The sequence below is a fragment of the Ensifer sp. NM-2 genome, assembly GCF_003024455.1.
GTDB lineage: Bacteria > Pseudomonadota > Alphaproteobacteria > Rhizobiales > Rhizobiaceae > Ensifer > Ensifer canadensis.
The window spans coordinates 115,141-172,811 of record NZ_PVZR01000006.1; the positions used below are offsets into that span (position 1 = coordinate 115,141).

Sequence of the window (57,671 nt, forward strand, 5' to 3'; positions counted from 1 at the left end):
GACGAGGCCGTTTAGCTCGGCCAGGCTTGCGCTCAACTGAGCGGCCCTCGGCCGGTCATAGGCGATCACGTTCTCGTTGCCGAATTCGACGCCCGGCTGGACGACGGCGCCGACAACCCGGGAGAAGGCCTCGCCGGCACCTGCATCGCTGAACGCCTGCCGATGAATATCGACGGTCTCGACGGCTGCTTCGGGTGCGGTAACTTCGAGCGTATCCAGTTCCTCGAGCGCGCCGCCGGGAACAGGCACCTCGGTGCCGATGATGTAGACCGGGGCGATGCCGTTACGTCCGCGGATGGCATCTTCGGCGGCGGCGGCAAGCCGCGCGGCACGCAACGCCGTCGTCGCATCGGGAAGGGCGACGGGTTCGCCGGCACAGCCCATGCTGGTATCGAGATGCAGCTTGGTGAAGCCGGCCGCGGCATAGGCGCGGATCATCGCTTCCGCCTTGTCCATCGCCTCATCGGCCGGCAGATGTTTCCACGGGTTGGGGCCGAGATGGTCGCCGCCGAGGATGATGTTTTCGATCGGGAAGCCGGTCTTTGCGGCGATCTCCCCGACGAAACGGGTGAAATCGGCGGGCGTCATGCCGGTATATCCGCCGTCTTGATTGACCTGGTTGCAGGTCGCCTCGATCAAGAGATGGGTGTCTTCCCTAAGGGCACGCAGCATTGCGGCCTCGATGACCAGCGGATGCGCCGAGCAGATCGAAGGAATACCGCGCAGGCCCGGACGGTCGCGCCACTGGGCAATGTCGATCAGATAATTGGGTTTCATGGTCTTCAATCCTTTCGCGCGCTGATGAAGGCTTCGAGTTCTGCTCTCGTCGATGCGCCCTCCATCGGGCCGGAGATCATCACGGCGCGAGCGCCCGACGCGTTGGCGAGTTCAAGCGCTTCGCGGGGGCTGGCGTCATTCAGCCAACAGGTGACGAAGGTGGCGCCGAAGCAGTCGCCCGCGCCGGTCGGATCGATCTCTTCGACGGCAAAGCCGGGCAGGGAGAGCGTCGTTTCCGCATCGAAGTAGCTGGCGCCTTCGGCGCCGCGCTTGACCACGATGACCCTGATGCCGGAGGCGAGAAGTTCGGCGATGGCGTCCGCCTCGGTTTTCGCTTCAGTGAACAGGAAGAGTTCGGCGCCGCTCGGCAGGAACACGTCGGTCTTGGCAAGGACTGTCCTCAGCGCTTCCCGCATCCCCGGGCTTTCGAGGATTTCTGCGCGAAGGTTCGGATCGAAGGAGACCGTGCCACCGGCTGCCTTGATGATGTCGATTGCGGCGAAAATGCTCTCGACCACGCTCGGAGCGTAGAGCGACGACCCCATCACATGCAGGTGGCTGCAGCTTTGAACCAGCACGATTGCGTTGTCATCGAGGGAAATGGTGCCGCAGGCGCTGTCGCGGATGTTGAAGACGAAGGCACGGCTGCCGTCATGACGGTAGCGAACGAAGGCGCTGCCGGTTGTGGCGAGCGGATCGACCGCGATGCCGGAGGTATCGACGCCGTCCGCCTCAAGGCGGGCGAGGTTGACGTGACCGAAGTCGTCGCCGCCAACGCGGGAAATGATCGCGCTCGCCTGGCCGAGCTTGCCGACCTGGTCGATGAAGATGGCGGGCGCGCCGGAAGGGAAAGGCCCGACCAGTGGTGTCGCCTGCCGGAAGCCGTCGCCCTTTTCGGTGGCGATGATCTCGACGAGGATCTCGCCGATCGTCAGTATCTTGTGCATGGGTTTCACTCGTGCCGGGTCAGCGCTTTGCCTGTTTGGCGCGAACGTCGAGCCAAACGGCGACAAGGATCACGAGGCCCTTGACGATGAGCTGGTAGAAATAGGGGATGGAAAGCATGTTCATGCCGTTGTTCATCACGCCGATGATGAGCGCGCCGATGAGCGTGCCGACCATGGTGCCGACACCGCCGGCAAGCGAGGTGCCGCCGAGAACGGCCGCGGCGATGGCATCGAGCTCGTAGCTCATGCCGGCATTGGTCTGGGCGGAAAAGAGGCGCGAGGAGAGCAGCACGCCGCTGATCGCCGCCATCACGCCCGAGATCATGAAGATGATGATCTTGAGGCGATCGACCTTGATGCCGGAATAAACAGCCGCTTCGCGGTTGCCGCCGGTAAGATAGGCGCGACGACCGAAGCTCGTCTTGCTGAGCACGATCTGGTTGATGACGAAGAGCACGGCAACGACCCAGATGATGATGGGCAGGCGGAGGAAGCTCTCGGTGCCGATGGCGGTCCATGTCGCGTTGTCGATCATCGCCGGCGCGCCGTTGGTCGGCAGGCTGACGAGGCCGCGATAGATGCCCATCGTGGCGACGGTGACGATGAACGACGGCAGTAGCAGTTTTGCCGTCAACACGCCGTTGAGCATCCCCATCAGCGCGCCCGCCACGATAGTTACCGCGAGTGCCGGGCCGAAGCCGAGCCCGAAGGCGAAACATTGCGCCCCGACCATGCCGGCGACTGCGATGATCGAGCCGACCGACAGGTCGATCTCACCGAGCAGGATCACCCAGGTCATGCCGAAGGCGGCAATAGCGATCACGGCCACCTGCTGCAGGATGTTCATGAAGTTGACGACCGACATGAACCGGGGATTGAGGAACGAGAAGATGACGCAGAGCATCACCAGCGAGAGGAAGATGCCGCCATATTGCTTCAATGCCCTGACGAGGGCGGCCTGGGCTGCAGTTTGCTGGGTCATGATTGGAAACCTGTCGCGTGCGCCATGATCGTTTCGGGGGTAAGGTCGGTGCCGGCGAGGGTCGCGCCGAGCACGCCTTCATGCATGACGACCACGCGGTCGCTCATTCCAAGCACCTCCGGCAGCTCGGAGGAGATCAGCAGGATCGCCGTTCCTTCGGCCGCCAGCTGGCGGATGATCTTGTAGATTTCGAATTTCGCGCCGACGTCGACGCCGCGGGTCGGCTCGTCGAGGATCAGCACCTTCGGCCGGGTCAGGAGCCATTTGGCGAGCACGATCTTCTGCTGGTTGCCGCCGCTGAGAGAGCCTGCCGGCGTGTCGAGCGAGCGCGTCTTGATGGCAAGCCTGCCGACCTCGGCTGCCGCTGCCTTGCGCTCGGCGCTGCCGCGGGTAAAGCCAAACGGGCCGGTGAAGTCAGGCAATGCCGCCATGGAAATGTTCCACTCGACGCTGTGCCCGAGCACGAGGCCTTCTTCCTTGCGGTTTTCGGTGACGAAGCCGATGCCGCGGGCAATCGCTTCGGCCGGCGAGCGGAAGCGAACCTCCTTGCCGTCGAGGCGAACCGTGCCGCTCGCGTTCTTCATGCCGAACAGTGCGTTCATCACTTCGGAGCGACCTGAGCCGACGAGGCCGAAGAAGCCGAGGATCTCGCCGGCGCCGACCGTGAAGGAAATATCGGCGAATTCCTCGTCGCGCGTCAGACGCTCGACCGCCAGGACCGGAGGCTGATCCGAAGTAATCTCCGTCGAGCGAACGTGGATTGGGGGCGGATAGATCTCCTCCATCCGACGGCCGACCATCAGCGCAATCAGCGCCTCGATCGTGACGTCGTTGCGATCGTGAGTGGAGACATACTCACCATCGCGGATGACGGTGATGTCGTCGCTGAGCCGCATGATCTCTTCCATGCGGTGGGAAATATAGATGACCGCGACGCCGCGGCTTTTCAGCCGGCCGATGATGTCGAACAGGATCTCGGCCTCGCTGTCGCTGAGCGACGAGGTCGGCTCGTCGAGAATGACGACCTTTGCCTCATGGCTGAGGCCCTTGGCGATCTCGACCAGCTGCCGCTGGGCGATCGAGAGATTGCCGACCTTCTCGGTGACGTCGATCGGCAGCCCGAGTTCAGCGACGATCGACCTTGCCCTGGCAACGAGCGCCTTATCGTTGATGAAGCCGAACTTGCGCGGCTCGCGCGTCGCCAGAATATTCTCCGCCACCGTCAGGTTGTTGCAGAGGCTCAATTCCTGGAACACGATCGCAAGCCCGAGCGCTGCTGCCTGCTGCGGGTTGGTGGGGCGATAGGGTTGATTGTCGAGGGTAATGTCGCCTGACGTCGCGCTGTGAACGCCGGCAAGAATTTTCATCAATGTCGATTTGCCGGCACCGTTTTCGCCGAGCAGCGTATGCACGCGGCCGCGGCGGACATCGAGCCGCATGCTCTTCAACGCGGCAACCTGCCCGAATGACTTCGTGACATTGCTGATCTTGAGAACGGTGTCCGTGGTCGAACCATGCATGGCGGCCTCCTTGGATCGCGCCGAGAAGCGCCTCCGGGCTGCAGCGCAACGTGTCTCATCAGACGCGCAAAGGTCGCTGTAGCACTTCGAATTGCTGCCCGTTTTTGTCGGCAGCAGGCGGAGGCGTTCGTCGTGTTGGTGCCGCCGCCCTCGGGCGGCGGCTGTCCTGGGAGGACTTACTTTGCGGTGTAGACGCCGGGCACGATCGGCTGTTCGGCCGGAACCTGTTCGCCGGCGGCAACCTTGACGGCAGTGTCGACGGCCTGCTTGCCCATCTGGTCGGGGAACTGCTGGATCACGCCGACCATCACCGGGTTGGTGTCGACAGCGTCGCGGGCTTCCTTCATGCCATCGAAGCCGATGACCTTGACCTGGGTTTCGAGGCCCGCCGCCTTGACGGCAACCGCTGCAGCAAGCGCTGCGTCATCACCGAAGCCGAAAATGCCGGTGATGTCAGGGTTGGCCTGCAGCATGTTCTGTGCCGCTGCGAGTGCCTCGGCGCGGGTGATGCCGGTCTGGATGGCGACGATTTCCATCTCCGGATGCTTGGCGATCGCTTCCTTGAAGCCGTTGACGCGGTTCACGACCGACTGGACGGTTGGGTAGTCGATAACGGCGACCTTGCCCTTGTTGTCGAGGATCTTTGCCATCAGTTCGCCAGCCTTGACGCCGCCGGTGAAATTATCGGTGCCGATATGCGAGGTGACGGTCGCGCCGTTGGCAGGCACGTCGACGGTGATCACCTTGATGCCGGCCTTCTCGGCCTTTTCGATCGCGGCGCGCACGCCCTGGCTGTCGACCGGCGAAATGACGATCACGTCAACGCCCTTGACGATGAAATCCTCGACGTCGGCGAGTTGCTTGTTGAGATCCTGGTTGGCAATCGCAACTTCGAGCGCGACGTTCTTCTCTTTCGCCTCGGCTTTCATCGCGTCGGCAAGCTCGATGTAGAACGGATGCTGCTGGGTCAAGAGCGAGGCGCCGATGCCTTCGGCCGATGCGGCGGAAGCAATCAGGATCAGTGCCGTGCCGGCGACAAGCGCCTTGAGAATACGGGGCATGTTCATGGGTTTCCTCCCTTGGAAACGATGTGGGCCTTTGGTCTTGGCGGCCAAGCAGGAGGGCCCTCCCATCACCGTCTTGGCGATGATGTAAAAACCATAAAACTTTGCGCGCGTCAATTTTTAAAAGTACGCGATGAAAAGATTAACAGGGTAACGCGAGAAATTTAGACGCCTCTCGCTTGAGTGGTCGGCAGGCCATTCGACGTTAGGCGGCCAAGGTAGGACCACAATGGCGCAACCGCATTCTCTGAAGAGGTTCCAAAAAGAACGGCACGGTGTCTGCAATTGGAAAAATGACGGGAACCTTTGGCGGAACCGTGCATCTAATGTTGCGGGAGGCTCGGACATGGCAGACATTCGAACAGGCGCGCTGGCGATCACGGACCCGACCGCGAATGTGGCACTGGCGCAAAGGGCGATCGCCGGTGACGGGCAGGCGTTCCTCGCGATCATGCAGGTTCACAACCAGCGCCTCTACCGCATTGCCCGAGGCGTCGTTCGAAACGACAGCGAAGCCGAAGACATCGTACAGGAAGCCTATGTGCTGGCCTTTGCGCATCTCGCAAGCTTTCGTGGCGAATCGTCGCTTGGAACCTGGCTGTCACGCATCGTCATCAACGAGGCGCTCGGACGGTTGCGACGGGGACGCCGCAAAGCCGACGCCCTGGGCTCGATCGGCGATGGCCGCGATGCGACGATCATCCAGTTCCCGCTGCCGGCAAGTGCCGATGATCCCGAACGCACGATGGCGCAGCGGCAGATCCTGCAACTCGTCGAACGGGCGACCGACAATCTGCCCGATATCTACAGAACGGTTTTCGTCGCGCGGGTGATAGAGGGGCTGAGCGTGGAGGAAACGGCTGATCTGCTTGGGTTACGCCCCGAGACGGTCAAGACACGGTTGCATCGGGCGCGGCAGCTGGTGCGCAAACAGTTGCATGAGCAGATCGGCCCGGTTTTGCTCGATGCTTTCCCCTTTGCCGGGCGGCGCTGTGCGCGGCTGACCGCGGCGGTCATGAAGCGGCTTGGCCTTTCCAGCTGACCGGCGGGAACCTTTGCGGGCAGGCGGCATCCAATGGATGTCAACTGCAAACAGGGTCCGCGCCCTGCGTGGAACAAGGAGGTTTCCATGAACATTCGGCCAATGACCGCGCTCGTCACGCTTTGCCTGCTCGGGCTTGTGATCCCGGCACAGGCAGCGGATAAGCCGACCGACCCACAGATCGCTCACATCGCCTATACGGCCGGAGTGATCGATGTGGAAAATGCCAAGCTTGCGATCTCGAAGTCCGGCAACAAGGACGTCGTTTCGTTTGCCGAAGATATGATGCGCGACCATGAGGCGGTGAATACGCAGGCGCTCGATCTCGTCAAGAAACTCAAGGTGACGCCGGAGGACAACGATACCAGCAAGGCGCTCTCGAAAGCAGCTGACGACGAGCGCGCCAAGCTTGCCACGCTCGACGGCGCGAGCTTCGATAAAGCCTATGTCGACAATGAAGTCGCCTACCACAAGCAGGTGAACGGAGCCCTGGAGACCCTGCTCATTCCATCGGCCAGCAATGCCGAACTTAAGGCACTGCTTGAGACCGGCTTGAAGATCTTTCAGGGCCACCAGCAGCATGCAGAACATGTTGCCGCATCGCTGAAGTAGAGCGCGGCCATGCCATCCGGGTTTTATCTCGTTGCCGTTGCCGGGCTCCTGCTCGGCAATGGCGCTGTGGATGCTCAAGCAGAGACAATCCGCGTGACGATCGAAAAAATGGCGTTTGTTCCCGCAGAGGTCGAGGTACGCGTCGGCGACACGATCGAGTGGGTCAACAGGGACATCCTCGTCCATACAGCGACCGTGAAGGGTGGTTGGGAGGTGTTGATCCCGGCGAAGAAGACCGCAAGTCTCGTCGTGCGGGAGGCGGGGCAGATCGATTATTATTGCCGCTTTCATCCCAACATGAAGGGCCGCATTTTGGCGGCGACGCCATAGGCTATTTCCAGGAGAACTGGGAAGCGGTTTTGCGTCCGGAAATGCGTCAAAACAAGGCGGCGGAGAATTCCGCAACTTCGCCCGATGTGGAAACGGCCCGGCGTCGCAGGCGCCCGCAACGTCAGGTGGCTTGTCTTTGTCCGCCTTCGCTCCAGTTTCTCTTCTATAACAAAAAAACAGGTGCGATCATGATCAGAGAGCGCAAGGCGATGCTCGTTCGTGTCAGCGGAAGGGTGCAGGGCGTCAGCTTCCGCATTTGGGCCCGCCGCGAGGCCGAACGCCTCGGAGTGACCGGCTGGGTGCGCAACGAGCGCGACGGATCGGTGGCGGCGATGATCGTCGGCTCCGATGTTGCGCTCGCAAACATGGTCGAGCGGCTCTGGATGGGGCCGGCGGCTGCCTCGGTCGTCAGCGTCGAAACCGAACCGGTGGCCTTGCCCGATCCGGTGCAGGGGTTCCAGATCACTGGTTAGGTGATCGGAGATGCGGAGGGGCGTTGGTCTTAGGTGCGTCGCGAAGACGTCAGGGTGACTGAATTGGTCAGAGCGACTGGCGGTCAAGCCGATTGGTCGAGGCGACCGGCTTTTTTCTGGGGTCGTTCGGTCTCGACCCTGCCATAGGCGCGCAGGAAGGTCCTGACGGCGTTGCGGGCAGAGGTCTGCAATTGCTCCTCCGTTGGAGCTTCGCCAAAAGGACCGGCTATCTGCATGTCCGCCTTGATCAAGGCCAGGAATTGCCGAGCGGCCAAGTCGAGGTCGTCGATCTCAAGCGGGGCCGCGTGGGCAAGTCGAGCAAACAGTGCCGAGAGTGCCGCGCCGATCTTGCCCGGTCCCTGTTCGCGCCAGATCCTGATCAGCTCGGGATATCGCTCTCCCTCGGTCTCGACCAGCTTCTGGATGAACTTGCCGTCCTGATTGCAGATGCAGTTCCTGTTGAGGCGCACTGCAAAGGCAGTGAGGTCGTCCTCGAGATTGTCTGCCCGTTGCGGGAAGGTCGCGAGGATCGAGAACAGCGCGGCGTTGGTTCGGTCGAGGATATCCTGCACCACCGCCATGAACAGCGTCTCTTTTTCGCGGTAGTGATTGTAGATGGTCTGCCTGGAAACACAGGCTTCCGCGGCGATTTCGTCTATGCTGGCGCCGGAAAAGCCTTCGCGGCAGAAGACCTCTGCGGCGGCGTCGAGGATCGAGATGCGTTTGGCGCATTGACCCTTCTGGGTGGGGCCACCGGCGGTCGGCAAGGCGGCTTGTCGTTTTTTCATGATCCGACGATAGGACATGTTGACGGTTTGGACAATAGTGTCTAATTTGACATGTGTGTCCAAAATTATGGACCACATAGGTCAGCGCAGGATGCGTCTCCCGGACGTTCGATCCTGGCACGACCGGCTCATTCCAGTTTCAATCCCGGCGGCAACGAATGCAGGCGCGCGTCCTCGTTCGTTTCGCGACCTCTGAAAGATCATCACCATGACGGCGTCCTTTCTACGCACTGCCATAGTCCTCGGTCTGATTTCAGCGATCGGGCCTTTCGCAATCGACATGTATCTCCCCGCGCTGCCGTCGATCGGCAAGGATCTCGCCGCAGAGACCGGTGTCGTGCAGCTTAGCCTGCTCGCCTTCTTCATTTCCTTTGCAATTTTCCAGCTCGTCTATGGCCCACTCTCGGATATGTGGGGCCGCAAGGCGCCGCTCTATCTCGGCATCGGCCTGTTCGCGCTGGCCAGCATCGGCTGCGCGCTCGCGACCGATATCGAAACGCTCATCGCCTTCCGCTTCCTGCAAGGTATTGGCGGTGCCGCCGGCATGGTCATTCCGCGCGCCATCGTTCGTGACATGCACACCGGCGTTCAGGCGGCACGCCTGATGTCGCTGCTGATGCTGGTGTTCAGCATCTCGCCGATCCTGGCGCCTCTGACTGGCAGCGCCGTCATCGAGTTCTACGGCTGGCGCGGCGTTTTCTGTGCCGTCATGATCGCAGCCTTCATCGGCCTGATCCTGCTGTCGACTCAATTGGCTGAGACCCGTCCGAAGAAGGACAGGGCAGACAGCAATTTCGGCAGCGCGATTGCCGCCTACCGGCTGCTTCTGAGCGACCGGAACTTCCTGACGCTCACCTTCATCGGTGGCCTCGGCATTTCGAGCTTCCTCGTCTACCTCGCAAATTCGCCCTTCGTGCTGATCGATCATTATGGCCTGACGCCGACGCAATACAGCTTCGCCTTCTCGATCAACGCGGTATCGTTCTTCGCGGTCTCGCAGGCGACCGGTTGGCTTGGCGTTCGTTTCGGTCTCGTGCGTGTCATGCAGCTTGCCGTCGCCGGCTTTGCCTTGACCATGGCCAGCATGTTCATTCTCATGAGCCTCGGCTTCAACCAGTTGCCGGTCATGGCGGCATTCCTGTTCGTCGGCTACGGCGCGCTCGGTCTGGTCATCCCGACCTCCGCGGTGCTGGCGCTCGAGGATCACGGCGAGATTGCCGGTACGGCATCGGCGCTGATGGGGACGCTGCATTTTGTCACGGCGGCTGTCGCCATGATCGTTGCTGCCGTCTTCTTCAACGGAACGGCGCTTCCGATGGCCGCGGGCATTGCGATTTGCGCGGTCAGCGCGTTCCTGCTGACACAGGCAACCATCGGCCGCAGCCGTGTCGTGCCGGCGGAGTAACACCACCTCGCTTCGCGCAGTTGAAACAGGACGGCCGGTGAAGACCTTCTCGTCTTCACCGGCCGCTTTGCTATTGGCTCAGCAACGGAGTGCGGCGCGCTTGTCAGAAATCCCAGTCTTCGTCTTCGGTCGCAACCGCCTTGCCGATGACATAGGAGGAGCCTGACCCCGAAAAGAAGTCGTGGTTCTCGTCGGCATTCGGCGACAGCGCCGACAGGATTGCCGGATTGACCTTGCAGGCATCGGCCGGGAACAGCGCCTCATATCCGAGGTTCATCAGCGCCTTGTTGGCGTTGTAGTGCAGGAACTTCTTCACGTCCTCGGTCAGGCCGACGCTGTCGTAAAGCGATTCGGTATATTTCGCCTCGTTGTCGTAGAGTTCGAGCAGCAGGTCGAAGGCGAAATCCTTCATCTCCTGCCGACGCTCGTTACTCAGCCGCTCCAGGCCCTTCTGGAACTTGTAGCCGATGTAGTAGCCGTGCACCGCTTCGTCGCGGATGATGAGGCGGATCATGTCGGCGGTGTTGGTCAGCTTGGCGCGGCTCGACCAATACATCGGCAGATAGAAGCCGGAGTAGAACAGGAAGCTCTCGAGGAAGACGCTGGCGATCTTGCGCTTCAGCGGATCCGTGGTGCGATACTGCTCGAGAATGAGCGCCGACTTCTTCTGGAGATGTTCGTTCTCCTCCGACCAGCGATAGGCGTCATCGACATCAGGTGTCGAGCAAAGCGTCGAAAAGATCGAGGAATAGGAACGGGCATGCACCGCTTCCATGAAGGAGATGTTGGAATAAACCGCTTCCTCATGGGGCGTGATCGAATCCGCCATCAGTGTCGGTGCGCCGATGCTCGTCTGGATCGTGTCGAGCAGGGTCAGGCCCGTGAACACACGGATCGTCAGCTGCTGCTCTTCCGGCCGCAACGCCGCCCAGGAGGGAATGTCGTTGGAAAGCGGCACCTTTTCCGGCAGCCAGAAATTGCCGGTGAGCCGGTTCCAGACCTCAAGGTCCTTGTCGTCCTCGATACGGTTCCAGTTGATGGCGCGCACGGCTTGCGAGCCCTTGGGCGCCTTGGTCTTCAGTTGGATGTTCATCTTGTTCCCCGGAGTATCAAAGCGCGCAGGAAACGCAGCCCTGCACTTCCGTGCCGGACAGCGCCATCTGACGAAGGCGGATGTAGTAGATCGTCTTGATGCCCTTCTTCCAGGCATGGATCTGCGCGCGGTTGATGTCGCGGGTCGTTGCCGTGTCCTTGAAGAACAAGGTCAGCGAAAGCCCCTGGTCGACATGCTGGGTCGCAGCCGCATAGGTGTCGATGATCTTCTCCGGACCGATCTCATAGGCATCCTGGTAGTAGTCGAGATTGTCGTTGGTCATGAAGGCCGCGGGATAATAGACGCGGCCGATCTTGCCTTCCTTGCGGATCTCGATCTTCGAGACGATCGGGTGGATCGAGGAGGTCGAATGGTTGATATAGGAGATTGAGCCGGTCGGCGGCACCGCCTGCAGGTTCTGGTTGTAGAGGCCGGATGTCATCACCGCCTGCTTGAGTTCCAGCCAGTCTTCCTGCGTCGGGATATCGATGCCTGCGGTTTCGAACAGTTCGCACACCCGCTCGGTCGCCGGCTTCCATTCCTGTTCGGTGTACTTGTCGAAATAGTCGCCCGAGGCGTATTTCGAGTTCTCGAAGCCCTTGAAGCTCGACCCGCGTTCGACGGCGATGCGGTTGGAGGCGCGGATGGCGTGGTAGGTCACCGTGTAGAAGTAGATGTTGGTGAAATCGACGCCTTCGTCCGAACCGTAATAGACCCGTTCGCGGGCGAGATAGCCGTGCAGGTTCATCTGGCCGAGGCCGATCGCATGGCTGTCGTCATTGCCCTTCTCGACGGAGGGAACCGAGGCGATATGGCTCATGTCGGAGACCGCGGTCAGCGCCCGGATCGATGTCTCGATCGTCTTGCCGAAATCGGACGAATCCATCGCGGCGGCGATATTCAGCGAGCCGAGATTGCAGGAGATGTCCTTGCCCAGGTGCTTGTAGGACAGGTCGTCATTGTACTCGCTGGCTTCGCTGACCTGGAGGATTTCTGAGCAGAGGTTGCTCATGGTGATGCGGCCGGCGATCGGGTTGGCGCGGTTCACCGTGTCTTCGAACATGATGTAGGGATAGCCCGACTCGAACTGGATTTCGGCCAGCACCTGGAAGAACTCGCGCGCCTTGATCTTCTTCTTGCGGATCCGGCTGTCGGCGACCATTTCCCGATATTTTTCCGTGACCGAGATGTCGGTGAAGGCAACGCCGTAGACGCGCTCCACGTCATAGGGCGAGAACAGGTACATGTCCTCGTTGTTCTTGGCGAGTTCGAAGGTGATGTCGGGAACGACGACGCCCAGCGACAGCGTCTTGATACGGATCTTCTCGTCGGCGTTCTCCCGCTTGGTGTCGAGGAAACGCATGATGTCGGGGTGGTGGGCGTTGAGATAGACGGCGCCGGCACCCTGGCGGGCGCCAAGCTGGTTGGCGTAGGAGAACGAATCCTCCAGCAGCTTCATCACGGGAATGATGCCGGACGACTGGTTTTCGATCTGCTTGATCGGGGCGCCGGCCTCGCGGATGTTGGTAAGCGACAGCGCCACGCCGCCGCCGCGCTTCGACAATTGTAGCGCCGAATTAATGCCGCGCGCGATCGATTCCATGTTGTCCTCGACCCTCAGCAGAAAGCAGGAGACGAGCTCGCCGCGCTGCTTTTTGCCGGCGTTGAGGAAGGTCGGGGTCGCCGGTTGGAAGCGACCGGAGATGATCTCGTCGACCATGTCGCGCGCCAGCGCCTCGTCGCCGCGCGCCAGCGTCAGCGCCACCATGCAGACCCGGTCCTCGTAGCGCTCGAGGTAGCGCTTCCCGTCGAAGGTCTTCAGCGTGTAGCTGGTGTAATATTTGAAGGCGCCGAGAAAGGTCGGGAAACGGAACTTCTTGTCATAGGCGTGATCGAACAGGTCGCGCACGAAGTTGAACGAATACTGGTCGAGAACCTCCTGCTCGTAGTAGCCCTCGGTGACGAGGTAATCGAGTTTTTCGCGCAGGTTATGGAAGAACACGGTGTTCTGGTTGACGTGCTGCAGGAAGTACTGCTTTGCCGCCAACCGGTCCTTGTCGAGCTGGATCCGGCCGTCCTCGTCATAGAGGTTCAGCATGGCGTTCAGCGCGTGGTAATCGAGCGCCGATTCCGTCGCCTTCAAGGGGCGTTCGAGTGTTGAGACGTCCAAAATCGTTCCATCCCGTTTTTGACATTGGCGACGTCCTCATCGGTTCCCAACAGTTCGAACCGGTAGAGATAGGGCACCTGGCACTTGGCCGAGATCACGTCGCCGGCGATCCCGTAGGTCGCGCCGAAATTGCTGTTGCCCGCGGCAATCACGCCGCGGATGTGGGAGCGGTTGTCCGCATCGTTGAGAAAGCGGATCACCTGTTTGGGCACGGCGCCCCGGCCGTCGTCGCCGCAATAGGTCGGGACGACGAGCACATAGGGTTCGTGCACGTCGAGCGGCGCGTCGGCCGCGCTGACGGGAATGCGTCTGGCGCGCAGGCCGAGCTTGCCGACGAAGCGATGGGTGTTTTCCGAGCGGGTGGAAAAATAGACGATCAGCCCCATCGCGCCGTACCTCGGCTTCAGGACAGTGCGCTGATCTTGTCGGGGCGGAAGCCTGCCCAGTGCTCCGGACCGGCGATGACGACGGGAACCTGCATGTAGCCAAGGCCCTTGACCGTCTCGAACGCGTCCTGGTCGACCGAAATGTCGATCACCTCGTAATTGACGCCCTGGCGGTCGAGCGCGCGATAGGTTGCGGTGCACTGGACGCAGGCGGGCTTGCTGTAGACGGTGACGTTCATTTCTTCCTCGTTTGGTCGGCTGGATCTGGGCATGAAAAGGCATGCGGATACGCACAAGCGATCCGGCGAAATGCAGGACTGGCAGGATGACCGCTTGCTCGGGTCGAGAAGACCCGGGCGCGGTTGTTCGTCAGATTCGCGGCTTCCCGCGCCTCTTCATTGGCGAATGATAGGAATTCGATGACGCGGACATGACTTCACCCCGAAGTTGAAGACGGCGCTTCCGGGGAGACGTCGAGACGATCAGGCAGGTTTCATCCTGCCCCATGCACACCTCTGACCTCTCCGGACACCCCGCCCGTGGACGTTTATCGATCGAGGCAGGTCTCCTGGCTCACGGGTCGGTGCTTCTGTCCGGACCTTCCCGATGCATCATGCTTCAGTGGCCGAATGCTGGACAGTTGCTCGCCGTTTACAGTTGCGGGGGCAGCCACGGCTTAGCCAAGCGAAATCGCTACGACGGCACCGTATTCCCATCTTCGCTCCCAATCCTTGCGAATCGGGAGAACCTCGAACACTAGATATAGTATATGTCGGGAAAATTGCGTCAATAGGTTCCATGTCGAAGCCACCTGGGAGGCGGACAATATTTTTTCGGGTGTGGATAGCGGGGAGTAAACGACAAGTGTCGGCGAAGCCTGTGGATGGAGAGCCGTCATTGACAGCTCTGCTGAAATCCTCAAGCCGCGAAGGCGGGAACAGGACGATTGTCCCCGTCGACTGCCACCATGATGAAGGCGCCATGGGCAGTCAGGGTCTGTTTCGCTCCCGTCAAATCCTCTGACCACAATTCGACATCGACCGTCGTCGAGCTCCGTCCGGTGCGCACAATCCTGGCGACAAGCTCGATGATCGAGCCAACGGTGATCCGGTGCTTGAAATCGATGCGCTGGCAGGAGGCGAGCACTGTCGTCTTGCGGCTCGCCCGTGTCGCCGCGCCGAAGGCGGCCTTGGTCATCTGCGCCAGCGCGTCGCCGCCAAACATGGCGCCGAAGCTGTTGGCCTGATCCGGAAAGACGATATCGACCATGCGCACGGCATCGTCTTTTGGCGCTCCGATCGCATCGGTGTCGAGAGAAGGCAACGACCAGCCGGCGCCCTTGCCCTCCGGCATCGCGACCATGGTGAACTGGCCGCGGGCGCACAGATCGCGGGTGCCGGCCGTCAGATCTTCCGCGATCATATCGACTTCGACGACCATCGAACGCCGCCCGACCCGGATCGGGCGGCCGCTGCAGCTGACGATATGGCCGATGTGGGCGGGGCCGCGGAAGTCGACGCGATCGCAGGAGGCGGTGACGAAGGGAACGCGGCCGTGGCGCGTGGCGACGATGAAGGCGGTCCGGTCCATGAGTGCGAGGCCCGCACGGCCGAAGAGCGTGCCGTGGTGATTGGTGTCGCCGGGAAAGACGATGTCGATCAAGGTGGCGGGCGCCGGGGTTTCCCCCGGCGCCTTCTCGATATTGCTATCGTCCGTCATGCGTTTGCGGCCTCTTGCCGGCCGGCAGTGAAGGATTGGCGCAGCGTTTGCGCCGCCGCGACCATGTTGACGAGCGCCGGGCGAACTTCCTCCCACCGCCTTGTTTTCAGCCCACAATCCGGATTGACCCAGATCTGCGCCGGCGTCAGACCGTCGGTCGCCTGTTCGATCAGATGCACCATCTCGTTGACAGTGGGTACCCGCGGCGAGTGGATGTCGTAGACGCCGGGGCCGATCTCGTTCGGATAGGCCTGATCGATAAAGGCGCCGAGCAGCTCCATCTTCGAGCGCGAGGTTTCGATGGAGATGACATCGGCATCCATTGCCGCAATCGCCGCCATGATGTCGTTGAACTCCGAGTAGCACATGTGGGTGTGGATCTGGGTTTCGTCACCGACGCCGGAGGCGCTGATGCGGAAGCACTCGACCGCCCAGTCGAGATAGGCCTTTCGATCGGCCTGTCTCAGTGGCAGTCCCTCGCGCAGCGCCGGTTCGTCGATCTGGATCACGGCGATACCGGCCGTTTCCAGGTCGGTGACTTCGTCGCGCAGCGCCAGTGCGATCTGCCGGCATACGATCGACCGGGGCAGGTCGTCGCGCACGAACGACCATTGCAGCATCGTCACCGGGCCGGTGAGCATGCCCTTCATCGGCTTGTCCGTCAGCGACTGCGCATAGGTTGCCCAATCGACCGTCATCGGGTTCGGGCGCGAGACATCGCCGAAGATGATCGGCGGGCGTACGTAGCGCGAGCCGTAGCTCTGCACCCAACCGCTCTGAGTGAACCCATAGCCGGAGAGCTGCTCGCCGAAATACTGCACCATGTCGTTGCGCTCGAATTCGCCGTGCACCAGCACCTCGATGCCGATTTCCTCCTGCCAGCGCACGGCCTTCTCCGTCTCCTGGCGCAGGTAGGCGAGGTAGTCGACATAGCTGAGCTCGCCCTTGGCATGCAGCGATCGTGCCTGGCGCACCTCTGACGTCTGCGGGAAGGAGCCGATCGTCGTCGTCGGGAAGAGCGGCAGTGCCAGCCTGTCTTCCTGCCGCCGCCGGCGCGTTGCAAAACTCGATTGACGGCGGCTGTCTGCTGCCGTCAGGTTCTTCAAGCGTCCGGCAACGAGTGGATCGTGGACCTTGAGCGAGGTCAGCCGTGCCTCGACCGCAGCAATCGATTTTGCAAAGACCTGCTCGGGATTGGCCAGGCCCGGCTCGAATGCGCGGGCAAGCAGGCTGAGTTCGTCCAGCTTCTGCAGGGCGAAGGCAAGCCAGGAGACGAGCTCCGGATCGAGCGCTCGTTCGAGATCGAGGTCGATTGGCACATGCAGCAGCGAGCACGATGGTGCAAGCTCGATACGATCGCGGCCATGCGCCTCGATCAACGGCTGCAGCCGGCGGAAGAGGCCGGCAAGATCGGTACGCCACACATTGCGGCCATCGACGACGCCGAGCGACAGCACAAGCTGTGCCGGTACCGTCTGAAGTAGCAAGTCGAGCTGTTGCGGCGCCCGCACGAGGTCGACATGCAGCCCGGCAACCGGCAGCGAAAGGGCTGTCGGCATGTTGTCACTGACCGCGCCGAAATAGGTCGCGAGCATGATTTTCAACTGCGGAAGTTCCGAGGCGAACGTCTGGTAGGTCAGCGCCAGCGCCTGGCGTTCCCGCTCAGTGAGATCGAGCACCAGGCATGGCTCGTCGATCTGCACCCATTCGACGCCGGCTTCCCCAAGCTCGGTGAGAAGCTTCGTATAAACAGGCAGCAGCCGCTCGATCAGATTGATGGTGTCGAATCCGCCGGCAAGCGCCTTGCCCAGTTTCAGGAAGGTGACGGGGCCGAGGACGACAGGGCGGGTGACATGCCCGAGCGCCTTGGCTTCGAGGAAGGCGTCAAGCGGCGCATTGCTCGTCAGCTCGAAGCGCTGATCCTCCGCGAATTCCGGAACCATGTAGTGGTAGTTCGTGTCGAACCACTTGGTCATCTCCAGCGCCTGGTTGCCCCCGTCGGGCCCGCCATGCGTGCAACCGGACGCGCAGGCGGCAGTCGTCGAACCGCGCGCCATGGCGAAATAGGCGTCGAGGTCGACCGGGCCGCCCTTCCAGCCATAGGCCGGTGGCACCGCACCAACCAGCACTGATGTGTCGAGAACCTGGTCGTAAAGCGAGAAGTCGTTCGATGGAATGATCTGGATCCCACGCGCCTTTTGCGCGGCCCAGTTTTCGGCCCGCAGCCTGGCGGCGACGTCGAGCAGGTCCTGTCTCTCGATCTTGCCGGCCCAATAACGCTCCAGCGCGAACTTCAGTTCACGGTGGCTGCCGATACGTGGAAAGCCGAGATTGGCTGTCTTGATGGTCATTTCCTTACCCCGAAGGTTGTGGGCAAGGCTTTGAATGCGACGCATCCACGACCGAGACTGGCTCGCTCGTCAAGGCGACACATCGGACACCCCGCCCGTGGACGTTATCTATCGCGGCAGGTCTCCTGGCTTGCGGGTCAACACGAACCGTCCCGTCTTCCCGAGGCGTCTCCCTCAGTGACATCATTGGACGACCGCTCGCCGCTTACAGTTGCGGGGGCAGCTCCGGCATGAGCGCCTTGCAGCGCCGCACCGAATTCCCTCTTAGCTCCGGCCTGTCGTCAGACGAGCCGCAGAACCACGTTGTTCGACAATGCCCCGCAAAGTCGACGGCGTCAATCGTATAAAGAAATGTTTATGTCTTTATTTTCTCCATTCGGCCGAGGTCGAAAGCTTGTCGCGAGGGCGGCGACGCGACTTCATCATTTGGCGTCTGCGGCGAAAGGGCACCGCCCGGATCAGAGCCCGCTACGTGCTGCCACGGATCAGCAACATCGCCCGCGCGCGCCCGGATGCTGTCATTGTCTCGCGTCAGGCCGATGTCCCTCAGTTGGAACTCGCTGAATGTATCGATGGTCGTCGTGGCGTCGGCAGCTCTCTTGGCCGAAGTCCAGACGTGGAGGATGATCGATCGCAGTGCGCTAAGCATTGCTAACCCCTTCAGTTCTGTGGTGATGTGTTCGCGAGAAAATTGAGGATTTTGGTGGTTTCGCGCAAAGCGATTTCTCGCATGCTGCCATAAAGAATGCTTATCTCACTTCATGAGCAAGATTCCCCCCATGAGTGCGGTGCGCGCGTTCGAGGCCGCAGCCAGGCACTTGAGTTTCACCCGCGCGGCGCAGGAGCTCGGCATGACGCAAGCCGCTGTCAGCTATCAAATCCGACTGCTGGAGGACCGCACCGGCACGCCGCTGTTTGTCCGTCTGCCGCGGGAAGTGCGCTTGACGGCTGCCGGACGGCAGCTTGCGCCGAAGGTGACCGAGGCGCTCGATCTACTGGGTACGGCGTTCTCCGAGATTGCCGACAAGACCGAGCATCACCTGCACATCTCGGTACTGCCAACCGTCGTCTCAAGTTGGCTTGGTTCCAGGCTCGCCTCGTTTCAGACAGCCCATCCAAACATCAGCATTCGCGTGCACATGTCCACGGAGCTGATCGACTTCAAGCGCGATGCGATTGATCTCGTGGTGCGCAGCGGCAACGGCGACTGGTCGGGCAATGAAGTGTTTCCTCTTTTCCCGATCGAATACATGCCCGTCTGTACGCCGACGTTCCTGGAAAAACATCAGCTGAAGGATCCGGCCGACGTTCTCACGGTGAGGCGCTTCGGCAACGCCAGCTGGTGGCGGCGCTGGATGACCGAAGCGGGCGTGGAACCGCCGGCCAGCAATGGCACTGAGCTGATCTTCGACGTCCAGGCAATGGATGTGGCCACCACATTGCTCGATCATGGCATTGCCATGGTCGTCTCCACCTTTGTGATTGAGGAGCTTCGCAGCGGAAAACTCGTCCGGCCGTTCAACCATGTGGTCAGGGATGGCCGTGCCTATTGGCTGGTCTATCCGCAAAGCCACCGGCGGCAGAACAAGATCCAGGTGTTTCGCGAGTGGATCATTGCCGAAGCCGCCACATCGAACGCGCAGCTGGCCGCCGTGGCCGGAGAGCTTCCCTCGGTACGGTCTCAAGCCGAGATCGGTGCGAGCGCGCTCATAAGACCTGAATAAGATTTGCTGAGCGGCGGAGCATAGGAGCCGCGCTTGCTGGTCGTCAGTCCTTGCGACACCAACGCCTCGGCCTGCTTGACGGCTGCCGATACGCCATCAATGACCGGAACGCCGTATTCGGCTTGAAGTGCGCGCGCAAGATCGGCCATCCCGGCGCAGCCAAGCACGATCGCCTCGGCGCCGTCCTCAACGAGCGCCAGCTCGATTTCGCATCGCAGCTTCGCCAACGCGGGCGAAGCCTTGTCCTCAAGCTGCAGCACCGGGATGTCCGCAGCGCGAACCTTCGTCCGGGCACTCATCCCATAGCGTATGACCAGGTTCTCGATAAGCACACGCGACCGCTCGAGTGTGGTTACGACGGTGAAACGCTGAGCAAGCATGGCGGCCGTCGCCACAGCGGATTCGCAAAGCCCGACCACGGGGATGCGGGCAAGCGCGCGGGCTGCTTCCAGACCAGTATCGTCGAAGCATGCGATGACGGCGGCGTTGGCGCCTGCCGCTTCGCCGTCCCGGATTTCGGTGAGCACGCCCGGAAGCGCGATCGCGCCATCATAGTGGCCTTCGATCGAAGCCGGTCCGGACTTGGACGTCCTCGCGATGATCTCCGTGTTCGGGCCCGCGACGGCGCGGGCTGCGGCCGCCGCCTTCTCGGTCATGGATAGGGTGGTGTTCGGATTGACGATCAGAATGCGCATCGAACCTAGCTCATTTTTACCTGCCGCCGACGAAGCGTCAGAATGACGGCAAGCGCGACGAGGATGGTGGTGAAGGAGAAGAGCGTCGTGACCGTGCCCAGCGCGTAAAGCACCGGCGTCGTCACATTGGTGGTCATTCCGTAGATTTCCAATGGCAGGGTGTTGTAGCTGCCCGAGGTCATCAGTGTACGGGCGAACTCGTCGTAGGAAAGGGTGAAGCCGAAGAGGCCGACCCCGATCAGGCTCGGCGCTATCATCGGCAGCACCACATGCCGAAACGTCTGCCACGGGGTGGCGCCGAGATCGCGGGCCGCCTCTTCATAGGCCGGCGAAAAGCGGTTGAAGACGGCAAACATGATCAAGACGCCAAAGGGTAGGGTCCAGGTAAGATGTGCGCCGAAGCCGGAGGAATACCAGGCGGGCTTCAGGCCAAACTGCTGGAAGACGACACCGATCCCGAGCGAGATGATGATCGAGGGCACGACCAGGCTGGCAACGGTCAGGTAGAAGAGGGCCGTCGCCCCCTTGAAGCGGTGGCGAAAGGCAAGGCCGGCGAGGAGCGCCACGACGACGTTGACCACCATCACCATCAGTCCCAGCGTGAATGAGCGGCGGAAGGACGCGCCGAAGTCGCCGACCGCCTGTTTCTCGAAGAGATTGTAGAACCAGTGCAGCGATAGTCCGTTCAACGGAAATGTGAGACCGCCATTCGGCCCCTGAAAGGACAGGATCAGCACCGCCGACAACGGCCCGTAGAGAAACAGCACGAACAGGGCGAAGAAGCCCGCGAGCAGGTAGAATTCAAGGGTGCGCCGCTCATGGTTCATCTCAGAGTTCCTTTCGGATATCAACGACCCGAAGGATCGCGGCGACCATCAGGAGCACGACGATCAGCAGCACTACCGCATTGGCGGCCGCAGCCGGATATTGCAGCAGTGACATCTGGTTCTTCATCATCAGCGCGACCGAAGCGCTCTGTCCGCCCGACATAACTTGAACCGTCGAGAAGTCGGCCATGACGAGGGTGACGACGAAGATCGAGCCGATGGCGATGCCGGGCTTGGCGAGTGGCAGGATGACGTTCCAGAGCACTTGCCGGCCGCTGGCGCCGCAGTCGCGCGCCGCTTCGATCAGCGAACGGTCAATGCGCATCAGCGTGTTGAAGATCGGCGTCACCATGAAGAGCGTATTGAGGTGAACCATGGCAAGCACGACAGCAAAATCGGAATAGAGCAGCCACTCGATCGGTTGCGGAATGATGCCGAGGTCGATCAGCGTCGAATTGACGAGGCCATTGCGTCCAAGCACCGGGATCCAGGAGATCATGCGGATGATGTTCGAGGTTAGAAACGGCACGGTGCAGATGAGGAAGAGCACCATCTGCATGGTCGTCGTGCGCACGTGGAATGCGAGGAAATAGGCGGCCCAGAAGCCGATCAAGAGTGTGAGGCACCAGACGAGGGCGGTGAATTTCAACGTGTTGAGATAGGTCTTCCACGTCACCCACGAACCGAGCGTGTCGACATAGTTCATGGTCAGGAAGTCCGGATAAAGCCCGGCAAAGTCGTAGTCCCAGAAGCTGACGACAAGAACCGTCAGGATCGGCAGCACGAAGAAGAACCCGAGAATGAGGATGAGCGGCAGCGCCTGCAGATAGGCGCCCAGCCTTTGCAGCCAAGCACGGACACTGCTGGGTCTACCGGCCAAGGCCTCCGATGGCTGCGAAATTGCCACTACCGCCATTGTTCATCCTCTCGCGTTGCTCGTCAGGTTCCGCTCGCTGCGGGCGGCCCCATTCGAGGGCGCGCCGCAGCGAGGGCGTTTCGTCTGCCTCAAGCCGCGATGAACTCGTTCCAGCGCTTGATCATGTAGCGATCCTCATCCATGACCGAGTTCCAGCAGGCGACCTTGCCCATGCGGTCTTCGAAGGAGCCGCCATCGCGCACGGCACCGGCCTTCTCCATGACCTTGCCCTCCGGCGAGAGGATATCGCCCTTTGCCGGCTTGCCCTCGACCCAGTAACCCCACTCGTCCTCGGACATGAAGCCCTTGGCCGTGTCCATGGCGGCCGAATAGTAGCCCTGACGGTTGAGATAGGCGCCGACCCAGCCCGACAGGTACCAGTTGATGTATTCATAGGCCGCGTCGAGCTGGGCGCCCTGGAGATGAGCGGCAAGGCCGAGGCCGCCACCCCAGGCGCGATAGCCTTCCTTGAGCGGCTGGTATTTGCACGCGATCCCCTTCGAGCGGACGGCGGCGACGGCCGGTGACCACATGGACTGGATCACCACTTCACCGGAGGCCATCAGGTTGACGCTCTCGTCGAAGGATTTCCAGAAAGCGCGGAACTGACCGTCCTGCTTGGCCTTAATGAGGAAGTCGATCGTCTGGTCGATCTCATCCGTCGTCATGTTGCCCTTGTCGGCATATTTGACGTTGCCCAAGGCTTCCATGATCATGGCGGCATCCATGATGCCGATTGACGGGATGTTGAGGATCGCGGCCTTGCCCTTGAAGGCCGGATCCATGATGTCGGCCCAGCTCGTGATGTCGCGGCCGACGAGATCCGGGCGGATGCCGAGGGTATCGGCATTGTAGATCGTCGGAATGAGCGTCATCCACTGGGTCGGCGACTTCGCGAAGGTCCTGGAAGCCTGCGCCTCGACAAAGCCGACGGTGTGCGGGGCGGTGCCTTGGGCGATAATGCTTTCGGGCTTCAGCTTGCCGTCGATGAACAGCGGGACGATCTTGTCGTAGTACTTGATTTTCGAGACATCCATCGGCTGCATCACTCCGGCCGGGAAGACCTTCTTGGCGATCCAGTATTCGATGTCGGCGATGTCGTAGGAATCGGGCTGCGTCACTGCCCGCTGGGCCGCGGCGTCCGAATCCGTCGCAGTCATTTCCAGTGTGATGCCGAGATCCTGTTTGCACTTCTCGGCAATGGCATTGATGTTGGAAACGCCGGTGCCGAACTGGCGCAGCGTGATCGGGTTTTGCGCCCAGATCGTCGGAAAGCCGGTGATCGCCCCGGACCCGGCAATCGCGCCGATTGCCGCCGCACCGGTCTTGAGCAGCGTGCGTCGGGACAGGCCCTCCTTCGAGGTCTTCGGTGTAGTTTCATTCGTCATGCGCAGTTCCCCTTTTTTTGATGGTTGGTCACTCATGCTGAAAGGCGACCGAGGGGGACGACATCCTCCAGGGCCCAGCTCAGGGACACCGCGTCGCCGACCGACACGGTTTTGTTGAAATAGTCGGCATCGCTGACGATCACTGTGAAGTCGTCGCTGCCGGCGCCACTGACGGTCAACTTCACCGAAGCGCCGCGATATTCGATGTTGGAGACCACCGCCTGAAAACCGAGGGTCTTTTCCGAGGCAGGCTCGAGGCGAACGCGGTCGGTGCGGATGCCGATGTCGATTGGCGCACCGATTTCCTGTGCGATGTCGCGAACGGCAAACCTCGGGCCACCGGCCGCCTCCATCTCGACGATCCCGTCACGGATGGCGCTCACTCGGCCCGAAAGCACATTGTGGTCGCCCATGAACCGGGCGACGAAGGCGGTTGCCGGCTGCTCGAAGACGATACGTGGCGCTGCCGCCTGCTCGATGCGGCCATCGTTCATCACCACGATCAGGTCGGCCAAAGCCATGGCCTCTTCCTGGCTGTGCGTGACATGGACGAAGGTGATGCCCAGCGTTTTCTGCAGCTTCTTCAGCTCTGCCCGCATGCGGATCTTGAGGAATGGATCGAGCGCCGACAATGGCTCATCGAGCAGCAGAGCTTCCGGTTCGGTGATCAAGGCGCGTGCGAGTGCCACCCGCTGCTGCTGTCCGCCCGAAAGCTGCGCCGGCCGACGGCCGGCATAGGCCTCCATCTGCATCAGCCTCAACATGGCCAGCGCCTTGGCCCGGCGTGTTTCCTTGTCGACGCCCTTCATCTTCAAGCTGAAGGCGACATTGTCGACGAGGTCGAGATGAGGAAACAGGGCGTAGGACTGGAACATCATCGCCGTATTGCGGCGGGCCGGCGGGAAATCGGTCACGACGACATGGCCGAGACGAAGGTCGCCGGACGAAATGCTCTCGTGGCCGGCAATCATGCGCAACGTGGATGTCTTCCCGCAGCCCGACGGCCCGAGAAAACAGCAGTAGCTGCCTGCGGGGATCTTGAGGCTGATGGCGTGCACGGCGGTTGTCGCGCCGTAGATCTTGGAAACAGATACGATATCGATTTCGGCGGCTTTCGGCATGATGGCTTCTCCTGATGACAGGGAAGAAGCATCAAACGTGCCAATCTCGTGCGGCGACGATAACTCTATATTTTCGTTTAGGAATCTAGTGTAACCGCCGAATCCGCAGTATCCGGCGCAACAACCTTCTGCTCACGAAATGAGCTTTTGTCGTCAATATTCGCCAATTATTGTATACGATCATGTGAATTTTTGAGCACAGGCACCACGCGCCTTTTGGCGAGAAGCCAGTCCGTTTTTCCTCCACCCGCCATCACGGTCGCGCATGGACGTCGGAACGTGACGCTTTCATGGAGAAACTGAAAAACAGCTGAGAACGTCTGTTACCAAACTGACAAGACAGCTCCCTAAACAGTGCGACCTAAGCACCGAACGGGAGCGACACGGCTTCCGGACGACATGCGCAATGACCATGGTCGGAGGCCCGAATTCCGTGAAGATCATCCAGATCAGCGATACGCATCTCAGCCCGTCGAAATCGCATTTCACCGACAACTGGGAGCCTGTCTTCCGATGGATCGAGGCGACGGCGCCAGATCTGGTGATCCATACCGGCGACCTGACGATCGACGGAGCCGATCACCTCGAAGACATCACTTTTGCTGTGGAACTGATGGCGCAGCTTTCCGCACCAGTGCTGATGGTGCCGGGCAACCATGACGTCGGGCATCTGCCGGGCTCAGGCCAGCCGGTCGATCCCGTCCGTCTTGCCCGCTGGAGAGCCCACGCGGGCCCGGACTATTGGTCCTCCGACCGTGGTGATTGGCGTTTCATCGGCCTGAACAGTCAGCTCTTTGGCTTCGATGACGAGGAGGACGAACGGCAGTTCGGCTGGCTCGAAGAGCAATTGCAGACCGCGGGGGATTGCCCGGTCGCGATCTTCGCGCATAAACCGCTTTTCGTCGATGATCCGGGCGAGGGCGACACCGGCTACTGGAGCGTGCGGCCGCGTCAACGCCAGCGGCTCTTCGACCTGATGGCCGGCCGCAATGTCGCGCTTCACGCCAGCGGCCACCTTCACTGGGCCTGGACCGGCGAGCATGACGGGACATCCCTCGTATGGGCTCCGCCGACATCCTTTATCGTCGATACCCTTGAGCGCGAGATGCCCGGTGAACGGCTGGTGGGCGCGGTTGTGCATCGTTTCGAGGGCCGCCAGGTTTCGAGCGAGATCGTCGCCGTGCCTGGGCTGACGACGCATATCCTCGATCACGTGATCGAAGAGGTCTATCCGCGCGCCGCAAAGGCGCTCGTGGAGGCGGTTCGATGAGCGTGCTTTCGCTTCGAGGTATCGCCAAATCCTATGGTGGAAACACCATCCTGAAGAACATTGCCTTCGAGGCGGAAGCGGGTGAGTTTATTGCGCTTGTCGGGCCATCCGGATGCGGCAAGAGCACGCTTCTGCGGATTGTGGCGGGATTGGATCACGCCGATCATGGCAATATCGCCATTGCCGGTCGCGACGTGTCGCGGGTGCGGGCCGCCGATCGCAACATTGCTATGGTCTTTCAATCCTACGCGCTCTACCCGCATTTGACCGCGGGTCAGAACATTGCCGTTCCGCTCGCCATGCGGTGGCTGACCGCGATGCAGCGTCTGCCTTTCATTGGAAATCTGTTGCCGGGTCAGCGGCAGATCCGCGCCGACATAGCGCGTCAGGTCAACGAGATGGCGTCGTCGCTGAAAATAGATCACCTGCTGACCCGCAAGCCCGGGCAGATGTCGGGTGGTCAGCGGCAACGCGTGGCGCTGGCGCGGGCCATGGTCCGGCGGCCGAGTTTGTTCCTGATGGACGAACCGCTCTCCAATCTTGACGCGAACCTGCGCGTTCACGCGCGCGGCGAAATCGTCGATCTGCATCGCCGCGCCGGCGTGCCGACGCTCTACGTCACGCATGATCAGTCGGAAGCCTTGTCGATGGCCGACCGTGTAGCGGTGATGATCGGTGGCCACCTCTTACAACTGGCCGACCCCAGGGAGATCTACGACAACCCGGCTCATATCGAGGTTGCGCGCTTTCTCGGCCAGCCGAAGATCAACGTGCTTGAGACCCGCATGGATGCCTCTGGTGTCGTCCGTTTCGGCGGACTGGTCCTGGCCGGCGAACGCCGCGCCGGAGAGACGCCGGTCATGGTCGCGTTCCGGCCGGAATTCGCCCGGCTCCGCACCGACGAAGGCGGCATGCTGCGTGCTCGCGTCGAACGCCTGGAGTTCTTGGGCTCGGAGGTCATCGTCCATGCCCGTCTCGACGCGATCGGCGAGACGATTACCAGTAAATCGACACCTTCCGAGGCGGCGGCACTGTCGGCTGGAAGACCGGTGGGGCTCGATGTCGTGCCTGATCGCGTGATGCTTTTCGGCCAAGGCGGCGAGCGCATGGCGGCACGACCGATCGAAGTTGCCGCCAGTCTGGAGACGGCCAATGTCTAGCGTCGCGACCGTGGATCATACTGCCGTCGAGCCGGCCGCACGCGAGGCGCGCATCGCCTGGCTGCTGGCACTGCCGGCAATCGTGCTCCTGTTCTTGTTCATCCTGCTGCCGACGCTGGCAGTTATCGTCCTCGGCTTCACCGATTTCGAGCTCGGCTATGCCGGCTTCCGGTTTGTCGGCTTTGAGAACTATGCCGAGCTTGCCGGTGATCGTACCTTCCGCCGGTCGCTCTGGAATACCGCCGTCTACACGGTCATTGTCGCTCCGGTATCGATCGTGCTGGCGCTGGCGATCGCCATGCTGATCGAAGCCGAGACCCGCGGCAGGGCATTCTTCCGCACCGTCTATTTCCTGCCAGTGGCCTCCTTGCTCGTCGCCATGGCCACCGTCTGGCAGTTCCTGTTTCATCCGACGATCGGCCCGGTGAACGCCTTTCTCGCCTATTTCGGTATCGCCGGCCCGAACTGGCTCGGCGCCTCTGGAACGGTTCTCTATGGCCTTGCCATCATCGGCGTCTGGCAATCGGTCGGCTTCAACATGGTCTTGTTTCTGGCCGGCCTTACGGCGATCCCCCGCGAGCTTTATGCGGCAGCGGAGGTCGATGGTGCCAAGTCATGGTTCGATCGCGTTCGCCTCGTTACCTGGCCGATGCTCGGACCGACGACGCTCTTCGTCACCACGATCAGCATCATCAATTCTGTCAAGGTGTTCGAGACGGTGAAGACCCTGACCGAAGGCGGCCCGAACAAGGCGTCGGAAGTGCTGCTCTTCACCATCTACCAGGAGGGCTTCGTCTATCTCCGGGTCGGTTACGCCTCGGCGATGACGGTCGTGTTCCTGGCCATCCTCGTCGCCTTGATGTTCCTGCAATACCGCGTCCTCGACCGGAAGGTGCACTACGCATGATCACGACCTCGCTTTCCCTGGGGCGCATCATGCGGCTCGCCGTCCTTTCGCTCGGGGCGCTCATTTTTTTCGCTCCCTACATTTTCATGATCTCAACCGCCGGCAAGGCGCAGAGCGAGATCTTCTCGTCGTCGCTATCGCTTATTCCGCAGCAATGGTCCTACATCGAGAATTTCTCGAAGGCCCTTTCGCGGGTCTCGATGTGGACGCTGCTCATGAACGGGGTCATCGTCTGCGCTCTCATTTTCGTCGTGCAGGTGGTCGTCGCCATTCCGTGCGCCTATGCCATGGCCAAGCTGAAGTTCCGGGCGGCGCGCACGATGATGGTGCTCGTCATGATCGGTCTGTTGGTGCCGATCCACGCGACGGCACTGCCGCTCTATGTCGCCTTCGACCGGCTGTCGGTGCTCAACAGCTATCTGGCGCTCGTCGCTCCGTTCTCTATATCGGTGTTCGCGATCTTCCTGTTCCTGCAGTTCTTCCGCGCCATCCCGGACGATCTCATCCAGGCGGCACGCCTCGACGGCATGTCGGAAGGCGGCATCGTCGCTCGGGTGGTCGTGCCCAATGCCTGGCCGGCGATTACCGCCTTTGCGATCTTTTCGGTCGTTGCCCATTGGAACGATCTGTTCTGGCCGCTGATCGTCGTGACCAACCAGGATTACGCTACGCCGCCGCTCGGACTTCTCTACTTCCGAGCGGCCGAAGCAGGCGACGACTACGGCGCGCTGATGGCGGCCACTCTGATCATCACCCTTCCTCTCATCACCGCCTTCCTGCTTGCACAGAAGCGTTTTGTCGAGGGCATCACCATGACCGGGCTTAAAGGCTGACCGGTCCAACCAGGAGTACGTCATGCAGCAGTTCAAGCAGCTTTTCGCGGCCGCCGCGATCTCAATGACCTTCACCGTTGCGGCTCATGCCGAAACGGTGCTGACTATGCACTATCCGATGCCAGGCTTCTTCAAGGACGTGATGGACACGATTTCGAAGAAGTTCATGGAGGAAAACCCCGACGTCAAGATTACCTTCGCCAATCCGTCGGCGACCTATGAAGAAGGCATTCAGACGATCATGCGCCAGGCCGGCACGGCTGAGATGCCTGACCTGACGTTCATCGGGCTGAATCGCCTGCGCATGGTCAATGAGCGCGACATTCCAGTCGACCTGGGCCCGTTCCTCGCCAAGGACGGCAACATGGCCGAGCAGGGCTTTTCGGACAACATCCTGAAGCTCGCCCAGGTCGGCGGCAAACAGGTCGGTCTCGCTTTCGCGACCTCCAATCCGATCATGTACTACAACGCCGACCTCGTTCGCAAAGCTGGCGGCAACCCGGACAGCCCGCCCAAGACATGGGACGAAGTGATCGCGCTCGGGGGCAAGATCAAGGCGCTCGGCGACGGCAACGAAGGCATCGACTTCCGTTGGCAGGGCGACGACTGGATGTTCTCCGCACTTCTTTTCGGCGCCGGCGGTCACATGCTCAACGAAGACGAAAGCAAGGTTGCATTCAACGGCACGGAGGGCGAGAAGGCGATCGCGGTGCTTGATCGTATGGTCAAGGAAGGTGGCCTTCCGGTTTTGACCAAACAGGCCGGCGAACAGGCGTTCGTTGCCGGCAAGGTCGGTTTTGCCTTCCAGACCACGGGCGCCCTTCGCAACACCATCAAGAATGTCGGTAGCAAGTTCGACCTGCGCACCGCGCACATCCCGCTGATCGATCCGGAAAACGGCACGCTGCCGACGGGCGGCAACGCGGTGGTCATCCTCACCCGCGACGCCGAGAAGCAGGCGGCGGCCTGGAAGTTTGCGAAGTTCGCCGCTGGCCCCTATGGCGCATCGGTGGTGGTGCCCGGCACCGGTTACGTGCCGAACAATGAACTGGCCGCAGCGTCGCCCGAATATCTCGCCAACTTCTACAAGGAGAACTCGCTGTTTCGTGCAGGCCTCGAGCAGATGCCGCGGATGATGCCATGGTATGCCTTTCCTGGTACCAACGGAGTGAAGGTGACGCAGTCGATCGTCGAGAACCTCTCGCGTGTCGTCGAGCAGACTGCGACGCCGCAGGAGGCGCTCGAGGATGCAGCGGCCGAAGTGGAAGGGCTGCTTCCGCGCAGCTAAGCGGCGCCAATCGGCCCACTTGGTCGTTGAAACCGAGACCATCCCGCGAGATTTTGCGGGGTGGTGATCTCAGTTTCGCCTAGCGCAATTGCTGCACCGTCTCACCGACGTAAAGTCGATGGCCGAGGCGCAGATGGCGGGACTGCGAGGCGTTCTCGGCGATATCAAGCAACATGGCTGCGGCGGCCACCCCCATGTCGCCGTCCGGCATGGTCATCGTCGTCAGCGATGGGCTCATCAGGCGGCCGATGGCGATGCCGTCGAAGCCGGCCACGGAAACGTCGCCCGGCACCGAAAGGCCCTCGCGCCTGAGGGCGCTGATGACGCCCAGCGCCAGCAGATCGTTGGAGGCGATGATCGCTGTTGGCCGATGCCGTTCGATCGCGGTGGTGAGTTCGAGGTGCTCATAGCCGTCAACGAACCGGATTTCCACGCTTTCCAGCGGCGCGAGGCCTGTCTCTTTCATTGCCGCCCTGTAACCCTCGTAGCGCAGCCGCGCTCGATCAGAGGAGGCGAAATGGCCGGAGACGTAAAGGATTCGGGCGTGTCCACTTTGCAGGACATGCCGTGTGATCTCTCGGCCCGCACGATGATTGTCGACTGTGACTGCAGCGGCAAAACGCGGGACCGGCAGATTGTTGAGCAACACTGTTGGCGGAAGGGCCGCTGATAGCACCTCACTCGTCTGTGCATTGCACAGTGTAAGAATGAGGCCGGTCGGCCTTTGTTCGAGCAAGGCGCTTACTGCCTTTGCCTCCAGCGACGGATCGTAGTTTGATTGGGCGATCAATACTCCGTGGCCGGCCGCATGCATGCGGTGCTGGATGCCAGCGAGCGATGCGGCAAACACCGGGTTGGTCACGCTTGGGACGAGCACGCCGACCACGGGACTGCTGCGGCTCGTCCCTCGAGCGGTCGATGTCGCCGGTCGGTAGCCAAGCTCGGCTGCGGCGCGACGGACCCGGCGGACCATCTCGTCGCTTGCCGGGCCTTCGCCGTTGAGGACGCGTGACACGGTTGCCAACGAGCAGCCGGCCTGAAAGGCGATTTGCTGAAGGGTTGCCATTTGCCGGTGTCTAGCGAACATCCGTGACAGGAAATTGAACCGATTGCGCCACCCACTGCAGAACTGGCATGAATTATTATTCATGCCATGAATTATATTGACAGAAGCCTTGGTCGTCGTTTTAATCACCACAGTCGGAAGTCGAGGAGGAGTTCCGGCAAACTCACACATCAGCGGTCATTTCTGACGGCACGATTGGTTTTTGGGAGGGGCTTTGGCCTCGAGGAGGACGCTTGCGCACTTTTTTGAGCTCGACCGCACTGGCGGTCATTGCAACGACGTTTCTGGCTGGCCCTGCCAGCGCGGAGACGGCCAACCCGTTTCGCTGCGAACCCGGCGAAAAATACGTCATGAACGTCATGGTTTCGGGCGTCGAATACTGGTTCCCGGTCTATGAAATGTTCAAGCAGGCCGGCCAGCAGTTCGGCTGCGAGACCGAATATACCGGCACCCCGGAATATGACGTCAACAAGCAGATCGCCACTTTCGATCAGGCGCTGGCGCAGAACCCGGCCGGTATCCTTGTTCATCCGATGAACTCGGATCCGTTCATCGAGCCGATCAACCGGGCGATCGACCAGGGCACCGCGGTCGTCACCTTCGCCGCCGACTCGCCGCTCTCCAAGCGCATTTCGTTCATCACCTCGGACAATACCCGCGAAGGCGTTTATGCCGCCGATGCGATCGCCGAGAAGATGGGCGGCAAGGGCGAATATGCCGTTCTGGAAAACCCCGGCCAGGACAACCACGACAAGCGCATCGCCGCTTTCGTCGGCCGCATGGCTGAAAAGTGGCCCGACATGAAACTCGTCGGCCGCGCCGCTTCGAACCAGGATCCGAACAAGGCCTATCAGGGCCTGATGAGCCTGATCCAGGCCAACCCGAACCTTGGCGCGGTCTTCATGCCCGAAGCCAACTCGGCGATCGGTGCCGCACAGGCCAGCAAGGAAAGCGGCGGCAAGGTTCTCGTCATGTGCGCCGACGTCAACGCCAACATCCTCGACATGATCAAGGCCGGCGAAGTGTTCGGCTCGATCAACCCGAACCAGGGCATGCAGGGCTATATGGGTTTCATGTTGCTGTGGCTGGCCAAGCACCCAGACCTCATCGACCCGATGAACGACGCCAAGCGTTCCGGCTTCAACCCGATGAGCATTCCCTTCGTCGACAACGGTCTCTCCATCGTCACCGCCGCCAATGCGGATGACTTTTACTGGGACAAGTACCTGAAGCGCCGCGGCACCAAGGGCATTGACGAGTAAGGGGCTTTTGACATGGCTATCCGGATGTCCGGATAGCCGGTCAAACGATTGAGAGTGGAGAAGGCGATGATATCGCAGCCGGTCCTTCAGGTCCGCAACGTCACCAAGCACTTCGGGGCTGTGAAGGCGCTGACCAATGTGGATTTCAACCTCGAAAAGGGCGAGATCCATGCACTTTGCGGCGAGAACGGCGCCGGCAAATCCACGCTCATGAACATCATCGCCGGCGTGCTGCAGCCGAACGAGGGCGAAATCCTCGTCGACGGCACGCCGACGAAGATCTTATCGCCGGCCGCAGCTCAGTCGCTCGGTATCGGTCTTGTCCACCAGGAGATCGCGCTCTGCCCGGACGCGACGGTGGCGGAAAACATGTTCATGGCCGCGACAAACCGGCGGCGCTCGCCGCTGATGAACTACGCGTCGCTTGCCCGCGATGCGCAAGCCGTGATGAACCGGCTGGCGCCGATCGACGTGCGCCGCAAGGTCGCCGACCTTACCATTTCCAGCCAGCAGCTGGTCGAGATCGCCAAGGCGCTGACGCTCGATTGCCGGGTGCTGATCCTCGACGAGCCGACGGCGGCGCTGACGGAGGCCGAAGCGCAAGCGCTTTTCGGCATCATCCGCGACCTGAAGGCCGCAGGCATTTCCATCATCTATATCAGCCATCGCATGGCCGAAATCTTCAGCCTGTGCGACCGGGTCACCGTTTTTCGCGACGGCCGCCACGTCTCGACGGAGCACATTGCCGATGTGACGCCCGATGATGTCGTTCGCCGCATGGTCGGCCGCGAGATCACGCAGCTCTATCCGCCGAAGCAGGCACAAGGCGAACAGTCCGGCGAGGTCATCCTGTCGGTTCGGGGTCTCAGCGACGGCGAACGCATTCATGATGTCGCCTTCGACCTGCGCAAAGGAGAAATTCTGGGGATAGGCGGGCTGATCGGCTCCGGCCGCACCGAGATCGCCGAGGCGATCTGCGGGTTGCGCCGGAAGGTTCGCGGCGACGTGCTGCTGCACGGCAAGAAGCAGACGATCGGCAACTACAGAAACGCGGTCGACGCCGGCATCGTCTACCTCTCGGAGGATCGCAAGGGCTCCGGCGTGTTCGTCGACATGTCGATCGCTCAGAACATTTCGGTGCTGGATCTGAAGACGCTGACCGGGCCGCTCGGCTTGATGAACGCGAAGGCGGAAGCGGACCTCGCCCGCGATTTCACCCGGCGGCTCGGCGTGCGCATGGGCGGTATCGCCATGCCGGTATCGTCGCTCTCGGGCGGCAACCAGCAGAAGGTGGCCATCGCCAAGCAGCTCGCGGTGCGGCCGAAGGTCATTCTCATGGACGAACCGACGCGCGGCATCGACGTCGGCGCCAAATCGGAAATTCACCGCCTGTTGCGCGATCTCGCGTGCTCGGGCATCGGCATCGTCGTCATCTCGTCGGAACTGCCTGAACTTCTGGGGCTGTGCGACCGGGTGCTGGTTGTGCGCGAGGGCGGCATTGCCGGCGAACTCGGCGAGGCCGAGATGACGGAGGAGGCGGTGATCCGCCTTGCCTCCGGGGTCGGGCAGCACGGCGAACCACAGAAAATCAAGGCGGCCGAGCATGTTGCCTGAAACAAGCAGACGGAATGGGGAGGCGGAAATGGCAGTCGATACGGTGGTTGCAACGCAGGTTCAGGTTCCGGCCTGGCGACGGATCGGCACAATGCGCGAGGCTGGGCTGATCGCCATCATTCTTGCGCTCGGCATCGTCATGAGCTTTGCCTCGCCACACTTTCTCACCTTCGGCAACATGCGCGCGATGCTGATGAGCTTCTCGGTCGAAGGCATCGTCGTTGTCGGCATGACGATCCTCTTGATCGTCGGCGGTATCGATCTCGCAGTCGGCTCGGTCGTCTGCTTCGCCATGGTGCTCGCGGGGTCGCTGTTCCTCGCCGGGGTCGATCCATGGACGGCCTCGCTCTTCGGGATCCTCGCTAGCAGCCTCATCGGCGCCATAATGGGCTTCTTCGTCACCGTGGTCGGGCTCAACCATTTCATCACGTCGCTTGCGGCAATGGTGATCGTGCGCGGGCTTTGCCTGGTCATCACCAAGGGCACACCGCTGTCGCTGTTCACCATGCCGGCATCGTTCAAAGCCGTCGGCCAAGGCACCTTCCATGGCGTGCCTTATGTCATCCTGATCTTCGTCGCCGTCGTGATCCTGTTCGACTTCCTGCTGCGCCGGGCGACCGCATTTCGCAAGGTGTTCTACACCGGCAGCAACGAGAAGGCGGCGCTCTATTCCGGCATCAAGACCAAGCAGGTGAAGTTCTGGGTGACAGTGCTCTGCTCAACACTCGCCGGTGTCGCCGGCGTCATCTACATGTCGCGCTTCGGCGCTGCCACGCCCACCTTCGGCGTCGGCATGGAGCTCAACATCATCGCGGCTGCGGTGATCGGCGGGGCGTCGCTGAATGGCGGCTCGGGCACGATCCTCGGCGCCATCCTCGGCATCGCCCTGTTGTCGGTGGTCACCAGTTCGCTGATCCTGCTCGACGTCTCGGTCTATTGGCAGGATATGATCAAGGGCTGCATTCTGCTTGCCGCCGTCTCCATCGATCATTTCCTGCACAAGCGGAAGGCCATCTGAACATGCCGATCGCCAAGCCCAATCAGAACCTCATTTCCAGTGCACGCGAGGAACTCGTCGTTGCCCGGCAGATGCATCAGGCACTGGTGCTGCACTTCCTCGAAGGCCTGACGCAGTCGCAGATTGCCGATCGCCTCGGCATCTCGCAGCCGACGGTCAACCGCCTGATCAAGCGCGGACGCCAGCTCGGCCTGGTCGAAATCAAGATCAAGTCTCCCGTCGAGCCGCTGGTCGACATGGAGGAGCAATTGCTGGCGCTTGGCGGCATCAGCCGTGCCGTCGTCGTTCCGACCGTGTCGGACAACCAGCAGACGGCGCTGCAGGCGGTGGGCGAGGCTGCCGCCCGGCTGCTGATGGAAGAGATTGCCGACGGCGACACCATCTGCATCACCGGCGGCAAGGGCGTCAGCGCCGTCGTTGCCGGTCTGCACCCGTCACGGCGCCTGGATGTCGAGGTGATCCCGGCGACCGGCTGCGTGCAGGGCAAGCACTACACCGACGTCAACCACGTCTCGACCCTCCTGGCGGATCGGCTCGGCGGCAGGTCCTATCAGATCCATGCGCCGCTCTTTGCCGACAGTGCCGCGGAGCGCGCCATGCTGATCAACATGCGCTCGGTGGCCGACGTGTTCAAGCGCGCCAGGGAAGCCAAGGTCGCGATCGTCGGCATCGGCTCGATCCTTTCCGACGATTCGAGCTACTACGACCTGCACCCGTCTTCGAGCACCGATCGTGACGCGATCAAACGCTCCGGCGCAAGCTGCGAACTGCTTGCGCACCTGCTCGACGACCAGGGACGGGTCTGCGACTACAGCCTCAACCGCTCGCTCGTCTCGCTGACGCTCGACGAGTTCGCGTCGATCCCGACCAAGATCGGGGTGGCGAGCGGGCCGAACAAGGCCGGCCCCATTCTCAGCGTCCTGCGCGGCAGGCATCTCGATACACTCGTGACCGACGAGGCGACCGGCGAGCGCATCCTTGCCATGGCAAGCGAAAAGGGACTTTCGGCATGAGCAATGAACAGTTGACGCGCGAGATCGGCCGCACCGGTGTCAAGGCATCCGCCGTCGGGCTCGGCACCTGGGCGATCGGCGGCTGGATGTGGGGCGGAACGGACGAAGGCTCGTCGATCGCCGCGATCCAGGCCTCGCTCGATGCCGGCGTGACCCTGATCGATACGGCTCCCGCCTATGGTCTCGGGCGTTCGGAGGAAATCGTCGGCAAGGCGTTGGCCGGCCGCCGCGACAAGGCGGTGATCGCAACCAAATGCGGCCTCGTCTGGCATACGACGAAGGGGCGTCATTTCTTCGACCAGGACGGAAAGCCTGTTCATCGCTACCTCGGTCGCGACGCCATCGTTCACGAGGTCGAAGAGAGCCTGAAACGGCTCAGGACGGACTATATCGACCTCTACATCACCCATTGGCAGGACCCGACCACGCCGATCGAGGAGACGGTGCGGGCGCTGGAAGACCTGAAGAATGCCGGCAAGATCCGCGCGATAGGCGCCAGCAACGTCGACCGGTCCGAGCTGGAAGCCTATATCGCCACCGGCCGCCTCGACGCGATCCAGGAGCGTTTCAGCATGATCGATCGCGAGATCGAGGCGGAACTGTTGCCGCTGACGACTGCCAACGGTGTCGCCACGCTCAGCTATTCCTCGCTTGCCCTGGGCCTCTTGTCCGGTACCGTCGGCCCGGACCGGGTGTTTGCCGGAGACGATCAGCGCCGCGACAACCCGCGCTTCTCCGTCGGTAACCGTGAGAAGGCGACGGCCTTTGCCGAGGCGATACGGCCCATCGCCGAAAAGCATGCGGCCAGCATAGCCCAGACGGTCATTGCATGGACGCTTGCCCAGCCCGGCGTGACCTTTGCGTTGTGCGGCGCGCGCAATCCGGCGCAGGCGCTCGACAACGCCCGTGCAGGCACAATCCGGCTCGACGGCCAGGACCTCGCGGCGATCGATGAAGCGATAGCGGCGAAGCTCGCTCACATGGATAGGTAACGGACGCCATCATGAACCGAGAAGAGATTTTTGACGGGCTCCGCCAGAGCCCGAAGGTGGACGTCTGCGTCCTCGGCGGCGGCATCAACGGCCTCAGCGTGTTTCGCGAGCTGGCGCTGCAGGGCGTCAATGTCGTGCTCGTCGAGAAACACGATTTCTGTTCCGGCGCCAGCGCCGCGCTGTCGCGCATGGTTCATGGCGGATTGCGCTATCTCGAAAACGGCGAATTCAGCCTGGTGCGGGAATCGCTTGTCGAGCGCGACCGGCTCCTTCGCAACGCGCCGCACTATGTCGGTCCACTACCGACGACGGTTCCCGTGTTCGACGTGTTCTCCGGCATCGCCAACGGCGCGGTCCGGTTCCTTGGCTTGAGCCGGCGGCCGAGCCGCCGTGGCGCCGTCGTCATCAAGGCAGGGCTTGCGATCTACGATTTCCTGACGCGCAAGCGCGCCATTATGCCCCGCCACGAGTTTCGCGGTCGGCGCGCGACGCTTGGCCGATGGCCGGCGCTCAATCCCGCGATCAAGAATTCCGCGACCTATTATGACGCCTGGGTCAGTCAGCCCGAACGTCTCGGCATCGAACTGCTTGAGGACGGGCTGTCGTCTGGTACCCATGCGCGCGCTGTCAACTATGCCGAGCTGAAGCTGGTAGCTCCGGGGCGCTATGCCGTCAGAGACAATATCGCCGGCACGGAGGTCTTGATCGAGCCGACCGTGATCATCAACGCCACCGGCGGCTGGATCGACATCGCTAATCAGAGCCTGTTTTCCGAACCGGCCCGGCCGGCACCGTTGATGGGCGGCACCAAAGGGTCGCATCTGATCATCGACAACGACGATCTGACCCGCGCGCTCGATGGACACATGATCTACTACGAGAATGAGGACGGGCGCATCTGCATCCTGTTTCCCTATCTCGGCAAGGTTCTGGTCGGCTCCACCGACATTCGCGTCGACGATCCGGAAACCGTGCGCTGCGAGACGGCGGAACGGGACTACATCCTGCAGTCGCTCGCTTTCGTCCTGCCGACGATCAAGGTTCGTCCCGATGAGATCGCCTTCCAGTTTTCCGGGGTCCGGCCGCTGCCGGCGAGCAAGGACAGTTTTACCGGCCGCATCCCGCGCGATCACTATTGTACCTTCGTCGAGACCGCCGATGCCGGGCCGCCGGTCTTATGCATGATCGGTGGCAAATGGACGACCTTCCGCTCCTTCGGAGAGCTGGCTGCCGATCTTGTGCTCGAACGACTGGATCAGCCTCGCCGCGTGGCCACGGCCGATCGGGCGATTGGTGGCGGCCGGGATTTTCCCGCCGACCGGGAAGCCTGGATTGCGCGGGTCGCCTCGGCGGCGGCCCTTGCGCCGACGCGCGTCGCCACGCTCTTTGAGCGCTATGGCACGGATGCCGAGCGCATCGCCGCCTTCGTCGCTGCCGCGCCCGACGCTCCGCTTCCGCATCCTGATTATTCGACCCGCGAAATCCAGTTCCTGATCCGCAGCGAGAAGGTCGAACAACTCGACGACCTCTTGCTTCGGCGCACGACCCTGGCGATCACCGGCGAGCTTTCGCTCGAAATGACGGACGCCGTGCTCGCATTGCTCGCGGCCGAAAAGCACTGGCCAGTGGCCCGCCAGGCGCTTGAACGCGCCCGTTTTCTCACCCTTCTCCTCGAACGCCATGGCGTCGATGAAGACATGCTTTCCGCACGGAACGAACAAAGGAGTGCATTATGCGAAACAACCGCAAGGTCCGGATGAACCGTCTTTTTGGCGCAGGACGCTGCCTGGACGTGGCCATCGACCATGGCGTCTGCAACGAACCGTCGTTCCTCGACGGTCTTGAGAACATGGAATCCGTAGTGAGGGCCCTGGTCGACGCCAGGCCCGATGCGATCCAGATGAACTATGGCCAGGCCGATCTGCTCCAGGACCTTCCGGGCAAGGACAAGCCGGCTCTGGTCATGCGTATCGACATGGGCAACCCGTATAATCGCATCCGCCACCGCGACATGTGGGCTGTGCTGCAGAACGAGGCCGAACCGCTGGTCGGCGCTTTGGAGATGGATGCCGCCTGCGTGGTCGTCAATCTGTTCATGCTGCCCGACGAACCGGACCTCTTTCGCCAGTGCGTCACGAACATTTCGCGCGTCCGTGCCGATTGCGAAAAATACGGCATGCCGCTGATGATCGAGCCACTGGTCATGCAGCCGGTCACCGAGCGCGGCGGCTACATGGTCGATGGCGATGCGGAAAAAATCGTCACGTTGACGCGGCTCGCCCGTGAGATGGGCGCCGATATCGTCAAGGCCGACCCGACGACAAATGCCGAGGATTTCCACCGCGTGGTCGAGGCAGCCCGCTGCCCGGTTCTGGTGCGCGGCGGCGGCAAGGAGGACCTGCGTGCCGTGTTCGACAAGTCTGCGGCCTTGATGCGGCAGGGCGCTGTGGGCATGGTCTATGGGCGCAATATCTACCAGCATGCAAACCCGAGCGCCGTCGTTCGCGGTTTGATGGCCATCGTGCACGATGACGCCGATGGCGCAGCCGCCTTCGCCCTGTATCAGCAAGGCTGAGAAAGACGATCCGAACCTTGGGAGGGGTTCTTCAATGGCAGACTATCTTTTAGGACTCGACGCCGGAAACACTGTCATCAAGGCGGTGATTTTCGACCTTGAGGGCAACGAGATCGCGGCGGCTGCGCAGGAGGGGCACAGCCGGGTTCCGCGGCCCGGGTATGTCGAGCGGGGGCTCGAAGAGCTGTGGACCCATGCCCGGGCAGTCATCCGCCAATGCGTCGAACGTGCCGGCATCCGTGCCGAAGAGATCGTGGCGATCGGTTGCGCCGGTCACGGCAACGGCCTTTATGCTCTCGACCAGGGCGGTGAGCCGCTTCTCGGCATCCAGTCGCTCGACACGCGTGCCGCCGGGCTAGTGGAAGAATGGAAGGCGCAGGGTGTCGGCGACCGCACCTATGCCATCGGCCGGCAACGGCCCTGGCCGTCGCAGACGCCGACCTTGCTTGCCTGGCTCAAGCGTTTCCAGCCCGAGACCTATGCCAGGATCGGCACGGTGTTTCTGTGCAAGGATTTCATCGTCAACCGACTGACCGGCAAGCGGGTCAGCGACGTCTCGGATATGACCGGCTGCGGCCTCCTTAATGTCGTCAACCGCCGCTACGACCGCGATCTGATGGCGGCCTTCGATCTCGGCGAGGCAACCGGCCTCTTGCCTGACCTCGCCGAAAGTGCGGATGTGGTCGGCACGGTCACGCCGGAGGCGGCAGCACAAACCGGTCTTGCTGCGGGCACGCCGGTGGTCGGCGGTCTCTTCGATGTCGTCGCCTCGGCAATCGGCTCGGGCGTCACGCGCACCGGCGCTGCCTCGATCATCGCCGGAACCTGGAGCATCAACCAGGTGATTATCGATGGCCCTGACCTTTCGGGCCCGGTGTTCATGTCCTCCACCTTCGATCGCGGCCGCTACATGGCAATCGAATCGAGCGCGACGTCGGCGGCCAATCTCGAATGGCTGGTGCGCGAGTTCTTTGCTGACAGCGGCATCGACGACGGCCGATCGCCGTTTGACGTCTGCTGCTCGTTTGCATCCGATATCGAACCGGCCGCGAATGACCCGATCTATCATCCCTTCCTCTATGGCGCGCAGCAGGACGGTAACGCCCGCGCCGGGTTCTATGGCGTCGCCGGCTGGCACACGAAGGGTCACCTGGTTCGCGCGGTTCTCGAAGGTGTCGCCTTCGGCCACCGCCAGCACATCGCCACGATGCGGGCGGCGGGCGCGACCTTCGACGAGGCGGTGCTTTCAGGCGGCGGATCGCGCAGCCTGATCTGGCCGCAGATCTTTGCCGATGTGCTCGGGGTTCCGGTGTCGGTCGCCCGTTCGCGCGAAACCGGCGCGCTCGGCGCCGCGATTGCCGCGGGCACGGGGGCAGGGATCTTTGCCGATTTCTCGGAAGGTGCGGCAGCCATGGTGAGGACGGAACGCCACTACCGCCCGAACGCGGCGATAGCGCGCCACTACACGCGACGGTACGAGCTTTATCGGGACATCGCCGACGCAATGGCGCCGATCTGGCGGCGGCTTTCGAATGCCGAAGCCGAGGTTTCGGAGGCGGCAGCTTAGAGATTTTCAGGAAAAGTGCGACGCGGTTTTCCGTCAGGAAATGCGTAAAAACAAGGAGATAGAGCGTTTCTGACTCCACTTAGACCGGAAACGCTCTAGACGCGGGCCAGCGAAAGAGTGAAGCCGAGGGCCGGGACCGGCCTTCGGCTTGATCGTTCCACGTCGAACCGAGCGCCGCTGACCCAGGGAGGATCGGGTGACGGCGCTGCGTCGCGTGGGAACCATCAGAACCGCATGTTCACGCCGGCCTTGATGACGTGGCTGTTGATGTCCTTCTCGCTCGACCCAAAGGCCGTGTTGGTGCGGACGTCGGGCGTGGTGATGTAGTTGTATTCGATCTTCGCCGAGAGACCGCCGGCGAAAGCCTGCTCGACGCCGGCGCCCACCAGATAACCGCCCTTGAAGCCGACATCGTTCTGGACGCCGCCGCCCTTCTTGTAGTTGGTCATGGCATAACCGGCCGTGCCGTAGACGAGTGTCTGGTCGAACGAGAGGCCGGCCTTCGCCTTGATCGCGCCGCGCCATTTTTCCTTGAGTTTGCCGCCGCTGACCTTGTGTTCGGTGTCGCCGAGATAGGAGCCTTCGATTTCGGCACCGACGATGCCGGGACCGACCTGCATGTTGTAGCCGGCCTGTGCGCCGAAGACGACGCCGTTGCGGTCGGAAAACGGATTGGGACTACCGGTAAAGCCGAGACCGCCATGGGCGCCGACATAGGCACCGCTCCAATTGAAGGCAGGCGGGTCCTGGTAGGACGAAGCCGGTTCCGGCGAATAGGGGTCGGCGGCCAGTGCCTGTTGCACACCGGCTGTGGCCAAAAAGGTGATGCCGAGCCAGAGGGGAAGTTTGTGACGTTGCCGCATGGCGTTGCTCCGTGGATTGGACTAGGCGCCGGTCGCGGCGCATTTATCTTCTCTCTTCGCTTCGCGCCGGCTGGCACGATTATCGACGCTGGAAGATGTGCGCATTTGTGCGCCGCACGGATTGCATCAACATTGCAAATATCGACTAAATCGCTGATTTTGTTATTAATAACCTGTTAGTCTCTATGGCGAAGATGCGGCAGTCAATCGCCCAAAGTCTTTCACGCGACCGGCAGGGTCATGCGGAAACAGGCGCCACCGGTCGGCGCACAGACCACCGATATGTGGCCCTTGTGACGGTTGACGATCTCGCTGACGAGATGCAGCCCAAGGCCAGCACCGTGGTCACGCGGTTGCAACCGGTGAAACGGCTCGAAGATCCGCTCCCGTTCGCTTTCGGGAATGCCAGGCCCCTCGTCGCTGACCTCGATGATACCGCCACGCTCGACGTGAATGGAGATCAGGCCGCCGGCATGCTCGATTGCGTTGCGCACCAGATTGGTGACGGCACGCTCCAGCGCGCCAGCGTCTCCCCGCGCGCTAACCTGATCGGGCCCATGGGTAAAAGAGATGTCGCAATCGGCCGACAGTGCGAGAGGGGCGAGGTCGGCGGCGACGTCGCGGCAGAGCGAAACCAGGTCGAGGGGTGCGAAATGCGCGCCGTCGCGGTCGATGCGCTCGAGGTCGAGCAGCTGTTCGGCAAGGCCGGCAATACGGGCGGCATCAACAAGAAGACGGGCGCGCAACGGCCCGATGTCCATGCCCTCCAGCCGGGTCTGCAGGATCGCGACCGGGGTCCTCAACTCGTGGGCTGCATCCAAAATGAAGCGCTGGCGGCGCTCGTAACCTTCGTCCAAGCGCTGCAGCGCACCGTTGACGGCTTCGACCAGCGGGCGCACCTCGCCCGGCACGCGGCCATCGGGCAGACGGGCGCCCCGGCGGTCGACGTCGATGCTTTTGGCGTGGTCGGCGACCTCGGCGAGGCTGGAAAAGGCACGGCGCACGATGATCGGAATGGCGAAGGCGGGAATGAGCACGAGGATGAGCACGATCGGCAGCAGCAGCAGGTTCGTCAGGAAAAACACCGCGAACGAGGCGCTCCACAGGCGTCCGCCGCCGGTCAGAACCGTGTAAGTGCCGTTCTCGGTCTCGATCGCGCGAACGATCGCCGAGAGCAGGTAGGGTTCCAGTCCGTCGCGGATGTCGGCGAAGGCGACGCGGTCGAGATGCTCGCCGATGCCGCGATAGGCATCGGGGACCGGCCCGCTTTGGATCGTGTCGCCGCGCTCGTTGCGCACGACGAACCAGAAGCCCGGCGTTTCGGCGAGCAGGGCCTGAAGCTGCGGCGTGTTTTTCAGCCTCAGTTTCTGGTCGGGGGTCACCTCGACGGCACTGGCGGCAATCGACGCCGAACTGGCATCAAGGATCATGCCGCCGAGATCGGCCCGGATCAAAAGCGCCATGAAGCCTGCAATGACGGCAACGAGCAGCAGCACCTGAAATGTGAGGATGTGCCAGATGAGCCGCTTCTTCAGCGAGTGGTTGGGGTTGTCGCTCATGACATCGGTCTCAGCAGGTAGCCGACCCCACGAATGCCGTGGATCTCCACGCCGGAGCCGGACTCCAGCAATTTCCTGCGCAGTCTCGAAACATGGGCGTCGAGCGAGTTGGACTGGATTTCGTCGTCGTACCCGTAGACGGATTCCTCCAGCGTCGAGCGTTGCACGGTGCGCCCCTGCCGTCGCGCCAGCGCTTCGAGCACAAGCAGTTCCCGGCGGGGAAGCTCGAGCACGCGGCCGTCGATCCGCGCTTCCCGAGCGCCGAAATCGAAGACAAGATTGCCGATGCGTGCGGTCATCGGTGCGATATCGGGTGCCCGGCGCATCAGCGCGCGTAGTCTTGCCAACAATTCCTCGACCGCGAAGGGTTTGGCGAGATAATCGTCGGCCCCCATGTCCAGCCCCTTGATCCGCTCGTCGACGGCGCCACGCGCCGTCAGCACGATCACCGGGATGCCCGACTTCAGCGCGCGAACACGGGGAATGAGCGTCAACCCGTCTCCGTCAGGCAATTGCCGGTCGAGAATGATCGCGTCATGGACCCGGTTGGCCATCGCGGCGATGGCGTGATCGAGCGACGGCGCATGGTCGAGGATCATGTCGTAGCGGCCAAGGGCAACGCCGAGCGCGGCAGCCATCTCAGGCTCGTCCTCTACAAGGAGTAGGCGCATGTCTCGATTCTCCAACGTGTCTGTGCGGTAGGCGCACATTTGCTTGAGCACCATTGCCGCAAAGTTGCGGTTGGTTCGCGCTCTGACTGCATCATTTACAGGCTGGCGCGCAATGCGGCCGCAACGCTGCGCCGGCAGCCTTTACGGTATCCGGCGGCTCCAAGTGATATGAGAGGCAAGTATTGCGCGTCTTGGCGAAAGGGCGTTCATGCAGGGATTATCACGGAGGCGATCGTCATCGGCGCATCGAGGAAGCAGAGCGAGTGCCTGCCGTATGGCCGCACCGAACAGCACGCGCGCTGCGCAGTTCGCTACCGCACGTATGAACCGCGCAGTAGCTCATTCACCGGGCATGGCGGCGGCGATACGCATGCCGGTGAAACGGGCAGATGTGACGGCCCCGAAAGCCCATCACATCCTTGAAAGATTTGTCGGGCGTCAGCCTAGGCAACTGCCATCATCGACTGGAACGCCTCGTAGGCGGCCAGAACCGTCTCCCGTTGCGCGCCATGGCCGGCAACGAAGGCGTCGCCATAGATGGTTTCGTCGGGATATTCCGTGATCAGCGTCAGCGGCGCCTTGTGGCGATCGTCGACGGAGATCATGCAGGGGAAGCCGTTGATGATGCGGAAGCCGGTTTCGCCCGCATGGGTTTCGTAAAGCGCGATCTGCTGATCATTGTAGGCGAGAAGACCGGGCACAGTGGCGAGTCGAGCCGTCACCGCTTCGATCAGCTGTTCGGCACGCGCTTCCCAATCGGCGTGGTGGCGCATGATCAGGAAGAAGCCCTTCGGCAGCGTCCACATGGCAAAGCCGCGCGGCACATAGCCGGACAGCGGCCGTGTCCACTCGTGCGATGGGTAGCCGTGCAGGTTGACATGAAGCTCGGCGCCCGACAGGGCTTCGGCCTCGTTGCGGATCGCCCGCTCGTTGAGGGCAGCGCCGGCACGATATTCAAGATCGTCGCCAAGTGCAGTGTAGCGGGCGGCGTGATGCATGTGCAGCGGGTTGTCGGCACGCAACCGATGGTGAACGGCATAACCGTCGGGGTTTTCGAGCGGAGATATCGTGAAGTGCGTGCCGGGGAGAGTGGCCAGCGTCTGAGCCGCGCGCAATGCGCCGACGATGCCGGTGGTCTCGTTGGGGTGCTGGCCGCCGCTGATCATCACGGCAGCATCGGTGCCCTTGTGATAGCGCGCCTTGACCGGGCGTCCCGCCCGCGAATGCGCCTGGAAGGGTTGGCCTTCGATCTTTTCCAGTTCGGCATGGATCTGCGCAACCGCGAGCGGTGCCTGAGCCGTGTCGAGAGGTTGGATTTCGCCGTCGGCGTCCGTCGTGGCGAGCAGCCGTGTTTCGACACGGACCGTGGGTTTGCCATCGGCAAAGACGATTTCGGGGACGATCTGGCCGGGTTTCAGGCCACGGTCGCCCAACGGGCGGCCCGACTTCTTCTGGAAGACTTCGAGCAGCGAGAAATAGAAGTCCTCATGCATCGCTTCGCGCAGGCTGACGACCTCTTCGCCGACCGGCAGCTGCAGATCGTTGATCGGCAACGTCGCACGGATGTTGAGTTCGTCGAAATAGGGTTCGCTGTCGCCCCAGCCGTGCTCGGCGATTGCACGCATGGCGCCTGCAAACAGCCGCTCATAGTCAGTTTCGAGGTGGCATTCCCGCCGCTTGCTGCTGCTGTCGTCGAGACGGACCCAGCCGGTCGGAGACAGGAGTGTTTCGCCGATGAAATCGGTGTGCTGGCGGTTGGGCGCAAACACCGTATGGGCTTCCGTGCGTCCGTCGGCAAAGGTCAGCGCGACGTCGTAGGTCAGTGCCGTATCGCTGCCGCCGACAAAGACGATCTCGGCGTCGCCGACGAGCGCTGTCAGCGGATAGGCTTCGAGCAGGAAGCGGTTCGCCGGGCAGTTTTCAGCCTGGGGGTAACGGATATCGACGCGCTTCAGCGCCTTGCGATCGATCTCCTCGAGAAAGAAGTGCAAGAGCGGCTTGTAGGCGCTCCTGAGCTTTGCCTCGACGCCGAAGGCGCCAAGCTTCTGCTCGGCCGCCCTGCGGCTTTCGCGATCATCGAAGAGCCATGCCTCCAGCCGGGTGCCGCGTGCAGCCTCCTTGCCATAGGTAGCGAGCATGGTGTCGAGCGTGCGCTCGAACGTCCCTTCGAAAATTGTGGTCATCGTGAAGTTCTGCCTGTTGGGTCGAGACTGTCGCGCAGCCAGTCGCCGAGAAGGTTGAGGCCAAGGACGGTAAGAAGGATTGCAAGCCCCGGGAAGACGCTGACCCACCAGGCGTTCTGCAGGTAGGTGCGGCCGTCGGCGAGCATGCCGCCCCAGCTCGGGATCAGCGGGTCGACGCCGAGGCCGAGGAAGGTCAGGCTGCTTTCGAGAAGGATGTTGTTGGCAACGTTGAGCGTCATCAACACGATGACCGGCCCGATCAGGTTCGGCAGCAGATGCTGGAACAGGATCTTCACATCGCGAACGCCGATGGCGCGGGCCGACTGGATGAACTCCCGTTCGCGCAGCGACAGCACCGAGCCGCGCACGAGACGGGCATATTGCACCCATTGCGAGATGATCAGTAGCACGATCGTGTTGGTCAGCCCGCCGCCGACGATGGCGATGAAGGTGATGGCGAGCAGGATGAAGGGCAGCGCCAGCTGCACGTCGGCAAATCGCATGACGACCATGTCCCAGAAGCCGCGATAGTAGCCGGAGACGAGGCCCATCACCACGCCGATTACGACGGCACCGGCTACCGAGGTGAAGCCGACGAGCAGGGAAATCTTGCCGCCGGCAACGACGCGAGCAAGCACGTCACGGCCGAGCGGGTCGGTGCCGAGCGGATGTGCCCAGTTGACGAAGGGCGGCGTCAGCCGCGCCATCAGATCGATTTTGTCGGCGCCGCCCGGAAAGAGCACGCCTGACAAGAGAACAGCGAGGCACATGCCGCCGGCAAGCAGCGCGCCGAGGATGAATTCGAGGTTGCGGAAACGGGCGAAACGGGTGTTTGCGGCCTTGGTGGTCATCGGCTCACTCCGTCCGGATGCGCGGGTCGACGAGGCCATAGGCGATGTCGACGATGAGGTTGACGCCGACGATCATCAGCGAGAGCACGGTGATGACGGCCTGCAGCACGGGATAGTCGCGGGCGCCGACGGCGTCGAAGGCGAGGGTGCCCATGCCCGGCCAGTTGAACACGCGCTCCACGACGACGATGCCGCCGAGAAGACCGCCGAACTGGAGGCCGAAATAGGTGATGAGCGGGATGGCACAGTTACGCAGCGCATGCTTGTAGAGCACCTTGCTTTCGCTGAGGCCCTTGGCGCGGGCCACCATGATGTATTGCGACTGCAGGGTTTCGAGCATCGCCGTGCGCACCAGGCGGACATTGGTTGCCGTCAGGATGATGCCCATGGTGACAGCCGGCATGATGAAGCTCGCAAACCCGTCCATGCCGCTCGGCGGCAGCCATTTGAGCGTGATCGAAAACAACAGCACCAGCATGATCGCCAGCCAGAAGTTCGGGAAGGACAGGCCAACGAGCGAGAGGATGCGGATCGCCTGATCAGCCCATTTGCCGCGGGCGACAGCCGCCTTGATGCCGAGCGGGATCGAAATGATGATCGAAACGATGAGTGACGCGAAGGCCAGCATCATCGTTGCCGGCAGGGCGGCGGCAATCAGCTGCGAGACCGGGGTGCCGCCCATGAACGAGCGGCCGAAATCCAATGTGAACAGGCCTTTGATGAAGGCAAAATACTGCGTCATGAAGGGTTGGTTGAGGCCGAGCGCCTCGCGGATGCGCGAGAGGTCTTCCTCGGTGACGCTACCCGCACCTTGGGCGAGCATCAGTGCCGGGTCGCCCGTCAGGCGGATGGCAAAGGAGACGATGAGCGTTACGACGAAAACAACGAACACCGCCTGCAGAACACGTTTGATCAAAAATCCGGCCAACTTACCCGCCCTTCATGAAGACGACCCGCCGCTCGCTGTTGGGAAGCGGCGGATCTGATTGTTACTCGACCGTGACGTCCGTCAGCCGCAGGCGGCTGTCGGGAACAGGCGTGAAGTTCTTGACGCGCTTGCTCACGCCGAAGATGGCGTTGAGGTTGTAGAGCGGCATTTCCAGCGCACGGTCGGCGGCGTAGTTGGCGATCTGCTTGAGGATTTCCTCGCGCTTGGGCTGATCGGTGATCGAGCGCTGGGATTCGAGCAGCTTGTCGAGTTCGGCGTCGCTGTCGTACGGGTTCCACTTTTCACCCGAGTGGTACATCGAGTAGGCCGTGTTGTCGTAATCGAGCGTCCAGCCGCCCCAGGCCTGCTGGAACATCGCGCCCGTCTTGCCGGCCGGGATGATGTCGTTCAACAGAACGTTGGTTTCGTAAGGCTTGATCGTCGCGTTGATGCCGACGAGCTGCAGGTAGCTGGCGACGGCCTGAACAACTTCGTTGAAGGTTGCGTCGTTGCCGCGCACGTCGATCTGGACGGAAGCACCCGGCGCGACGCCCGCTTCCTTCAACAGCGCCTTCGCCTGCTCCGGATCGTATGGCAACGGCTTCATGCTTGGGTCGAAGCCGAACGACAGTTCGCCCTGGAAGCTGGCGATCGGAGCGGCCTGGCCGCCGAGGATCGACTGGATGATGGTGTCGCGGTCGACGCCGAGGATCAGCGCCTTGCGGACCTTCGGATCCTTGGTGATGCCGTCGCGGGTGTTGAAACGCAGCGCATAGACGGTCGGGCCGGGGGTCGAGACGAGTTCGAGCTTGTCGTCACCCTCGATCGTCGGGATCATGCCGATCGGGATGGTCGGCGGGATGACGAGATCGACGCGGCCGGCCTGCAATTCGGCAACGGCGGTTGCCGGCTCGGCGATGAAGCGGAAGTCGAGGTTGGAAAGCTTCGGTGCGCCGCCCCAATGATCGGCGAAGGCTTCGAGCTTGATCGCCACCTTCGGCTCATAGGAGACGAATTTGAATGGGCCGGTACCGACAGGATGGGTGTTGAAATAGTCCTCACCCTTTTCCTGGATGTATTTCGGCGGCACGATCATCGCGCCGTAGCCGGCGAGCTTGGTCAGTAGAACAGGATCCGGTGACTTCAGGTGGAGATCGACGGTCTTCTCGTCGACGATCTCGACACGCTCGATGACCGCATAGTTGGATTTCTGTGGCCCCTTGGAGCCTTCTTCGCCGAGCAGGCGATCGAAGGTGTATTTCACGGCTTCGGCGTTGAAAGGCTCGCCATTGTGGAACTTGACGCCTTCGCGCAGCGTGAAGCGCAGGCGCTTGCCGCCGTCGAGCTCTTCCCAGGCGGTTGCAAGGCCTGGAACCAGCTTGCGGTCAGGGCCGCGATAGGTCAGGCCGTCGAAAATGTTGGTGGAGACAGATGCCCAGTTGACGAGGAAGGTGTCGACCGGATCCCAGCTGCCCGGATCCTGTGGCGACGAAACCGTCAATGTGCCGGCGGCAAAGGCCGGCGCGGCCGTCAGAAAGCTGCCAGTCAGCGCAAGCGCGATGAAGGCGGCGTGGATCCCCTTTTTGTTGATCATTTTTTACTCACTCCTGTTTCGACTGCCTTCCCCTGAAAAGAGAAAGCGGCTTTACGCGTCCAGGGCCACGAAATGGCCCGGCGCGATCTCCTTGCGCGGAAGCACCGCGGGTTCTTCTCCGACACGCCGGATCGGGCTCGGGATCTCGCCTTCGATCATCCCCCGGTCGCGCCCCTTGCCGGGATCGGCGACCGGAACGGCCGATAGCAGCCGGCGGGTATAGGGATGGGTCGGGGTTTCGAACACCTGGCGGCGGCTACCGAATTCCATCACCTGGCCGAGATAGAGCACGGCGACGCGGTGGCTCATGCGCTCGACCACGGCCATGTCATGGCTGATGAAAAGATAGGCGAGGCCTTCCTGTTCCTGCAGCTCCATGAACAGATTGATGATCTGGGCCTGGATCGACACGTCGAGCGCCGATAGCGCCTCGTCGGCGATGATGAGCTTGGGCCGGGATGCGAGCGCCCGGGCGATACAGACGCGCTGGCGTTGACCGCCGGAGAACTCATGCGGGTAACGCTCGGCATGGGCGGAGGTCAGCCCCACCCGCTCGAGCAGTTCGTGAACGCGCTTTTCGATTTCCTTGTTGCCAAGGATCAGCCCATGGGTGCGGATCGGTTCGGCAATCGAGAAACCGACGGTCTTGCGCGGGTCGAGTGAGGCGAAGGGATCCTGGAAGATGTACTGGATTTCCTGTTTCAGCCGCTGGCGCTCGGCAAAGCTCATGGCGGAGACCGGGCGTCCGCCGAAGAGGATTTCACCTGAGGTGGCGCTCTGGAGCTGCTGGATTGTACGGCCGATCGTCGACTTGCCGGAACCGGATTCGCCGACAAGTGCCAGGGTCTCGCCCGGGAAAATGTCGAAGCTGACATTTTCAATTGCGTGAACGCGGTGCGTGGCCCTGCCGAAAAGGTTCTTCTTGACGTCAAAGCGTGTAACGAGATCGCGCACGGAGAGGATCGGTGCTGCGTCGTAGCGGGCGGTGCGCTGGATATGCTCTTCGCCGACAAGCTTCGGCGCGCCGTCGATCATCATCGTCAGCGGCATGCGCTTGGGGAAGTCTTCGCCGGTCATGCTGCCGAGCTTCGGCACGGCGGAAAGAAGCGTCTGGGTATAGGGATGTTGTGGATTGGCGAAGATCTCGGCGACCGGACCTTCCTCGACCTTGCGGCCCTTCCACATGACGACGACATCGTCGGCCATTTCGGCGACGACGCCCATGTCATGGGTGATGAAGATCACCGCCATGCCGAGCTCCTTCTGGAGGTCGCGGATGATGGTGAGGATCTGGGCCTGGATGGTCACGTCGAGCGCCGTCGTCGGCTCGTCGGCGATCAAAAGCTTCGGGCGACAGGCAAGCGCCATGGCGATCATGACGCGTTGGCGCATGCCGCCGGAGAGCTGGTGCGGATAACGGCCGACGAGCTCGGCGGAATCGGGCAGCCGCACCATGTCGAGCAGCCGGCATGTCTCGGTGAGAGCTTCGGCTTTCGTCATCTTCTCGTGCAGCATCAGCACTTCGGCGATCTGGTCACCGATCGTGAACACCGGATTGAGCGACGTCATCGGCTCTTGGAAGATCATGGCGATCTCCTTGCCGCGAATGCTGCGCATCGCTTTCTGCGGTTCGGCCGTCAGGTTCACCGCGCCGTTCTTGCCCTGGAACAGGATGCGACCGGAGGGGAACCGACCTCCCATCATGTCGGCAAGCCGCATGATCGAAAGCGAGGTCACCGATTTGCCGGAGCCCGATTCGCCGACGATTGCCAGCGTCCGTCCCGCGGTGACCGAAAAGCTCAGGTCTTCGACGACGGCATTGCCATTGAAGGCGACGGACAGGTTTTCTACGGCCAGCAGCGGGGGTGTCGTATCAGCGGTCACGCGATCTTCCTTGTCACAATGTGGTCGCGGCACGCGCGGACTGTTCATAGGCCCCCGACATGAAGCGCAGCACAGCGGCGATTTCCGAGAGTGTCTCCTCGGAAGGGCGGGCATTGGCCGTCGAGGTCACGAGCAGGCGCTCGCGGATTTGCGCATAACGGGTGCAGGCTTCCGCGCCCTTGTCGGTGATCTGGATGGTCTTTTCCTTGCCCGCCTTGCCTGTGGTGACAAGGCCGGCCGCCTCGAGCTTGCGGATGGCATAGGTCGCCACATGCGTGTCTTCGATGTCGAGCACGAGGCAGATATCGGCGAGCTTCTTGCCGCGGTCGCGGTGGCGGATCGTATGCAGGATGAGAATTTCTGTGGAGGAAAGGCCGGGCACACCGGCGGCAGCCATGCAGCGCACCATCCAGCGATGAAACGCGTGAGAAGCGAGAATCAGACCGTACTCGACTTCCGAGAGCCCTGGGGACCCGCCTTCGGCCAGATGTGCGGAGGAGACGATCGGTCCGATCGCGGACACGGGCTTCATGTGGTCGGGCAAAGCGTCTTGCGCCCATTCCCTCCCTTCAAAGCTCTCCTCAGACTTCTTCGTCATTCAGCACTTCCTCATCTTGACGATTTTATGTCATCATTTTATCGACATTTTGTCAACGAACTGCTTTGATGAATTTCGGAGCCGACCCGAGCTGGCGGCAGACGAGTGAGAGGGATGGACGATGAGCGCACGCGAAACCGGCAGCTGGGACTTCTGGATCGACCGTGGCGGCACCTTCACCGACGTGATCGGCAGGGACCCGCAAGGCGTTCTGCATGCGCGCAAGGTGCTGTCGGAGAATCCGGAAGCCTATCGTGATGCCGCCGTGCACGGCATCCGCCTGCATCTTGGCCTGCCGACCGGCACGCCGATCCCGACCGGGCTCATCAGCGAAGTGCGTATGGGCACGACGGTCGCGACCAATGCGCTGCTTGAGCGCAAGGGCGAACCGCTCGCACTGGTGACGACGCGCGGTTTCCGTGACGCGCTCAGGATCGGTTACCAGGAGCGCAAGAACATCTTCGCCACCGAAATCATCAAGCCGGAAGCGCTCTACAAGGATATTGTGGAGCTCGGCGAACGGGTGCTGGCCGACGGCACGGTCGAGCAGGCACTGGATGAGGCCGAGGCGCGCCAGGCGCTGACGGCGCTTCGCGACCAGGGTTACAACACCGTCGCGATCGTCTTCATGCACGCCTATAAATATCCGGAGCACGAGGCGCTGGTCGCCCGGCTTGCCCGCGAAATGGGCTTCGAGCAGGTGTCGGTCAGCCACGAAGTCTCGCCGCTGATCAAATATGTCGGTCGCGGCGATACCACCGTCATCGACGCCTATCTCTCGCCGGTGCTGCGCCGCTATGTGGCGCAGGTGTCGAGCGAACTCGACGTCGAGCGCTCCGGCGCGCGGGTCATGTTCATGATGTCGTCGGGTGGCCTGACGGCCGCCGACATGTTCCAGGGCAAGGATGCGATCCTCTCTGGTCCGGCTGGCGGTGTCGTCGGCTTGGCCAAAACCGGTGAAGCGGCCGGTTTCGACCGCGTCATCGGCTTCGACATGGGCGGCACCTCTACCGACGTTGCCCATTTCGACGGCGAATACGAGCGCGCCTTCGAAACCGAAGTCGCCGGCGTGCGCGTGCGCGCGCCGATGATGCTGATCCACACGGTTGCCGCCGGCGGCGGTTCGATCCTGCATTTCGACGGCGAGCGCTTCCGCGTCGGACCGGATTCCGCCGGCGCCAATCCGGGCCCTGCCTGCTATCGCAACGGCGGCCCGCTTGCGGTCACCGATGCCAATGTGATGCTCGGCAAGCTGATGCCGGAATTCTTCCCGGCGCTGTTCGGGCCGGAGCAGAACGAGCGGCTCGATGTCGAGACGGTGCGTCAGCGTTTCGCGGCGATGGCAGCCGAAATCGGCGATGGCCGGGCGCCTGAGGATGTTGCCGACGGTTTCATCCGCATTGCGGTCGCCAACATGGTCGAGGCGATCAAGAAGATCTCGGTCCAGCGCGGCTATGACGTGACGCGTTACGCGCTCAGCTGCTTCGGCGGCGCCGGTGGCCAGCATGCCTGCCTTGTCGCCGATCAGCTGGGGATGAAGAGCATTCTGGTGCATCCTATGTCCGGCCTGCTGTCGGCCTATGGCATGGGGCTCGCCGATATCCGCGCCACCCGTCAGAAGGCGCTCGGCGTTGCGCTCGACGACAAGGCGCCTTCGGCGCTTGCCGAGCTTGGGTCCGACCTGCAGGTCGAATGCCTCGGCGAACTCGAAGCACAGGGCATCGGCCGCAACGAGATCCGCACCCATCTTCGCGCCCATATCCGCTATGCCGGCACCGACACGGTCCTGGCTGTCGATGCGACCTTCCCCGGGCATGACGATATCGCCCGCCTACGCGCCGAATTCGAGACCTTGCACAAGCGCCGCTTCGGCTTCGTCGCCGACAACAAGGCGCTGGTGATCGACGCTGTCGAGGTCGAAACCGTCGGCGGCGGCGCTGCCCAGATGGAAGGTGAAGGCCTGGCGACGACGGCAGGCGCGCCCGCGCTTAGCCGCAGCACCCGCTTCTATTCCCAGGGCCAGTTCCACGATGCGCCGGTGGCGCTTCGCTCCGAGATCAAGCCGGGCCAACGCCTTGAAGGTCCGGCGATCATCATCGAGCCGAACCAGACCGTTATCGTCGAGGACGGCTGGCAGGGGGAACTGACTGCCAAGGACCATATCGTGCTTCGCCGCGTCAAGGCGCTGCCGGCGCGCAGCGCGATCGGCACCAAGGCCGATCCGGTCATGCTCGAGATTTTCAACAATCTCTTCATGTCGATCGCCGAGCAGATGGGCGTGACTCTGCAGAACACCGCCTACTCCGTGAACATCAAGGAGCGTCTCGATTTCTCCTGCGCGGTCTTCGACAACAGGGGCAATCTCGTTGCCAATGCGCCGCACATGCCGGTGCATCTGGGCTCGATGGATGCCTCGGTCGCAACTGCGATCCGCGAGAACCCGGTCATTCACCCCGGCGACGTCTTCCTGATCAATGCGCCCTATAACGGTGGCACACATCTGCCCGACCTGACCGTCTGCACGCCCGTGTTCGACGACCAGGGCAGGGAGATCCGATTCTGGGTCGCAAGCCGCGGCCATCATGCCGATATCGGCGGAATTTCGCCCGGCTCAATGTCGCCGCTGGCGACCAACATCGAGGAAGAAGGCGTCTATATCGACAACTTCAAGCTCATCGATGCCGGCCGCTTCTGCGAGGCCGAACTTGAGGCGTTGCTCAATGGCGCGCGCTATCCGGTTCGCAACATCGTGCAGAACGTCAACGACCTGAAGGCGCAGGTTGCCGCCAACGAAAAGGGCGTGGCGGAACTCAAGAAGATGATCGCGCAGTTCGGCGAGGATGTCGTTGAGGCCTATATGGGCCACGTCCAGGACAATGCCGCCGAAAGCGTGCGCCGCGTGCTGGACCAACTGCCTAACGGCGAATTCTCCTACGAGATGGATCAGGGCTGCAAGATCGTGGTGAAGATCACCGTCGATCGTGACAAGCGCGAGGCCACCGTCGACTTCACCGGCACGTCGGAACAGCGTTCGGACAATTTCAATGCGCCCGCTCCGGTCACTCGGGCGGCGGTGCTTTATGTCTTCCGCGTTCTCGTCGAGGCCGATATCCCGATGAACGCCGGTTGCCTCAGGCCGATCCACATCGTCATCCCGGAAGGCACGATGCTGACCCCGCGTTATCCCGCAGCGGTCGTTGCCGGCAATGTCGAAGTCAGCCAGGCTGTCACCAACTGCCTCTTCGGTGCCGTCGAAAGCCAGGCAGGCGCTCAAGGCACGATGAACAATCTGACCTTCGGCAACGCGCACTACCAGTATTACGAGACGATCTGCTCGGGCGCGTCGGCGGGGCCGGGTTACAATGGCGCCGATGCGGTCCACACCCATATGACCAATTCGCGTCTGACCGATCCGGAAATTCTTGAGACCCGCTTCCCGGTGGTGCTGGAGGACTTCCACATCCGCCGCGGCTCCGGCGGCAAGGGTAAGTGGTCGGCCGGCGACGGCACGAAACGCACCATTCGTGCCCGGGAAAAGCTCGACTTCGCGATCCTTTCCGGTCACCGCCGTGTTGCACCCTTCGGCATCAAGGGCGGTGAGCCCGGCAATCTCGGCCAGAACCTCGTCCGTCGCAACGACGGGCGAACCGAAGAGCTGTCGGGCTGCGCCCATACGGTTCTGGAAGCCGGCGAGGCCTTTACCGTCGTCACGCCCACGGGCGGCGGCTACGGCAAGAAATGATCTCCCAAGACTGCTGCGGCGGTCTGCGGGCGGGCGAGAAATCGCCCGCCCGCTTTGCGTTTGAAAGGCCGTTCGGATGGGCGCCGCCTTGGCCGGGCCGATCCTGATGTTGCTGTTTTGACGCTAATTTAAATTCGCAATTACTAAGTATCTCTCGGTCGGTGCGCTTGAGATCTCCGCCTCCTCCCTCGGAGCGCGCGCAACATTCCGGGTCTCCTCCCACCGGTTTGGCCGACCATGTCCTGCAAACCAGCGCGATCGCGACATCACAGGAGTCACGGCAGTGGCGTTCAAGAATTTATCGATATTGACCAAGGTCGGCCTCGTGGTCGTGGTCATGGGCATTTCGTCAACCCTGATCGCCCTTGCCGGTGCGCGCGGGCTCTCTTCACTCGGCACGACGATCGTCGAAGTCGGCGCCCGCGAAGAAGCCGCGCGCGAGGCGATGGACCTCAGGGTCGATATCATCGCCATCAGCCGCATGACCTATCAACTTGCGGCAACGCCCGGTAAGGCTTCGGAGTTCGGTGCGGAAACGGAAACGCGCGCCGCTGAAATGCTCGCTCGCGTCACCAAGATCGAGGCGGTCGCCGACGATGCCGAGGACAAGCTTCTCAACGACATCCGCACGACGCTGAACAGCTACTTCGACGAGATCCGCGCAATGATTGCCGTCGCCGGATCGAATGGCGCCGACGCCGCTGCCGTCAAGGCCGCGCTCGACAAGGCGCTCGACGCCCAGAAGACCGTGACGTCCGCCGTCAAGGCCTACAGCACCTATTCCGGCGATGCTCTTGCCGCTGCTCGCGCCGAGGCGCTCGAATCTTCCTCCGTCGCGATGACGATCCTCTTGGCTGCAGCCGGCGCCTGTATCGTCTTCGGCGTGGCCGTCAGCCTGCTCGTCGCGCGCCGCGGCATCGTGCTTCCGGTGCAAACGCTGACGTCGATCATGAGCGAACTTGCCGACGGCAAGCTTGATGGCGATGGCGCTGACTCTTCACGCCGCGACGAGATCGGCGAGATGGGCCGCGCCGTCGAAGTCTTCCGCAAGAACGCCATCAGCATGCGCGACATGAAGGCCCAGGAGGCGGCGCTGCATGCACGCAGCAGCGATCTCCAGTCCAACATCAGCATCGTGGTTGCCGCGGCCGTTGCCGGCGATTTCACCGGTCGCATCACCAAGGACTACGATAACGAGGACCTCAACCGCTTTGCCGCCAGCGTCAACGAGCTGGTATCGAGCGTCGATTTGACGGTCAACGAGGTCCGCCGCGTCGTGGCAGCACTCGCAGACGCCGACCTGACGCAATCCATGCGCGGTGAATTCCACGGCGCGTTCGCCGAGCTTCAGACCAACGTCAACGCCACGATGGTGACCCTGCGCTCGACGATGCAGAACGTCCGTACTGCGGCGGGCACGATCAACGACAATTCGGTGGAGTTGAGCTCGGCGGCTAACGATTTGTCGAAGCGTACCGAGCAACAGGCGGCAGCACTCGAAGAGACAGCGGCGGCCCTCGACGAAATCACCTCGACGGTCCGGACCGCGTCTGCGCGGGCCAATGAGGCGCACGAGATGGTGCGCGCCACCAAGGACAGTGCCGGACGATCGGGTGCGATCGTGCGCAGCGCAATCGACGCCATGGGCCGCATCGAGGATTCGTCGAACCGGATCAACCAGATCATCTCGGTGATCGACGAGATCGCCTTCCAGACCAATCTACTGGCGCTCAACGCTGGCGTCGAGGCCGCCCGTGCCGGCGAGGCCGGACGCGGCTTTGCCGTCGTCGCCCAGGAAGTCCGCGAGTTGGCGCAGCGTTCGGCGAACGCCGCCAAGGAGATCAAGACGCTGATCCACAGCTCCGCAAGCGAGGTCGAAAACGGCGTGTCGCTGGTGCGCTCG

At 62.1% G+C, this 57,671-nt stretch carries 49 protein-coding genes and 2 riboswitches (2 of these 51 only partly in view); of the genes, 21 read left to right on the forward strand and 28 right to left on the reverse strand.

Annotated features, from left to right (window positions below; translation table 11 throughout):
- The 5 genes from C6558_RS14290 to C6558_RS14310 form a co-directional block, all read right to left on the reverse strand.
- Nucleotides 1-777: the 5' portion of a D-tagatose-bisphosphate aldolase, class II, non-catalytic subunit gene (locus tag C6558_RS14290; protein WP_107027434.1), read on the reverse strand. It extends 504 nt beyond the left edge of the window; the window shows 777 of its 1,281 coding nt (coding positions 1-777); its start codon is at nt 775-777; its stop codon lies off the left edge, out of view.
- Between the two features lie 5 nt (nt 778-782).
- Nucleotides 783-1,724, reverse strand: a complete 942-nt coding sequence (locus C6558_RS14295; RefSeq protein WP_107027435.1) for a sugar kinase — start codon at nt 1,722-1,724, stop codon at nt 783-785.
- 19 nt (nt 1,725-1,743) lie between these two features.
- Nucleotides 1,744-2,706, reverse strand: coding sequence for an ABC transporter permease (locus C6558_RS14300; protein WP_057219226.1), 963 nt, complete (start codon nt 2,704-2,706; stop codon nt 1,744-1,746).
- The gene (locus C6558_RS14305; RefSeq protein ID WP_025429327.1) at nt 2,703-4,226 is read right to left on the reverse strand and encodes a sugar ABC transporter ATP-binding protein; all 1,524 of its coding nucleotides are present in this window, start codon (nt 4,224-4,226) and stop codon (nt 2,703-2,705) included. Before C6558_RS14305 ends, C6558_RS14300 begins: the two co-directional genes overlap by 4 nt.
- A 176-nt stretch (nt 4,227-4,402) precedes the next feature.
- Nucleotides 4,403-5,293, reverse strand: coding sequence for a substrate-binding domain-containing protein (locus tag C6558_RS14310; RefSeq protein ID WP_107027436.1), 891 nt, complete (start codon nt 5,291-5,293; stop codon nt 4,403-4,405).
- Between the two features lie 343 nt (nt 5,294-5,636).
- Between C6558_RS14310 and C6558_RS14315 the strand changes: the two genes are divergently transcribed.
- From C6558_RS14315 to C6558_RS14330, 4 genes are all read left to right on the forward strand, one after another.
- Nucleotides 5,637-6,332 (forward strand): RNA polymerase sigma factor, encoded by a 696-nt coding sequence (locus C6558_RS14315; RefSeq protein ID WP_107027437.1) that lies wholly within the window; start codon nt 5,637-5,639, stop codon nt 6,330-6,332.
- 87 nt (nt 6,333-6,419) lie between these two features.
- Nucleotides 6,420-6,944 (forward strand): DUF4142 domain-containing protein, encoded by a 525-nt coding sequence (locus C6558_RS14320; protein WP_025429324.1) that lies wholly within the window; start codon nt 6,420-6,422, stop codon nt 6,942-6,944.
- A gap of 9 nt (nt 6,945-6,953) precedes the next feature.
- Complete coding sequence (locus C6558_RS14325; protein ID WP_057221908.1) at nt 6,954-7,274, forward strand: cupredoxin family copper-binding protein; 321 nt, start codon at nt 6,954-6,956, stop codon at nt 7,272-7,274.
- 188 nt (nt 7,275-7,462) lie between these two features.
- Complete coding sequence (locus C6558_RS14330; protein WP_057221945.1) at nt 7,463-7,747, forward strand: acylphosphatase; 285 nt, start codon at nt 7,463-7,465, stop codon at nt 7,745-7,747.
- Nucleotides 7,748-7,830: 83 nt separating this feature from the next.
- On the opposite strand, the gene C6558_RS14335 is transcribed toward C6558_RS14330, so the two are convergent.
- The gene (locus C6558_RS14335) at nt 7,831-8,535 is read right to left on the reverse strand and encodes a TetR/AcrR family transcriptional regulator (protein WP_245449177.1); all 705 of its coding nucleotides are present in this window, start codon (nt 8,533-8,535) and stop codon (nt 7,831-7,833) included.
- Between the two features lie 208 nt (nt 8,536-8,743).
- Between C6558_RS14335 and C6558_RS14340 the strand changes: the two genes are divergently transcribed.
- Nucleotides 8,744-9,940: a multidrug effflux MFS transporter gene (locus C6558_RS14340; protein ID WP_107027439.1), complete on the forward strand. Its 1,197-nt coding sequence runs from the start codon at nt 8,744-8,746 to the stop codon at nt 9,938-9,940.
- 103 nt (nt 9,941-10,043) lie between these two features.
- Here C6558_RS14340 and nrdF read toward each other — a convergent pair whose 3' ends face one another.
- The 7 genes from nrdF to C6558_RS14375 all read right to left on the reverse strand — a co-directional run bounded on the left by nrdF (nt 10,044) and on the right by C6558_RS14375 (nt 18,308).
- Complete coding sequence (gene nrdF, locus C6558_RS14345; RefSeq protein WP_057221906.1) at nt 10,044-11,033, reverse strand: class 1b ribonucleoside-diphosphate reductase subunit beta; 990 nt, start codon at nt 11,031-11,033, stop codon at nt 10,044-10,046.
- A 16-nt stretch (nt 11,034-11,049) separates the two neighbouring features.
- Nucleotides 11,050-13,203, reverse strand: a complete 2,154-nt coding sequence (gene nrdE, locus C6558_RS14350) for a class 1b ribonucleoside-diphosphate reductase subunit alpha (RefSeq protein WP_107027440.1) — start codon at nt 13,201-13,203, stop codon at nt 11,050-11,052.
- Nucleotides 13,173-13,589, reverse strand: a complete 417-nt coding sequence (gene nrdI, locus C6558_RS14355) for a class Ib ribonucleoside-diphosphate reductase assembly flavoprotein NrdI (protein WP_057209889.1) — start codon at nt 13,587-13,589, stop codon at nt 13,173-13,175. Before nrdI ends, nrdE begins: the two co-directional genes overlap by 31 nt.
- A 17-nt stretch (nt 13,590-13,606) precedes the next feature.
- On the reverse strand, nt 13,607-13,828 hold the full coding sequence (gene nrdH / locus C6558_RS14360; RefSeq protein ID WP_025429316.1) for a glutaredoxin-like protein NrdH: 222 nt from the start codon (nt 13,826-13,828) through the stop codon (nt 13,607-13,609).
- A gap of 301 nt (nt 13,829-14,129) precedes the next feature.
- Nucleotides 14,130-14,356, reverse strand: a riboswitch (cobalamin riboswitch).
- A gap of 151 nt (nt 14,357-14,507) precedes the next feature.
- A complete protein-coding gene (locus C6558_RS14365; RefSeq protein ID WP_057221904.1) occupies nt 14,508-15,308 on the reverse strand; it encodes an acyl-CoA thioesterase in 801 nt (266 codons plus the stop codon).
- Complete coding sequence (gene metE / locus C6558_RS14370) at nt 15,305-17,659, reverse strand: 5-methyltetrahydropteroyltriglutamate--homocysteine S-methyltransferase (RefSeq protein WP_107027441.1); 2,355 nt, start codon at nt 17,657-17,659, stop codon at nt 15,305-15,307. Before metE ends, C6558_RS14365 begins: the two co-directional genes overlap by 4 nt.
- 97 nt (nt 17,660-17,756) lie before the next feature.
- Nucleotides 17,757-17,977: riboswitch (cobalamin riboswitch) on the reverse strand.
- A gap of 37 nt (nt 17,978-18,014) precedes the next feature.
- A complete protein-coding gene (locus C6558_RS14375) occupies nt 18,015-18,308 on the reverse strand; it encodes a hypothetical protein (RefSeq protein ID WP_057209887.1) in 294 nt (97 codons plus the stop codon).
- Between the two features lie 130 nt (nt 18,309-18,438).
- Between C6558_RS14375 and C6558_RS14380 the strand changes: the two genes are divergently transcribed.
- Nucleotides 18,439-19,383 carry a LysR substrate-binding domain-containing protein gene (locus C6558_RS14380; protein WP_057209885.1) on the forward strand — a complete coding sequence of 315 codons (945 nt, stop codon included), beginning with the start codon at nt 18,439-18,441 and terminating at the stop codon, nt 19,381-19,383.
- Here the strand turns inward: C6558_RS14380 and C6558_RS14385 are convergent.
- The 5 genes from C6558_RS14385 to C6558_RS14405 form a co-directional block, all read right to left on the reverse strand.
- Nucleotides 19,341-20,078: an aspartate/glutamate racemase family protein gene (locus C6558_RS14385; RefSeq protein ID WP_057221902.1), complete on the reverse strand. Its 738-nt coding sequence runs from the start codon at nt 20,076-20,078 to the stop codon at nt 19,341-19,343. The genes C6558_RS14380 and C6558_RS14385 overlap by 43 nt on opposite strands.
- A gap of 5 nt (nt 20,079-20,083) precedes the next feature.
- Complete coding sequence (locus tag C6558_RS14390) at nt 20,084-20,905, reverse strand: ABC transporter permease (protein WP_025429311.1); 822 nt, start codon at nt 20,903-20,905, stop codon at nt 20,084-20,086.
- Between the two features lies 1 nt (nt 20,906).
- Complete coding sequence (locus C6558_RS14395) at nt 20,907-21,821, reverse strand: ABC transporter permease (RefSeq protein WP_107027442.1); 915 nt, start codon at nt 21,819-21,821, stop codon at nt 20,907-20,909.
- Between the two features lie 89 nt (nt 21,822-21,910).
- Nucleotides 21,911-23,209: a PotD/PotF family extracellular solute-binding protein gene (locus tag C6558_RS14400; RefSeq protein WP_057209879.1), complete on the reverse strand. Its 1,299-nt coding sequence runs from the start codon at nt 23,207-23,209 to the stop codon at nt 21,911-21,913.
- Nucleotides 23,210-23,241: 32 nt separating this feature from the next.
- The gene (locus C6558_RS14405; protein ID WP_057221900.1) at nt 23,242-24,330 is read right to left on the reverse strand and encodes an ABC transporter ATP-binding protein; all 1,089 of its coding nucleotides are present in this window, start codon (nt 24,328-24,330) and stop codon (nt 23,242-23,244) included.
- A 433-nt stretch (nt 24,331-24,763) separates the two neighbouring features.
- Here C6558_RS14405 and C6558_RS14410 point away from each other — a divergent pair, with 433 nt between their 5' ends.
- From C6558_RS14410 to C6558_RS14430, 5 genes are read left to right on the forward strand one after another with little or no spacing between them, the layout of a single operon-like run.
- The gene (locus C6558_RS14410) at nt 24,764-25,600 is read left to right on the forward strand and encodes a metallophosphoesterase (protein ID WP_057219289.1); all 837 of its coding nucleotides are present in this window, start codon (nt 24,764-24,766) and stop codon (nt 25,598-25,600) included.
- Nucleotides 25,597-26,760, forward strand: coding sequence for an ABC transporter ATP-binding protein (locus C6558_RS14415; RefSeq protein WP_107027443.1), 1,164 nt, complete (start codon nt 25,597-25,599; stop codon nt 26,758-26,760). Before C6558_RS14410 ends, C6558_RS14415 begins: the two co-directional genes overlap by 4 nt.
- Nucleotides 26,753-27,667 carry a carbohydrate ABC transporter permease gene (locus tag C6558_RS14420; protein ID WP_057219204.1) on the forward strand — a complete coding sequence of 305 codons (915 nt, stop codon included), beginning with the start codon at nt 26,753-26,755 and terminating at the stop codon, nt 27,665-27,667. The genes C6558_RS14415 and C6558_RS14420 overlap by 8 nt, the downstream gene beginning before the upstream one ends.
- Entirely contained in the window at nt 27,664-28,500 is an 837-nt protein-coding gene (locus tag C6558_RS14425; protein WP_057219202.1) for a carbohydrate ABC transporter permease, read from the forward strand. The genes C6558_RS14420 and C6558_RS14425 overlap by 4 nt, the downstream gene beginning before the upstream one ends.
- 22 nt (nt 28,501-28,522) lie before the next feature.
- Nucleotides 28,523-29,788, forward strand: a complete 1,266-nt coding sequence (locus C6558_RS14430; RefSeq protein WP_107027444.1) for an ABC transporter substrate-binding protein — start codon at nt 28,523-28,525, stop codon at nt 29,786-29,788.
- A gap of 79 nt (nt 29,789-29,867) precedes the next feature.
- Here the strand turns inward: C6558_RS14430 and C6558_RS14435 are convergent, their stop codons facing one another.
- Nucleotides 29,868-30,854 carry a LacI family DNA-binding transcriptional regulator gene (locus tag C6558_RS14435; protein WP_107027445.1) on the reverse strand — a complete coding sequence of 329 codons (987 nt, stop codon included), beginning with the start codon at nt 30,852-30,854 and terminating at the stop codon, nt 29,868-29,870.
- A gap of 233 nt (nt 30,855-31,087) precedes the next feature.
- Between C6558_RS14435 and C6558_RS14440 the strand changes: the two genes are divergently transcribed.
- The 8 genes from C6558_RS14440 to C6558_RS14475 all read left to right on the forward strand — a co-directional run bounded on the left by C6558_RS14440 (nt 31,088) and on the right by C6558_RS14475 (nt 40,895).
- Nucleotides 31,088-32,116: a substrate-binding domain-containing protein gene (locus C6558_RS14440; protein WP_025429301.1), complete on the forward strand. Its 1,029-nt coding sequence runs from the start codon at nt 31,088-31,090 to the stop codon at nt 32,114-32,116.
- A gap of 66 nt (nt 32,117-32,182) precedes the next feature.
- Entirely contained in the window at nt 32,183-33,730 is a 1,548-nt protein-coding gene (locus C6558_RS14445) for a sugar ABC transporter ATP-binding protein (protein WP_107027446.1), read from the forward strand.
- A 28-nt stretch (nt 33,731-33,758) separates the two neighbouring features.
- Nucleotides 33,759-34,748, forward strand: a complete 990-nt coding sequence (locus C6558_RS14450; RefSeq protein ID WP_025429299.1) for an ABC transporter permease — start codon at nt 33,759-33,761, stop codon at nt 34,746-34,748.
- A gap of 2 nt (nt 34,749-34,750) precedes the next feature.
- Entirely contained in the window at nt 34,751-35,761 is a 1,011-nt protein-coding gene (locus C6558_RS14455) for a sugar-binding transcriptional regulator (protein WP_057209872.1), read from the forward strand.
- Complete coding sequence (locus tag C6558_RS14460; protein ID WP_107027447.1) at nt 35,758-36,753, forward strand: aldo/keto reductase; 996 nt, start codon at nt 35,758-35,760, stop codon at nt 36,751-36,753. Before C6558_RS14455 ends, C6558_RS14460 begins: the two co-directional genes overlap by 4 nt.
- A gap of 11 nt (nt 36,754-36,764) precedes the next feature.
- Entirely contained in the window at nt 36,765-38,513 is a 1,749-nt protein-coding gene (locus tag C6558_RS14465) for a glycerol-3-phosphate dehydrogenase/oxidase (RefSeq protein ID WP_107027448.1), read from the forward strand.
- Entirely contained in the window at nt 38,486-39,328 is an 843-nt protein-coding gene (locus C6558_RS14470; protein ID WP_025429295.1) for a class I fructose-bisphosphate aldolase, read from the forward strand. The genes C6558_RS14465 and C6558_RS14470 overlap by 28 nt, the downstream gene beginning before the upstream one ends.
- Nucleotides 39,329-39,362: 34 nt before the next feature.
- Nucleotides 39,363-40,895 carry an FGGY-family carbohydrate kinase gene (locus C6558_RS14475; protein WP_107027449.1) on the forward strand — a complete coding sequence of 511 codons (1,533 nt, stop codon included), beginning with the start codon at nt 39,363-39,365 and terminating at the stop codon, nt 40,893-40,895.
- Nucleotides 40,896-41,119: 224 nt separating this feature from the next.
- Here C6558_RS14475 and C6558_RS14480 read toward each other — a convergent pair whose 3' ends face one another.
- The 9 genes from C6558_RS14480 to C6558_RS14520 all read right to left on the reverse strand — a co-directional run bounded on the left by C6558_RS14480 (nt 41,120) and on the right by C6558_RS14520 (nt 52,026).
- On the reverse strand, nt 41,120-41,758 hold the full coding sequence (locus tag C6558_RS14480) for an outer membrane protein (protein ID WP_025429293.1): 639 nt from the start codon (nt 41,756-41,758) through the stop codon (nt 41,120-41,122).
- A 221-nt stretch (nt 41,759-41,979) separates the two neighbouring features.
- The gene (locus C6558_RS14485) at nt 41,980-43,317 is read right to left on the reverse strand and encodes a HAMP domain-containing sensor histidine kinase (protein WP_025429292.1); all 1,338 of its coding nucleotides are present in this window, start codon (nt 43,315-43,317) and stop codon (nt 41,980-41,982) included.
- Nucleotides 43,314-43,988 (reverse strand): response regulator transcription factor, encoded by a 675-nt coding sequence (locus C6558_RS14490; RefSeq protein ID WP_025429291.1) that lies wholly within the window; start codon nt 43,986-43,988, stop codon nt 43,314-43,316. Before C6558_RS14490 ends, C6558_RS14485 begins: the two co-directional genes overlap by 4 nt.
- Nucleotides 43,989-44,431: 443 nt before the next feature.
- Entirely contained in the window at nt 44,432-46,171 is a 1,740-nt protein-coding gene (locus C6558_RS14495; protein WP_107027450.1) for a M14 family metallopeptidase, read from the reverse strand.
- Nucleotides 46,168-47,022 (reverse strand): ABC transporter permease, encoded by an 855-nt coding sequence (locus C6558_RS14500; protein ID WP_057219179.1) that lies wholly within the window; start codon nt 47,020-47,022, stop codon nt 46,168-46,170. The genes C6558_RS14495 and C6558_RS14500 overlap by 4 nt, the downstream gene beginning before the upstream one ends.
- Before the next feature lie 4 nt (nt 47,023-47,026).
- Entirely contained in the window at nt 47,027-47,950 is a 924-nt protein-coding gene (locus C6558_RS14505; protein ID WP_025429288.1) for an ABC transporter permease, read from the reverse strand.
- Between the two features lie 61 nt (nt 47,951-48,011).
- Entirely contained in the window at nt 48,012-49,544 is a 1,533-nt protein-coding gene (locus tag C6558_RS14510; protein ID WP_057209860.1) for an ABC transporter substrate-binding protein, read from the reverse strand.
- Nucleotides 49,545-49,595: 51 nt separating this feature from the next.
- Nucleotides 49,596-51,428 carry an ABC transporter ATP-binding protein gene (locus tag C6558_RS14515; protein ID WP_025429286.1) on the reverse strand — a complete coding sequence of 611 codons (1,833 nt, stop codon included), beginning with the start codon at nt 51,426-51,428 and terminating at the stop codon, nt 49,596-49,598.
- 13 nt (nt 51,429-51,441) lie between these two features.
- A complete protein-coding gene (locus C6558_RS14520) occupies nt 51,442-52,026 on the reverse strand; it encodes a winged helix DNA-binding protein (protein ID WP_025429285.1) in 585 nt (194 codons plus the stop codon).
- 121 nt (nt 52,027-52,147) lie between these two features.
- On the opposite strand from C6558_RS14520, the gene C6558_RS14525 reads away from it, so the two are divergent.
- Complete coding sequence (locus tag C6558_RS14525) at nt 52,148-55,768, forward strand: hydantoinase B/oxoprolinase family protein (protein ID WP_107027451.1); 3,621 nt, start codon at nt 52,148-52,150, stop codon at nt 55,766-55,768.
- A 283-nt stretch (nt 55,769-56,051) separates the two neighbouring features.
- Nucleotides 56,052-57,671: the 5' portion of a methyl-accepting chemotaxis protein gene (locus C6558_RS14530; RefSeq protein WP_107027452.1), read on the forward strand. It continues 282 nt past the right edge of the window; only the first 1,620 of its 1,902 coding nucleotides appear in the window; the start codon lies at nt 56,052-56,054; its stop codon lies beyond the right edge, outside the window.

What these genes read in the sequence shown, in the direction of transcription:
- C6558_RS14295 (WP_107027435.1), bottom strand. Translation starts at nt 1,724, where the DNA reads ATGCACAAGATACTGACGATCGGCGAGATCCTCGTCGAGATCATCGCC.
- C6558_RS14300 (WP_057219226.1), bottom strand. Translation starts at nt 2,706, where the DNA reads ATGACCCAGCAAACTGCAGCCCAGGCCGCCCTCGTCAGGGCATTGAAG.
- C6558_RS14305 (WP_025429327.1), bottom strand. Translation starts at nt 4,226, where the DNA reads ATGCATGGTTCGACCACGGACACCGTTCTCAAGATCAGCAATGTCACG.
- C6558_RS14310 (WP_107027436.1), bottom strand. Translation starts at nt 5,293, where the DNA reads ATGAACATGCCCCGTATTCTCAAGGCGCTTGTCGCCGGCACGGCACTG.
- C6558_RS14315 (WP_107027437.1), top strand. Translation starts at nt 5,637, where the DNA reads ATGGCAGACATTCGAACAGGCGCGCTGGCGATCACGGACCCGACCGCG.
- C6558_RS14320 (WP_025429324.1), top strand. Translation starts at nt 6,420, where the DNA reads ATGAACATTCGGCCAATGACCGCGCTCGTCACGCTTTGCCTGCTCGGG.
- C6558_RS14325 (WP_057221908.1), top strand. Translation starts at nt 6,954, where the DNA reads ATGCCATCCGGGTTTTATCTCGTTGCCGTTGCCGGGCTCCTGCTCGGC.
- C6558_RS14330 (WP_057221945.1), top strand. Translation starts at nt 7,463, where the DNA reads ATGATCAGAGAGCGCAAGGCGATGCTCGTTCGTGTCAGCGGAAGGGTG.
- C6558_RS14335 (WP_245449177.1), bottom strand. Translation starts at nt 8,535, where the DNA reads ATGAAAAAACGACAAGCCGCCTTGCCGACCGCCGGTGGCCCCACCCAG.
- C6558_RS14340 (WP_107027439.1), top strand. Translation starts at nt 8,744, where the DNA reads ATGACGGCGTCCTTTCTACGCACTGCCATAGTCCTCGGTCTGATTTCA.
- nrdF (WP_057221906.1), bottom strand. Translation starts at nt 11,033, where the DNA reads ATGAACATCCAACTGAAGACCAAGGCGCCCAAGGGCTCGCAAGCCGTG.
- nrdI (WP_057209889.1), bottom strand. Translation starts at nt 13,589, where the DNA reads ATGGGGCTGATCGTCTATTTTTCCACCCGCTCGGAAAACACCCATCGC.
- nrdH (WP_025429316.1), bottom strand. Translation starts at nt 13,828, where the DNA reads ATGAACGTCACCGTCTACAGCAAGCCCGCCTGCGTCCAGTGCACCGCA.
- C6558_RS14365 (WP_057221904.1), bottom strand. Translation starts at nt 15,308, where the DNA reads ATGACGGACGATAGCAATATCGAGAAGGCGCCGGGGGAAACCCCGGCG.
- metE (WP_107027441.1), bottom strand. Translation starts at nt 17,659, where the DNA reads ATGACCATCAAGACAGCCAATCTCGGCTTTCCACGTATCGGCAGCCAC.
- C6558_RS14375 (WP_057209887.1), bottom strand. Translation starts at nt 18,308, where the DNA reads ATGCTTAGCGCACTGCGATCGATCATCCTCCACGTCTGGACTTCGGCC.
- C6558_RS14380 (WP_057209885.1), top strand. Translation starts at nt 18,439, where the DNA reads ATGAGTGCGGTGCGCGCGTTCGAGGCCGCAGCCAGGCACTTGAGTTTC.
- C6558_RS14385 (WP_057221902.1), bottom strand. Translation starts at nt 20,078, where the DNA reads ATGCGCATTCTGATCGTCAATCCGAACACCACCCTATCCATGACCGAG.
- C6558_RS14390 (WP_025429311.1), bottom strand. Translation starts at nt 20,905, where the DNA reads ATGAACCATGAGCGGCGCACCCTTGAATTCTACCTGCTCGCGGGCTTC.
- C6558_RS14395 (WP_107027442.1), bottom strand. Translation starts at nt 21,821, where the DNA reads ATGGCGGTAGTGGCAATTTCGCAGCCATCGGAGGCCTTGGCCGGTAGA.
- C6558_RS14400 (WP_057209879.1), bottom strand. Translation starts at nt 23,209, where the DNA reads ATGACGAATGAAACTACACCGAAGACCTCGAAGGAGGGCCTGTCCCGA.
- C6558_RS14405 (WP_057221900.1), bottom strand. Translation starts at nt 24,330, where the DNA reads ATGCCGAAAGCCGCCGAAATCGATATCGTATCTGTTTCCAAGATCTAC.
- C6558_RS14415 (WP_107027443.1), top strand. Translation starts at nt 25,597, where the DNA reads ATGAGCGTGCTTTCGCTTCGAGGTATCGCCAAATCCTATGGTGGAAAC.
- C6558_RS14420 (WP_057219204.1), top strand. Translation starts at nt 26,753, where the DNA reads ATGTCTAGCGTCGCGACCGTGGATCATACTGCCGTCGAGCCGGCCGCA.
- C6558_RS14425 (WP_057219202.1), top strand. Translation starts at nt 27,664, where the DNA reads ATGATCACGACCTCGCTTTCCCTGGGGCGCATCATGCGGCTCGCCGTC.
- C6558_RS14430 (WP_107027444.1), top strand. Translation starts at nt 28,523, where the DNA reads ATGCAGCAGTTCAAGCAGCTTTTCGCGGCCGCCGCGATCTCAATGACC.
- C6558_RS14435 (WP_107027445.1), bottom strand. Translation starts at nt 30,854, where the DNA reads ATGGCAACCCTTCAGCAAATCGCCTTTCAGGCCGGCTGCTCGTTGGCA.
- C6558_RS14445 (WP_107027446.1), top strand. Translation starts at nt 32,183, where the DNA reads ATGATATCGCAGCCGGTCCTTCAGGTCCGCAACGTCACCAAGCACTTC.
- C6558_RS14450 (WP_025429299.1), top strand. Translation starts at nt 33,759, where the DNA reads ATGGCAGTCGATACGGTGGTTGCAACGCAGGTTCAGGTTCCGGCCTGG.
- C6558_RS14455 (WP_057209872.1), top strand. Translation starts at nt 34,751, where the DNA reads ATGCCGATCGCCAAGCCCAATCAGAACCTCATTTCCAGTGCACGCGAG.
- C6558_RS14460 (WP_107027447.1), top strand. Translation starts at nt 35,758, where the DNA reads ATGAGCAATGAACAGTTGACGCGCGAGATCGGCCGCACCGGTGTCAAG.
- C6558_RS14465 (WP_107027448.1), top strand. Translation starts at nt 36,765, where the DNA reads ATGAACCGAGAAGAGATTTTTGACGGGCTCCGCCAGAGCCCGAAGGTG.
- C6558_RS14470 (WP_025429295.1), top strand. Translation starts at nt 38,486, where the DNA reads ATGCGAAACAACCGCAAGGTCCGGATGAACCGTCTTTTTGGCGCAGGA.
- C6558_RS14475 (WP_107027449.1), top strand. Translation starts at nt 39,363, where the DNA reads ATGGCAGACTATCTTTTAGGACTCGACGCCGGAAACACTGTCATCAAG.
- C6558_RS14480 (WP_025429293.1), bottom strand. Translation starts at nt 41,758, where the DNA reads ATGCGGCAACGTCACAAACTTCCCCTCTGGCTCGGCATCACCTTTTTG.
- C6558_RS14485 (WP_025429292.1), bottom strand. Translation starts at nt 43,317, where the DNA reads ATGAGCGACAACCCCAACCACTCGCTGAAGAAGCGGCTCATCTGGCAC.
- C6558_RS14490 (WP_025429291.1), bottom strand. Translation starts at nt 43,988, where the DNA reads ATGCGCCTACTCCTTGTAGAGGACGAGCCTGAGATGGCTGCCGCGCTC.
- C6558_RS14495 (WP_107027450.1), bottom strand. Translation starts at nt 46,171, where the DNA reads ATGACCACAATTTTCGAAGGGACGTTCGAGCGCACGCTCGACACCATG.
- C6558_RS14500 (WP_057219179.1), bottom strand. Translation starts at nt 47,022, where the DNA reads ATGACCACCAAGGCCGCAAACACCCGTTTCGCCCGTTTCCGCAACCTC.
- C6558_RS14510 (WP_057209860.1), bottom strand. Translation starts at nt 49,544, where the DNA reads ATGATCAACAAAAAGGGGATCCACGCCGCCTTCATCGCGCTTGCGCTG.
- C6558_RS14520 (WP_025429285.1), bottom strand. Translation starts at nt 52,026, where the DNA reads ATGACGAAGAAGTCTGAGGAGAGCTTTGAAGGGAGGGAATGGGCGCAA.
- C6558_RS14525 (WP_107027451.1), top strand. Translation starts at nt 52,148, where the DNA reads ATGAGCGCACGCGAAACCGGCAGCTGGGACTTCTGGATCGACCGTGGC.